The following is a 57017-nucleotide window of genomic DNA, read 5'->3' as shown; positions in this document are numbered from 1 at the left end:
TGTCGCTGGTGGGCATGGCGATGTTCATGTTCGTGGGTTGCGAGTTCGTCACCCCGCTGGCGCCGGACCTGCGCCAATCGGCCAAGGTGATGCCACGGGCGATGATGCTCGGGCTGATGGGCGTGGCGACGTGCATGTTCATCTATGGCGCGGCGATGAAGCGCCAGGTGGAAAACGTCGTGCTCGACGCCGCGTCCGGCGTGCACCTGCTGGACACACCCATGGCCATCCCCCGATTTGCCGAACAGGTAATGGGGCAGATCGGCCCGTTGTGGCTGGGTATTGGCTTTCTGTTCGCTGGCGCTGCGACCATCAATACCCTGATGGCCGGCGTGCCGCGCATCCTCTACGGCATGGCGGTGGATGGCGCCTTGCCCAAGGTGTTCACCTACCTGCACCCGCGTTTCAAGACGCCGCTGTTGTGCATCCTGGTGGCCATGTTGATTCCGTGCCTGCATGCGCTGTACCTGGGCGGCAACACCGACAACATCATGCACCTGGTGCTGGCGGCGGTATGCGCGTGGAGTTTCGCTTACCTGTTGGTGACGCTTTCGGTGGTGATCCTGCGCATTCGGCGTCCGGACTTGCCTCGGGCCTATCGCTCGCCGTGGTTCCCGCTGCCGCAGATCGTCTCCAGCATCGGCATCCTGCTGGGCATGTGGTTTATCACTCCGCCAGGCATGAACCCGGCTGACATTTATGTGCCGTTTGGCGTGATGCTCGGCGTGACGGCCACCTATGCGCTGTTCTGGACTCTCGTGGTGCAGAAGGTCAACCCCTTCAAGCCCGCCTGCGTGGAAGAGGTGTTGGCCAAGGAATTCAATCACGAACCGGGGCATACCCATGAGGGTTATAGCGACCTTGCGGCAAAAACTGTTTGAGCTGTTTCGTGCTGACCGCGCACCCAGCGGGTATCGGTCGGGGGTGACCCTGGCCCACCTGCGGCGTGACCTGGGCCTGGCAAGCCTTGAAGTGGGCGGTGTGGCCTTCGAGATTGTCGAGCGCACCGAGTCTCAGTTGTTGATGCACCTGGTGCTGACCGAATGTGTCCTGCGCGTTCCTGCTGCAGCGGGTGGCGCTGGCAGCTTCGAGGTGCACCATGGCGGCGCGATCCGGCGCAGCGGTATTCATGTGCGGCGCCGCGCTGGCAACCAGGCACTGGGCCGTGAGTTGCAGGCGCGTTTGCAGGCTGACAGCGCGTTGTTCCAGGCGTTGATGCCGCTGGATTTCAAGCGCCTGCGCATCGAGCTGCAAGACCAGCAATGGTGCGTGCGCCTGGAGCATATGGGCGGCAGTGAGGTGGTCAACCGCATGCCGGCGTTCCGGCGCTACATTGCGTTGAGCACCGAGCAACGCGGGTATCTCTTGGTCGTACTGGCCGGATTGCGGCGGGTATTGTCGGACCTCTGATTGGCACCATTAGTGCTTCTGCAAAGGGCAAACAGGTTGTTGTTGCGCGCATATAGATAACATGTTAACTATTGCGCCAGAACAACAAGAATAACGCCACTGCGGAGACACCCAATGAGCATCCCACAGCATGCACCCGACGGGCTCGACAGCTGGAACCGCGAACTGCGCGACGCGTGCGGCCACTTCGATACCGAACTGGCTTTCAACCGTTCGCTGTTTATCGGCGAGATCCATAACCTGCCGCGTGGCTTGGCCATCCTGCGCACCAATGCCGGGCTGATCAAGCGCCCGACGCACCACGCCGACCATGACAACGACCAGGAATGTTTCCTGGTCAGCCAGCGCAGCGGCTATTCGCAAATCACCCAAAATGAGCAGACCGTGCAACTGGCGCCTGGCGAGATGCTGTTGATGGACTCGGTGGGCTCCATCGAAATCACCCCCTTCGGCCTGATCGAACACGCCTCGCTGTCCCTGTCGCGCAACGCGGTATGCAAGCACCTGGGCGGTCAGGCACGGGCCTTCGGCAAGATCTCCTCGACCAAGGCCTGTGGGCGCATGCTGCATGTGCTGATGGACCAACTGTGCAAGGACGATACCGACGATGACGCCACGCAAGTGGAGGCGCTGCAAGCGGCCTTCGTCTCGCTGTTGGGTTCGGCGTTGGAGCAGGGCGACGAGTGCCGCGAGGGCGTTGCTGCGTTGCACGGCAATAACCTGCGCAGCTATGTGCAAAAAGTCATTGATGAGTCGCTGAGCCAGCCAGGCCTGAGCCCCATCGGCCTGGCCAACCGCCTGAATATCTCGGTGCGGCACCTGTACCGTCTGTTTGAAGAACAGGATGACAGCGTCTGCCGCTATATCCAGCGCGCACGGCTCAAGCGCAGTGCAGATGACTTGACCAACCCGTTCCTGCGCAGTGAGTCGATCACCTCGATTGCCTACAAGTGGGGTTTTACCGACTCGGCGCACTTCAGCCGCTCGTTCAAGAAGCAGTTCGAAGTATCGCCCAAGGATTTTCGTTCCAGCCGGTTGCAGGCGGTGCAAGCGTGATCGTTCCCACGCTCCGCGTGGGAACGCCGCCCCGGACGCTCCGCGTCCCGCTCCAGAAGTCGTGACGCGGAGCGTCACAGGATGCATTCCCACGCAGAGCGTGGGAACGATCGGCTCGGCGCATTTCAGCCGCTCGTTCAAGAAGCAGTTCGAAGTATCGCCCAAGGATTTTCGTTCCAGCCGGTTGCAGGCGGTGCAAGCGTGATCGTTCCTACGCTCCGCGTGGGAACGTCGCCCCGGACGCTCCGCGTCCCGCGCCAGAAGTCGTGACGCGGAGCGTCACAGGATGCATTCCCACGCAGAGCGTGGGAACGATCGGGTTTCAGATTTCGGGCAGCGTCGCGCCACCATCCACCACCAGCGTCTGCCCGGTGATATAGCCCGCCAGGTCAGAGGCCAGAAACACCATCGCCCCGGCAATATCCGCCGCCGCGCCCAGGCGCCCCAGCGGCACACGGCGGGCGATGCTGTCATTCACGGCCGCATCGCCCAGGTTATCCATCGCCGGGGTGGCGATCATGCCGGGCTCCACGCCGTTGACCCGCACATTCAACGGCGCCAGCTCCAGCGCTGCATTGCGGATAAACCCATTCACCCCGGCCTTGGACGCCGCATAGTGGCTCAGCCCCGGATAACCGACCCGGTTGCCGGTGACCGAAGACGTCACCAGCACGCAGCCCCGGCCTTGTTCGCGAAACATCGGCAACGCCGCCTGGGTCAGCCAGAACAGCGCCGACAGGTTCACCGCCAGGGTGCGCTCCAGGATCGTTGGGGTAATGTCGGCAAAGGCGGTCAGCGGAAAATACCCGGCGTTGTGCACCAGCACATCCAGTTGCGCCAAGCCTTGGACGCAGGCGAACACCGCTTCGGCATCCGCCAGGTCAACGCCAACGGCGTCAACGTGATACCCCTGCGCGCATAACCCGGCAGCCAGGGCTTCAGCCTGTTCAACCCTACGGTCGGCAATCACCACCCGCGCACCGCGTTGGGCAAAGGCTTGGACGATGCCCAGGCCAATGCCCTGGGCGCCGCCGGTGACCAGCACGACCTGGCCGCTGAAATCCAGGTCATTCGTCATGGGCAGGCTCCAGGTGCGTAAACGCCAGCGTCGGCACGTCGACGATGCTGGAGCCACCGTCCGCCACCAACGTGGCGCCGGTAATGATCGAGGCGTCGTCGCTGGCCAGGAAGCGGCACACCTTGGCGATCTCGTCGGCACGGGCGGCGCGCCGCAGCGGGACATCGGCACACACACGCGCATAGGCCTGCTGCAAGGTTTCGCCGTACGCCTCCATCAACGGCTGCATCTCCGCGTCGGCCATCGGCGTGTGCACCCAGCCTGGGCACACCGCGTTCACCCGCACGCCATGGGGCCCATAATCACGGGCCAGCGAGCGGTTGAGCCCGAGCAGCGCATGCTTGGCGGTGGTGTAGCCACACACCTCGGGGCCTGCCGCCAATGAGGCGATGGAGCCAATCAGCACGATGTTCCCGGCGCTTTCCTGCAACAGCGGCAGGCAGGCGCGGGCGCTGTAAAACGCACTGTCGAGGTTGCTGCGCAGCGCGCCTTCCCAGGTGGCCTGACTGGTCTGGGTCGCACTGCCCAGCCCGTGGCCACCGGCACAGGCCAGCAGCACATCGAGGTGCCCGAAGTGGCTACGGATTTGTTGGATGAAGCCGTCCCAGGTGTCCGGGCAGGCGGCATCGCCCACCAGGATCAGCCCGCCGGTGTCTTGCGCCACCTGTTCCAGTGGCTCACGACGCCGACCGATCAGCACCAGATGCGCGCCTTCCTGTGCGTACAAGCGTGCGCAGGCAGCGCCGATGCCGGTGCCGGCCCCGGTGATCACCACCGTGCGCGGCTCAGTCACCGGGGTACTCTGTGCGGTTGAGCACCTGGCAATAGGAACTGATCGGGAAGTTCGACAGCGCGTCGAAGGACGCCCCGGCATAGCCGAAGATCTTGCCGTCGCTGCGGTGCTGTTGCAGGTCGATCAGCACCAGGCCGAGGGTCGGTACGATCTTCTCCTGCCAGACGAACAGGTATAGCTGTTCGGCGATCTTGTAGTAATGGCAGCGGTCGGTGTCGCACAAGCCTTTCTCCACGCCCTCAAGGCATTGCCAGGCGTAGAACCGCGGGTTGAGGTAGATGTGTTCGTAGACCTCGCTGGGGCTGTAGCGGTAGTGGTTGCGCAGGCCGACCAACTCGTCGGTGGGGGCGTGCAGGCAGTGGCCCTCCTGCCACGGCCGGTCGAGGCTGCCGTGGAGGAAGTCAACCTGTACCGAGGTCAGCGGTTTGCCAGCCAGGGCGCGGTGGTAAAGGCCTTCGTGGGTCTCTGCCGGTTCCGGCATACGGCCAATCACCGCGGTAAAGGACGCAGTTGGCGTGTCCAGCACCAGGCTGATCGACCAGCTTTGCCCCGCCTCGTGCTTGATAAAGTCCACCAGGTACAGGCCCGGGCGAATGGAGCTGGCGCGGTAGACGGCGCTGCCGCTGGAGTGGCCATCGGCGGCGTGCCAGGCCAAGCGCTCCTGTTCGAAGCGGTGTTCGATCTGCCAGCCATTGGCAAAGTGCAGGGTGAAGGTCTGGCCGGCCAGGTCGGCCAGGGTCGGCAGGATGAACGCCTCGGGTGCAAAACCGTCGGCCAGGGCGCCCACGGTGATCCAGTCAGATGAATTCGACATGGCAACCCCTCCCTTACACGACGGCGAAGTAGTGTTTGACGAAACTCTCGCTGACCACTTCCCACAGCACGGGCGTGCCCTTGGTCACGAACCAGCTGTCACCGGCTTTGTAGCGGGTGGATTGGCCGGTGGACTCGTCGGTCAGCACCACTTCACCGGTGACTATCGTGGCCTGTTCGGCGAACGGGTAAACCATGCGGAACTTGCCCTGGGTCGTGCCGAAGTACGCACTGCTGACCGCATCGGTGGGCGCGCCAAAGGTCATCTTGCCGAAGGCGCGTACTTCGCCTTCGAGGATTTGCGAGCCGAGGTCGGCCACGGTGCCCCAGGCGTCGAGTTCCGACAGCTGGACGTTGTGTTTCAGGGCGGTAAGAGGCATGGCAGTGGTTCCTGTGAGTGAGAAAAGAGGGTTAGCGGCGCCCATTCCAGTAGCCGGAAAGTTGGTGCCAGGATTTGCCCGCCGTCAGCAGCAGGGGGCGAATCGCGTCCTTGCCGATGATGGTGGGGCGGTGAATCGAGCTGACCAGGTCATAACGCGCCGAGCCTTCGCTCATGCCTTCGGCCAGCACCTTGCAGATGATGTGGCTGGGCGTGACGCCAAAGCCGGAATAGCCCTGCACGAAAAATGCATTGCTGCGCCCCGGCAAGGTGCCCACCTGCGGGAACAGGTTCGGGCTGCATGCCATCGGGCCGCCCCAGGCCAGGTCGATTTTCACGTCCTTGAGGTAGGGGAAAATCTTCAGCATGAGGTTGCGGTTCCAGGCTTTCAGGTCGCCGGGAATGTGCTCCACCAAAGGCGTCGCGGCGCCGAACAGCAGGCGGTTTTCGTTAGTCACGCGGTAGTAGTCGATCACCGGGCGGATATCGCTGTAGGCCCCACGGATCGGGCTGATGCGCTGGATCAACTCCTCGGACAACGGCTCGGTCATCATCTGGAACGCGTAGGTGTTGATGGTCGAGCGGTGCAGTTCTGGCTCCAGATTGTTGAGAAAGCTGTCACAGGCCCACAGCAACTTGCTGGCGCGTACCGAACCGCGCCCGGTGCGCACGGTGATGCGCTCGCCGTAGCTGACGTCCAGGGCCGGGCTGTTCTCGAAGATCTTCACGCCATGGCTGGCCAGTGCGGTGGCTTCGCCCAGCAGCAGGTTCAGCGAATGCACATGCCCGCCACCCATGTGCAACAGGGCGCTGGTGTAGGCGGTGGAGCCGATGATCTGCTGCACGTCGGAGCCGCCGAGAAAGCGGATTTCGTGCTGGCTGTTGATCGACTTGAAGTTCTTCTCCCAGGCGCGCAGGGTTTTTTCCTGGCGGGCGTTGAAGCCCATGTAGCCGTAGCCGTGGCAAAAGTCCGCGTCGATGTTGTACTTGGCGATGCGGTTCTTGATGATGTCGGCGCCCAGGTCGCTGATCTCGAACACTTGGCGCAGGCCGTCTTCGCCCACGTCCTTCTTGATCTTCTCCAGGTCATGGCCGATGCCTGCCATGATTTGCCCACCGTTGCGGCCCGTGCCGCCAAAGCCCAGGTAGCGCGCTTCAAGCACCACAATGTTGGTGATGCCTTTTTCCGCCAGCTCAAGGGCCGTGTTGATCCCGGAAAAGCCGCCGCCGATGACCACGACGTCTGCGTCGATATCCTGTTCCAGGGTGGGGAAGCTGAGGTTGTATTTCTTGGTGGCGGTGTAGTACGTGGGGGTTTCGATGTTGATCATGGCGCAGCCTGAAAAAGTGAAGGAAGGCGCTAAAGCGGATGCCTCCATTAGGGCCCCTGGCGGGCGGGAAGTCTTGATCCTGCGTGCCCGGGTTTTTGATTCAGCGCGCCACGGGCGAGGGCACCTACAAGTTATAGCGCGCTCGCCGGCCGGGAATGTTAGAGTTTCGTTAAACTATTAACTAAATACTTCGTGACCCTGAGCCCTATGTCCACACCTCGACAATCCCTGACCCTGGCCTTGCTGCAAGCGCGCGAGGCCGCCATGAGTTTTTTCCGTCCTTCCCTGAATGAACACGGCCTGACCGAACAGCAATGGCGCATCATCCGCATCCTTGAACAGCACGGTGAGTTGGAGATCTACCAACTGGCGGAACTGGCCTGCATCCTCAAGCCGAGCATGACCGGCGTACTGGTGCGCATGGAAGCGGCCGGCATGGTGCACCGGCGCAAGGCCGAACAGGACCAGCGCCGGGTGCTGATTACCCTGGCGGACAAGGGCAAGGCGAGTTTCGAGTCAATGAGCCAGTGCATGGAGGCCAACTACCAGCGTTTGCAGGATCAGTTTGGCGAAGAGAAATTCCAGATGCTGTTGGGGTTGCTGGATGACTTGAAGAACATCAAGCGCTGAACTAATGACTGAACCACCACCGGTCAACTGTGGGAGCTGGCTTGCCTGCGATAGCGCCGGGTCAGCTGGCTTATCTGTCGCTGATGCACCGCCATCGCAGGCAAGCCAGCTCCCACATGGATTTCAGTAGACACCACCGGTATTGGGAGCCATCGGTACGTCTTTGAACTTCCCGGCCAGGCTTTGCAGCCCCCGCATCAACACCGTGGTATCCACCCCCACCGCCACGAACGTCGCTCCCAACTCGATATAGCGTCGTGCGAGATTTTCATCCGCACTGAGAATCCCTGCCGCCTTACCCGCCTTGACGATACGCACGATGGCGTCCTCAATCGCCGCCTGTACCTGCGGATGCCCCGGGTTACCCCGGTGGCCCATGGACGCGCTCAAATCTGCCGGGCCGATAAACACCCCGTCCACGCCTTCGACGGCGGCGATGGCGTCCAGATTGGCCAGGCCCTCGGCATTCTCAATCTGCACCAGCAGGCACATCTGCGCATCGGCCTGGTCGAGGTAATCGGCGATGCTGTTCCAGCGCGAGGCGCGGGCCAGGGCGCTGCCGACTCCGCGAATACCCTGGGGCGGGTAGCGCAGGGCGCGCACCAGTTCCCGGGCCTGGGCGGCGTTTTCGACCATGGGCACCAGCAGCGTCTGGGCGCCGATATCCAGCAGTTGTTTGATCAGCGCCGTGTCGCCGATCACCGGGCGAATCAACGCCTGGCTGGGGTAGGGCGCAATGGCCTGCAATTGCGCCAGCATCCCCGGCAGCTGATTGGGCGCGTGTTCGCCGTCGATCAGCAGCCAGTCGAAACCGGCATTGGCGGCCAACTCGGCGCTATAGGCATTGGCAAGGCCGAGCCACAGGCCGATCTGTACCTCGCGGTTGTGCAGGCGTTGCTTGAAGCGGTTGACAGGCATGTCCATGAAAGCACTCCTGGGTTCAGACGAAGCGGCAGGCAATCGAGCCGAGCAGGTCGTAGTCGACGTGGAAGGTATCGCCAGAGCGGGCTGCCACGGGGCGGGTAAACGAGCCGCCGAGAATCACCTGGCCGGGCAGCAGGGTGACGTCATAGGGCGCCAGCTTGTTGGCCAGCCACGCCACGCCTTTGGCCGGGTGGTTGAGCACCGCCGCCGACACCCCGGACTCTTCGATCACGCCATTGCGATACAACACCGCCGGCACCTTGCGCAGGTCGATCTCGGTGGGGCGCACGGCGCGGCCGCCGAGGACCACACCGGCGTTGGCGGCGTTGTCGGAGATGGTGTCGAACACCTTGCGGGTGGCGTTGGTATGCGGGTCGACCTGCTGGATGCGGGCGTCGATGATTTCCAGCGCCGGGATCACCCACTCGGTGGCGTCGAGCACATCGAACACCGTGCAGTTGGGCCCTTTGAGCGGCTTGCCGAGGATGAAAGCCAGTTCCACCTCCACCCGTGGCACGATGAAACGCTCGAAGGGAATGTCGCTGCCTTCGTCGAAAAACATGTCGTCGAGCAGAGCGCCGTAATCGGGTTCGGTGATATTCGACGACACCTGCATGGCCCGTGACGTCAGGCCGATCTTGTGACCCTTGAGCGTGCGCCCGTGCTTGATCTTCTGGGCGACCCATTCACGCTGGATGGCGTAGGCGTCCTCGATCGTCATATCGGGGTAGTCGAGGGAAAACTGGCGCACCTGTTCGCGGCTGCGTTCGGCATGGTCCAGGTGGGCGGCGGCTGCGAGGATTTGCTGGGAGTCGAGCATGGCAACGGTCTCTAGTGTGGGTTGACGATGGCGGCCTGGGTGCGCAGCACCAGCAAACCACCGAGGGCGATAAACAGGGCGAGTACGTACAGGGCCAGGCTGGCGCTCTGGGTGGCGTCGCGCATCCAGCCGATCAGGTAGGGCGCGAGGAACGCCGCGATGCTGCCGAACGAGCTGATCATGGCGATGCCCGCCGCCTGGGTGGTGTGGGAGAGAAACGCCGGTGGCAGTTGCCAGAACATCGGCAGGGCGGCACTGGCGCCCATGCCGGCGACCACCAGCCCGCCCATCACCAGCAGCGCATTGCCGGGCGCCAGGCCCGCGACGGCGATACCGAGTGCCGCCATCAGCAACGGCACGCACAGGTGCCAGCGGCGTTCGCGGTGGCGGTCGGACGAGCGCCCGCAGCCGAGCATGAAGACGCAGCCGGCCAGGTACGGCGCGGCGCTGAGCAAGCCGACCTGGCTGTCACGGCCGATGCCGGCGCCGTGGATCAGGGTGGGCATCCAGAACGCCAGGGTGTTGACCGCCAGCATCACCGCAAAGTACACGGCCACCAGCAGCCACACCTGCGGGTCACGCAGGATGCCGCCGAACGAGGTGATGGTCTTGCGCTGTTCCTCGTTGCTCAATTGGGTGCGCAGTTGCTGTTTTTGCTCGGCGCTCAGCCAGTGCACCGACTCGAAACTGTCCGGCAACCACTTGAGCACCACCAGCCCCAGCAGCACCACGGGTGCGCCTTCGATCAGGAACATCCACTGCCAACCGCGCAGGCTGCCGACGTCGTGGAAGTTCTCCAGGATCGCCCCGGAAATCGGCCCGCCCAGCACCCCGGCCATAGGCACTGCAATGGCAAACAAGGCAGTGACCTGGGCGCGACGGCGTGCCGGGTACCAACGGTTGAGGAATACCAGGATCCCCGGGAAAAAACCGGCCTCGGCCACACCCAGCAGAAAGCGCAGCACGTAGAACCCGCGCGCGCTCTCCACCCACAACATGCCGGTGGAGAGCAGGCCCCACACCACCATCAGGCAGGCGATCCAGCGCCGTGGTCCGACACGGTCCAGGGCAATGTTGCTGGGCACGCCGAACAATGCGTAGGCAATGAAGAACAGGCCGGCGCCGAAGCCATACACGGTGTCGCTGAAGTGCAGGTCGCTGCTCATCTGCATCTTGGCAAAGCCGATGTTGATACGGTCCAGATGGGCGAACAGGTAACACACCAGCAACAATGGCATCAGGCGCCAGGTCACCAAACGATGGGTACGGTCGTGCTCGGCAAGCCGCAGGCTTGCAGTGGAATGGGCTGTGCTCATGGCGTTGTTCTTTTTGTTGTAGGAGCGAGCTTGCTCGCGAAAAACGTTAACGAAAACGCAGCGCTGCCGGTGATCCGCGGGGCCTGTGGGTTTTTCGCGAGCGAGCTCGCTCCTACAGGGAGGGCGGGGCCGTTTCAGTTCGCCGGGTTGTTCAGGAACGCATGCACATTGTTCTGCTTGAAGTTGAGCTGCGGGTGCAGCTCGATCATCTCGAACGACAGCGCCAACAACCGTTGCGCCTGCAGCTCGGCGAAGTGTGCGGTGATCACCGCGAACACCGCTTGGGCGACTGCTTCGCGCGTCGCCAGGTCGCGGCCATGGCCGACCTTGAGGGTCATGTGTACAAAGGCATAATCGTGCTTGCCGTCGGCCATGCGCCAGGTGTCCAGGCGCACGCCGCGACTGCGAATGCCGCCCAATGGAAACACACCGCTGTCACCCAGCACGCGGTGGACTTTTTCAAACAGGCCGGGCAAATCGGCCTGCTGTTCGAGGTTGTCGGTGTACTCAGCGATAAAGTGCGGCATGGTGTTCTCCCAGGGTTAAAGCGGGAAAATCGCGTTGATCTGGCCGGTGCCCGAACTGCCGAACGGCGGCGTGATGATCTCGGTCGGCTTGGCATAGTCCGGCCCACCCAGCAGGCCCAGGAGCATGGCGGTGTCGTGCATCTTGCCTTCGCCAAAACAATGTTCGGCGTAGTCGGGCAACATGGCGCAGAACTCCTTGAAGCGACCTTGCTTCCACATTTGCACGACATGCAGGTCCACCTGCTTGTCGAATTCGCGGGTCCAGTTGTGGATATTCGCCTCAGCCTGGCGGTCGTCCGAGAACCGATGGGACAGCGAGCCGGACGCCAGCACCAGCACCTTGCGGTCGCTCTTTTCGATGGCCCGGCGCACGGCGGCGCCGAAGGCAAAGCTGTCTTCCAGGCGATGCCAGGCGCACCAGGCAGCGATGGAAATGACCTTGAGCTTTTGCTCCTCGGGCACGTCCATATGCATGTAGCGCATGGGCACCAGGGTGCCGTATTCCAGCTCCAGGCTCGGGATGTTATGGGCCATGCTGCGCACGCCGGCCAGGTTGGCTTCGGCGGCGATCAGCTCACCCAGTTCAGGGCAGCCGGGGTAGGCGTAGTCCATGTTCTTGATGAAGTGCGGCAGTTCGTTGCTGGTGTAGGTGCCCTGGAACTGCTCGCCGCAATTGACGTGGTAGCCGCTGTTGACCAGCCAGTGCACGTCGAACACCACCGCAGTGTCGGCCCCCAGTTCGCGGGCACGCCGGCCGATCTCCTTGTGCCCGGCAATCGCCGCTTCGCGACAGCCGTGATGTTTGCCGGGCAGTTCCGACAGGTACATCGACGGTACGTGGCAGATCTTCGCTGCCAGAACCACTTCGCCCATGATGACTCTCCTGAATAATTATTCTTTTGTAGGAGCGAGCTCGCTCGCGAAAAACGTCAACGATAACGCAGCGCTTCAGGTAGCCAGCGGTGCCTGTGGGTGCTTCGCGAGCAAGCTCGCTCCTACAAGCAATGCGGGCTTCAGACGCCCCAACGCGGAATGTGATGACTGCCCATGGAAATACACACGTTCTTGATCTCGGCAAACACTTCGAAGCTGTACTGGCCGCCTTCACGCCCGGTGCCCGAGCCTTTGACCCCGCCAAACGGCTGGCGCAAATCCCGTACGTTCTGGCTGTTGATAAATACCATGCCCGCTTCGATACCGCGCGCCAGGCGGTGGGCCTTGCCGATGTCCTGGGTCCAGATGTAGGAGGCCAGCCCGTATTCGGTGTCGTTGGCCAGTTGCAATGCCTCGGCTTCATCCTTGAACGGAATCAGGCACACCACCGGGCCGAAGATTTCTTCCTGGGCGATGCGCATCCGGTTGTTCACGTCGGCAAACACCGTCGGCTGGATAAACTGGCCGCGGCTGAGGTGCGCCGGCAGGTTGGCCGGGCGTTCCAGGCCGCCAGCCAGCAGCGTGGCGCCTTCCTCCAGGCCGATCTTGATGTAGCCGGTGACCTTGTCGTAATGGGCCTGGGTGATCATCGAGCCGACCTGGGTGTTCGGGTCCTGGGGGTCGCCGACGATCAAGCGCTTGGCTCGCGCCGCGAACTCGGCGACAAATTGCGGGTAGACGCTTTCCTGGATAAAGATCCGGCTGCCAGCGGTGCAGCGCTCGCCGTTGAGGGAAAAGATCGTGAACAACGCGGCGTCGAGGGCGCGTTCCAGATCGGCGTCTTCAAAAATCAGCACCGGCGACTTGCCGCCCAGTTCCATGGAATACTTTTTCAGGCCGGCGCTCTGCATGATTTTCTTACCGGTGGCGGTGCCGCCGGTAAAGGAAATCGCCCGTACATCCGGGTGGCGCACCAGTGCATCACCGGCGGTGGCGCCGTAGCCCTGGATCACATTGAGCACGCCGTCGGGAATCCCGGCTTCCACCGCCAGGCGCCCCAGTTCATTGGCGGTCAGCGGCGACAGCTCCGACATCTTCAACACCGCCGTATTGCCCAGCGCCAGGCACGGCGCGGTCTTCCAGGTGGCGGTCATGAACGGCACGTTCCACGGCGACACCAGCCCGCACACGCCTACCGGCTGGTACAGGGTGTAGTTGAGCATCTGGTCGTCCACCGGGTAGGTGTGGCCGTCCATGCGGGTGCAGACTTCTGCGAAGAAATCGAAGTTGTGCGAGGCACGCGGGATCAACACGTTCTCGGTCTGGTGGATCGGCAGGCCGGTGTCCAGGGTTTCCAGCTCGGCCAGGTGTGGCACGTTCTGTTCGATCAACTCACCCAGTTTGCGCATCAAGCGCGCGCGCTCCTTGGCCGGCGTATTGGCCCACTTGGGGAACGCCGCCTTCGCCGCCGCTACGGCTTGCGCGACTTCTTCGGCGCCGCCGCTGGCGACTTCGCCGATGGCCTCGCCGGTGGCCGGGTTGTAGTTGATAAAGGTATCTTTGCTTTCGACCTCACGGCCGTTGATCCAGTGTTTGATCATGGTGCTCAAGCCTCTTTGCGCGCGGAGAAAAACTCCGTTTCACTGACAATACGGTTGACCAGGCGGCCCACGCCTTCGACTTCCACCACGACCTCATCCCCCGGCACCACATCGGCCAGCCCCTCGGGCGTGCCGGTGGCGATCATGTCGCCCGGTTGCAGGGTCATGAAGCTGGACAGGTATTCGATGAGGTAGGGGATATCGAAAATCATGTCTTTCGTGCTGCCTTCCTGGCGCAGTTCGCCGTTGATCCAGGTGCGCAATTTCAGGTTGCCTGGGTCGGGCACATCGGCCACGTCGACAATCCACGGGCCGACCGGGGTGGTGGCGTCGCGGTTTTTCACGCGCAGGTTGGGGCGGTAGTAGTTTTCCAGGTAGTCGCGGATCGCGTAGTCGTTGCACACCGTGTAACCGGCCAGGTAGTCCAGGGCGTCGGCGCGCTTGACGTTGCGCGCGGTCTTGCCGATCACCGCCACCAGCTCGCACTCGTAGTGCATGTAGGCGACGTTGTCGGGGCGCCAACTGACTTGGCGGTGACCGGTGTAAGTGCCCACCGATTTGATGAATGCCAGCGGTTCGGTCGGCGGCGTAAAGGCCAGTTCGGCGGCGTGGTCGGCGTAGTTCAAACCCAGGGCGAACATGTTGCCGGTGGCGGGTGGCAGCCATTGCACCTGGTCTTCGGCCAGCAACCGCCCATCCTTCAGGCGCACGCTGCAGTCGGCTTGCACCAATACGTTGTGGGTTGCACCTTCAAAGTGGATACGTGCGCGTTTCATGCCGATGCCTCCGCTGCAATGGTGTTGCTCAGGCGGCCAATGCCGGTGATATCGACCTCAACCTGGTCGCCTGGCTGCACATCCACGCGGCCTTGCGGGGTACCGGTGATCAGCACATCGCCGGGGTACAGGGTCATGAACTCGCTGATCTCGGCGATCAATTGCGGGATGTCGCGTACCCAATCGGCGGTAGAGCTTTCCTGGCGCAGCTCGCCATTGACGAACAGCTTGAGGCTCAATTGATTGGGGTTGGCCACTTGATCCCGCGCCACCAACTGCGGGCCCAGGGCGCAAAACCCATCGCGGCATTTGGCTTTGACGGCGGGGCGGTAGTAGCTGTCTTCCGGCAGGCTGAATTCATTCACCACCACATACCCGGCCACATGCGCCATGGCGTTCTCCAGGCTGACACGGCTGGCGCGCTGGCCGATCACCACACCCAGCGCCGGGCCCGGCTGCAGGCGCTCGCCCGCAGGCTGCAGCACTACGCCGCCATGGGCATTGCGGGTGTTGGGGGTTTTGATAAACAGCACCGGCTTGGTCGGCGGCTGCTGGTAGGGCGCCTGCTGGAAGGCGGCGAGATGCTGGTCCAGCAGGCCCTGGTAGTTCAGCGCAACGCCGAACAGGGTGCCGCTGGCAACATCATGCAGGGTACGGCTCATGCGTTTCTCCTGGCGGTGACGACGGCTGCACAGGCCGTTCGTTAAGTTGTTAACGTTATAATTAATATGTTAACTACCGTCAAGCGTGGCACACTGCGCTGGCCTCACAACAACAAGAAGAGAGCCCCGTGAAGCCGATTCCCAACATCAACATCGGGCAGGTCTACGACCAGCGCTACAGCGACGCCGAGGTGCATTACGACAAGCTCGGCAACCTGGCGGGGTTTTTCGGGCGCAATATGGCGGTGCATCGCCATGACCGGTATTTCCAGGTGCATTACGTCAAGAGTGGTGCAGTGCGGGTGTATCTGGATGACCGCCAGTACGTTGAATCGGGACCGATGTTTTTTCTCACGCCGCCCACGGTGGCCCATGCTTTTGTCACCGAAGCCGATGCCGACGGGCATGTGTTGACGGTGCGCCAGCAGCTTGTATGGGGATTGATCGACGCCGACCCCAGCCTCGCCTCCGGCGCCGCATGTGTGGCCTTGACTGGCGACGCTGAGGGGTTGGAACAACTCTTCGAGGCGCTGTGCAGTGAGATCAACGCCGAACGGGCAGGGCGCGCCGCCGCCCTCGACAGCCTGACGCGGTTGATCATGATCCGCCTGCTGCGCCTGTGCGCCCACGCCCAGCCGGCACGCCCGACAGCCCACGAAGACCTGCGCATCTTCCATCGTTTCAACGAGCTGATCGAAGCCCACTACCTGGAACATTGGCCGTTGGCGCGTTATGCCGAGGGCATTGGCGTGACCCAGGCGCGGCTCAATGAAGTGTGCCGACGCATTGCTGACCTGCCGTCCAAGCGCCTGATCCTTGAACGGCTGATGCAAGAGGCCAAGCGCCTGCTGTTGTTTACCGGCAGTTCCGCGAATGAAATCTGCTACCAGCTGGGGTTCAAGGACCCTGCGTATTTCAGCCGGTTTTTTTTGCGCTATGCACAGATGACACCGGGGGAGTACCGGCTGCGGCAGTCGGGGTTGCGCTGATATCCCAGGCGCCCCCCAGTGCGGTATACAAATTCACCTCGGCGACCAACTGCGCCAGCCGGTCCACAATCAGTGCCTGTTGCGCGCTGAACAGCGAACGCTGCGCATCGAGGAACGTCAGGTTGCTGTCCACGCCGCTGCGGTAACGGTGCTCGGCCAGGTCATAGTAGTTCTGGTTGGCGGCGACGAAATCCCGTTGCGCCGCCAGTTGGTCGTTGAAGGTCTGGCGTGCGGCGAGGCCGTCGGCAACTTCCTGGAAGGCGCCCTGGATGGATTTTTCGTACTGGGCCACCGTGATGTCCTTCTGCAGCCTGGCGTAATCGAGGCTGGCGCGCAGGCTGCCGGCGTTGAAGATCGGCAGGTTGATCTGCGGCTGAAAGGTCCAGCTACCCGAGCCGCCCTTGAACAGCCCCGACAGCTCCTTGCTGGTGCTGCCGGCGTTTGCCGTCAGGGTCACGGAAGGAAAGAACGCGGCACGGGCCGCACCGATATTGGCGTTGGCCGCCTGCAACTGGTATTCGGCCTGGAGGATATCCGGGCGGCGTTGCAGCAGGTCCGAGGGCAAGCCGGCGGGCACGCGAGCGACCAGATCGTCGGCCAGCGGTCGCGCAGGCAGGTGTTCATCCACCGGGCCACCCACCAGCAGTGTGAGGTTGTTGAGGTCCTGGGCCACCTGGCGTTCATAGCGGGCTACGCTGGCGCGGGTACTTTCCACTGCTGTGCGCGCTTGCACCACGTCCAGCGCCGAGGCTTTGCCTGCGCTTTTGCTGCGGCGGGTCAATTGCCAGCTGTGGTCGTTGGCGACCAGGGTTTGCTCGGCCAAGGCCAGCAGTTCCTGATCGGCGCGCCAGGTCAGGTAGGCATTGGCGACGTTGGCCACCAGGCTCAATTGCGTACTGCGCCGCGCTTGTTCGGTACCCAGGTAAGTGAGCAGCGCCTGTTCGCTGAGGCTGCGCACGCGGCCAAACAGATCCAGCTCATAGGCGCTCAGGCCCAAGGTGGCGGAATAGTTGGAGGTTATCGCTGACTTGCCGGTGCCGGTCACGCTCCCTGGCAACTTCTGGCGCTTGCCGGCGCCTGTGGCAGAGATCGCCGGGAACAGATCCGCGCGCTGGATTCGGTACTGGGCCTGGAACGCTTGCACATTCAGGGCCGCCACTCGCAGGTCGCGGTTGTTGACCAACGCATCATTAATCAGCTGTTGCAGCGCCGGGTCGCGGAACAGCTGCTGCCAGTCCGGGTTTTGCGCCTGGGTGCCGGCCTGCGCCAGGCGGTACACGCCGCCTTGGGGGTACTGCGCAGGCGTCGGCGCGGCTGGTCGCTGGTACTCGGGAATCAGCGAGCAACCGCCGAGCATCCAGGCCATGCCGACGGTGCACAGTGCTCGTGTGTTCATCAGGCGCCCACCATCCATTTGGCCAGGCCATGCCGGCCGCTCACGCCCAGCTTGGCGGCGGCGCGCTTGAGGTAGGTCTCGATCGAGCTGTTTTTGACACTGAGTTTCTCCGCGATTTGCGGCACGGTACCGCCGGTCAGCAGGCCCAGGCACACCTCCTGTTCCCGCGCCGAAAGGGTGATGTCGCTCAAAGACAAGCGTTTGTAGAACTCACGCTGCAACTGCGATTGTTCCAACAGGGTATGGGCCGGCTCAGTCTCGGCGTGCGGCGCCTGGCGCAGGCTCTGGGCGTGCCGTTCCATCAACGGCAACAGCGTGTCCGACAAGCACTTGAGAAACGACAACTCAGCCAGGGAGAACCCCTGCTGCGTCGGCGGGCGGTAGAACGAAATCACACAGCGTCGATTGCCCTGGCGCGATACCAGATTGCACTGGTGCGAAGTACCGCGCGGATGCGCGCTGTTGGCCTTGGCGTTCATCTGGATCAGCAGCGGGTCTTGCATGTGCAGCATCTGCCGCAACAGCGGGTGGTCGTTCAGCGCATGCAAGGTCTGGGGCACCGACAAATCCTTTTTCACCCCGGCGCTGCCCAGTAACTTGATGTCCAGCACGCGGTCGCGCAGTTCATCCAGGGTCCATTCGCTGAGGTCTACCAGGTGAATCGGTACCCACTTGCCCACCAGCTGCAACATCGTGGCGGCGAAATGTTCGTCGCCGCTGTTTGAAATCAACTCGCCCATTTCGGCATAAAAATGCGGGCCGCAGGTGTCGCCAATACTTGGGGTCAGACTCATAGCCATCTCATCCTTGATGTCGAAAACCGTCAACGGTTGCCCAGGGCCTGTGCAGGGCACTCCGTACTGCTTGAACGTAACTCGGCGTTCGAGATTTTATTTAGCCATAGGGATTTGTCCTACGTATGTAGCGGAAACGAGGGACACAAGCTGCCATAAAAGCTGCGCCATTAATCCGACGTTTCTCGGGAACTAAGCCGGCTACGTACAGGTGTAAGTTATTTTTAGTCTTAGTTAACTTATTGATGTAAATGATGAATTATTAAAATAAAGGGGTTATCCAGAGGCTCGGCATGGATGAGCTGTAGCCAATCTCCTACAACGCTTTAATCGTTTCAGCCATGAACCTTCGATCAAGGCCTATCCATCCATTTGAATGTCCGGGTTTCGGGTGTCAGACACCCCTCGGCGGCCATGCTCCAATCCGGCAACTTCGGCGTAATGGGCCACCTCTGCGCGGCCAGTGCCTGACCCCCATGAGAAGGATCTTATGCAGTATTCCTCCAGCCAGCCGGCCCGCTTCCCCCTCACTGGCGCCCAACAAGACATTTGGCTCGACCAACTGCGCGTGGGCGATTCGCCGCTGTACAACATTGGCGGCTATCTGGATTTTGCCGGCACCGTCGAGCCCGAACGCATGCAGCATGCTGTCGCACTGCTGGTGGCCCGTCACGATGCACTACGCACCCAACTGCACACCGACGCCAATGGCCTGCCTGGGCAAACATTCGCCCCGGAGCTGAAGGTGGAAATGGCGCTGCATGATTTCTCCGCGCTGCCCGACCCATCCGCGGCAAGCCAAACCTTCATGCAGGCGCAAATGGCTCGGCCCTACGCCCTGAGCGGCGAGCCACTGTGCCGTTTTTTCCTGGTCAAACTTGATGATGATCATTACCGCCTCGGTACCCAGGCTCATCACCTGATCCTCGACGGCTGGGGCTTCGGCCAGATGCTGCAATCCCTCGCGCAGCTCTACAGCGCCCTGGAGCAGGGGCGCGCCACCGAGCCACTGGCGCCTTCCTACATCGACTTTATCGACACCGACCAACGCTACCTGCAATCGGCCCGCTACGCCCGCGACCGCGACTATTGGCTGAGCAAATACCAGATACTGCCCGAGCCGCTGCTCAGCCCCAGGCACAACACCAAAACGTCGAGCAACACCTGGGTGCAAGGCTTTCCGGTACAGTTGCTCAACCGCATGGAGCAGGTTGCCAACCACTACCAGGCGTCGGCCTTTCATGTGTTGCTGGCGGCGATGTATGTGTATTTCACCCGCACCGGCCAACGGCAGGAATGGGGAGTGGGCCTGCCGATTCTCAACCGCTCCAACGCGCGTTTTCGCGCCACTGTGGGCCTCTTCACCCAGGTCAGCGCGGTACGTTTTGCGTTCAACGAGGGCGTGTCTTTCGGTGCTCTGGTACGGGGCATCCGTGATCAGCTCAAGCAGGATTTTCGTCATCAGCGCTTCCCGTTGAGTGAGATGAACCACGAACTGGGCTTGCGCCGAACAGATCGCGGGCAACTCTTCGACGTGTCGGTATCGTTCGAGCAGGACGACCACGACCTGCGCTTCGGTCAGGTCCAGGCCCGCGCGATCAAAGTCTCCAATCACCATGAAGCGCTACCGCTCGCCATTCACTTGCGCAGCAACCGTTACCAGGACAATGCGTGGCTGCATTGCGTCTACAACGAGGCGTATTTCCAGGCGCACGATGTGCAGGCGTTGGCCCAGCGTTTCATCGGGCTGCTGGAGCAGGGGTTGGAGGACACTGCGCTGCCCATCGGCGAGTTTTGCATGCTGCTGCCCGAGGAGCAGGCCCGACTGCTGCACTGGAACGCCACCGCGCAGCCCAACGCTACGCCGCAAACCCTGCACCAGCGCATTGAAGCCCAGGCCGCACGCACGCCCCACGCGATTGCGGCGGTGTTTCAGGACCGTTCACTGAGCTACACCCAACTCAACCGCCAGGCCAATGCACTCGCCCATCAACTAGTGGCGCTCGGCGTACAGCCCGATGACCGTGTCGCAATCCTGGCCCGGCGTGGCCTTGACACCCTGGCGGGGCTGTTGGCGATCCTCAAGGCCGGCGCCTGCTACGTGCCGCTTGACCCGGCCCATCCCGGCGAACGCCTGGAGTACCTGCTGCACGACAGCGCGCCCGCGGCCATCCTGACTCAGCGCGATTTACGCCAGCGTCTGCCCGTCTCGACGGTACCGGTGATCGCGCTGGAGCCTGGTAGCGCATCCATCGACAGTAACCCTCAGGTTGCCGTCACGCCGTCGAACCTGGCTTACGTGATTTACACCTCGGGTTCCACCGGGTTGCCCAAGGGTGTGATGGTCGAACATCACAGCGTGTCGAACCTGGTGGACTGGCATTGCCAAGCGTTCGACCTGCATGCGGGCAGCCACACTGCCAGCGTCGCCGGCTTCGGTTTTGATGCCATGGCCTGGGAAGTCTGGCCGGCGTTGTGCGTGGGGGCGACCTTGCACCTGCCACCGGCCCATGAAGGCGCGGAAGATATCGACGCGTTGCTCGGCTGGTGGCGCTCGCAACCATTGGATGTGTGTTTCCTGCCCACGCCTGTGGCCGAATATGCGTTCAGCCAGGGGCTGGGGCATCCTACCTTGCGCACCTTGCTGATCGGCGGCGACCGCCTGCGCACCTTCCCCCAGGCACAGACGTTCGCGGTGGTGAACAACTATGGCCCCACCGAAGCCACCGTTGTGACGACCTCGGGGCGCGTTGAGGTGGGCCAGCCGTTGCATATCGGCGCGCCGGTCGCCAATGCCCGCGTCTACCTGCTGGACGCGCAGCAACGCCCGGTGCCGATTGGCGTGGCGGGGGAGTTGTATGTCGGCGGCAAGGGCGTGGCGCGGGGGTACCTGAACCGTGCCGAGTTGAGTGCCGAACGGTTTATCGACGACCCTTTCAGCGGCGCTCGCATGTACCGCACCGGCGACCTGGCGCGCTGGCTGCCAGACGGCAATCTCGACTACCTGGGGCGCAATGACGACCAGGTAAAAATCCGTGGCGTGCGCATCGAGCTGGGGGAAATCGAGTCGGCCCTGGCCAGCCATCCGGCGCTTCAGGACGCGGTGGTGCAGTTTCGCGACGGGCAATTATGGGCGTGGTTCGTGCCCCGTCAGCCTGTGGAAATCGAAGTGCTGCGCACTCACCTGCAAGCCTCGCTGCCGGACTACATGCTGCCGGCGGCTTACGTGTGCCTCGACGCGTTGCCCCTCACCGCCAACGGCAAGCTCGACCGCCGAGCCTTGCCGTCACCGACCCAGGAAGCCTTTATCACCCGCCGCTTCGAAGCGCCACAAGAGGGCGTGGAGACCACACTGGCGCAGATCTGGGCCGAGTTGCTGAATGTGCAGCCAGTGGGCCGCCATGACCATTTCTTCGAGCTGGGCGGGCATTCGCTGTTGGCGGTGCAACTGGTGCAGCGCATGCGCGAGGCCGGCCTGCGCGCCGATGTGCAAGTGCTGTTCGGCCAGCCCACCCTGGCGGCGCTGGCGGCGGCGTGTGTCGGTCACGAACAGGCGGTGCCGGCCAATCGAATCCCGGCCGGTTGCACCCATATCACCAAGGATTTGCTCGTTCTTGCCGAACTTGACCAAACCAGCCTTGACCGCATCGTCGCCGGCATCCCTGGCGGCGCCGCCAACGTGCAGGATATCTATCCGCTGGCGCCGTTGCAGGAAGGGTTGCTCTACCACCACCTCACCGATGCGCACGACCCGTACCAGCAACAAGCGCTGTTCAGCTTCGCGCGCCGCGAGCAGTTGGATGCCTTCGCCAGTGCCCTGCAACAGGTGATCGATCGCCACGATATTTTGCGCACCAGCCTGGTGTGGGATGCCCTGGAACAACCGATGCAGGTGGTGTGGCGCCAGGCGCAGCTGCGGGTTGAAGTGCTGCGCGAACCGGCGCAACCCCTGGACTTGCGCCAGGCGCCGCTGATGGCCCTGGATTACGCCGAGGAGCCCCAGCACCAGCGCTGGGTCGCCAGGCTGCGCTTTCATCATCTGGTCAACGATGCCACGTCGACCACGCTGCTGGTGGACGAGATTCGTGCCCATCTGCTGGGTCAACAGGCGCAACTGCCTGTGCCCGTGCCTTATCGCAACATGGTCGCGCAGTCCCGCTCAACGGCTCGCCAGGCGGCGCACGAGGCGTTCTTTCGAGAGCGTCTGGCGGATGTCGATGAGCCGACCTTGGCGTTCGGCCTACAGAAGCGTCAGGCCCTGCGTGCCGAGACCGAAGAGGCGCAGCGCTCGCTCAGCGACGCGCTCAATCTGCGCCTGCGCAGCCAGGCCCGAGCCCTGGGGGTCAGTGCCGCGAGCCTTTTTCACCTGGCCTGGGCTCAGGTGCTCAGCCGTGTAGCCGGCCGCGAAGATGTGGTGTTCGGTACCGTGCTGCTCGGCCGCTTGCGAGCCGGCGAGGGGGCCGAGCGGGCCTTGGGCATGTTTATCAACACCTTGCCGCTGCGCCTGCGCCTGGCCGGGCAAAACGTGGCGGATGCGCTGCACGACACTCACGCGCAACTGAGCGCTTTGCTCGCCCATGAACAGGCGTCCCTGGCGTTGGCCCAGCGTCGTAGCGGCGTGCCGGAACTGTTCAACAGTTTGCTCAACTATCGTCACACCTCGGCGGACCCTGGACTGAACCTTGTGCCGGGCATTGCCTTGCTTAGCAGTGAAGACATCCTCAGTTACCCGTTGATGCTCACGGTGGACGACACGGCCAGCGGCTTCCGGCTCAAGGTCATGGCCCCGGACACAGTGGGCGCTGAACCTGTCTTGAGCTACTTCGACACCGCGCTGAACGGCCTGCTGGACGCATTGGAAAGCACGCCGGATATGCCGCTGCGCGGTGTGCAGGTGCTGCCCGCGAGCCAGTTGCAAACTCTATTGGTGGACTTCAACGCAACCTCCACCGACTACCCAAAAACGCTGACCGTGCAAGCGCTGTTTGAAGCCCATGCGCGGCGAATCCCCGATGCCATTGCGGTGCAGGCGGGTCAGCACGCATTGACCTACCGCCAACTCAACGAACGTTCCAACCAACTGGCTTTTCACTTGCGTGAGCACGGCGTACAACCGGACTCGCGGGTGGCGCTGTGCGTGGAGCGTGGGTTGGACTTGGTGGTGGGCTTATTGGGAATTCTCAAGGCGGGCGGCGCCTATGTGCCGCTCGACCCAGGTTACCCACGCGAGCGCCTGGCCTACATGCTCACAGACAGCCAGCCAGTGGCGCTGTTGGTACAAGCTGCCACTCGCGAAGGGGTGGGCGATGTCTCGATCCCGCTGATCGACTTCGACCACTGCACCTGGAATCAGGCGCCAATCGACAATCCAAGCGTGCCAGGCTTGAGCGTCGCCAATCTCGCCTACGTGATGTACACCTCGGGCTCCACCGGCACGCCCAAGGGTGTGATGATCGAGCACCGTGGCCTGGGCAACCTGTTGCATTGGGGCTCGCAACTGTGCCCGAACGCCGAAGGCGGCGCCTTGTTGCAGCGCGCGCCGTTCAGCTTCGATGGTTCTGGGTGGGAGCTGTTCTGGCCGTTGAGCAACGGCATGCGCCTGGTGTTGGCGCGGCCCGATGGGCACCGTGAACCGGCGTACCTGGCCCAGGTGATTCGTGAGCAGCAGATCAGGGTGATCCAGTTCGTGCCCGCCATGTTGCAGCAGTTTCTGGACCTGGACGAATCGGCCCTGTGCACCAGCCTCACTGATATAGTGTGCGGCGGCGGCGAACTCACCGCCGCCTTGGCCCGTGGCGTGCAGGCGCGCTTGCCCACGGTGCGCTTGCATAACGTGTACGGCCCCACCGAAGCCACGGTAGACAGCTGCGCCTGGACCCTCGAACCCGACGCGCCGGTGCCCGCCTTGCAACTGCCGATTGGCCGCGCCATCAACAACACCCGCCTGTATGTCCTGGACGCTCATGATGCGCCGGTGCCCATGGGTATCAGCGGCCAACTGCACATCGGCGGCGTCGGCGTTGCCCGTGGTTACCTGGGCTTGGAACAGCTGACCGCCGAACGTTTCATCGAAAGCCCCTTCGTGCCCGGCGACCGCCTGTATCGCACCGGCGACCTGGTGCGCTACCTGCCAGACGGCACTCTTGAATTCCTTGGGCGTAACGACTTCCAAGTCAAGCTGCGCGGTGTGCGCCTGGAGCTGGGAGAGATCGAAGCACACCTGGCCGCCCACCCGGCGCTGCACGAGGTGGCGGTATTGATTCGCGATGAGCGCCTGGTGGCCTACTTCACCTTGCGCGGCCAGGCGCCGAGCCTGCAAGCCTTGCGTGACCATGTGCTGGAGCACCTGCCGGAATACATGGTGCCGGCCGCCTTCGTGCAACTCGACGCACTGCCCCTCAACCCCGCCGGCAAACTCGACCGCAAGGCCCTGCCGGCGCCAGGGTTGGAGGCCGTGCTTAGCCGAGCCTACGAAGCGCCAGTGGGCGAGGTGGAAACCCTGATGGCCGGGATCTGGGCTGACGTGTTGAAGCTCGAACGGGTAGGGCGCCATGACCACTTCTTTGAACTGGGCGGGCACTCCCTGTTGGCAGTGAACCTGGTAGCCCGCCTGCGCAAGGCCGGGCTGGACGTGGACGCACGCACCTTGTTCAGCCAGCCCACGCTGGCGCAACTGGCCGCCAAAACGCTGGCGCAGGCCCCGCGCGTAGAAGCTCCCGAAGCCGCCATCCCCCAACTCAACCGCCGTCGACGGATTTAGCTGACTAGTGGCGAGGGGAGCTTGCGGTGGAAGCGGGCTTGCTCGCGAAAGCGGCCTGACCGCCGGCATTGATCCAACTGATGCCCTGCGAACCCATGTGGGAGCTGGCTTGCCTGCGATGGCATCGACCCGGTGCGCCTGAACTACCAAGGTATTTGCATCAATACCACTGTAGGAGCGCGCTTGCTCGCGAAACACCTCAACGATAACGCGGGCTTTCTGAATAAACGCGGCGCCTGTGAGTTTTTCGCGAGCACGCTCGCTCCTACAGAGAGCGATCCACCGTAGTCTTGGCAATCGCCTACAAATGCCACACGGCCAGCATCTTCGCCCGCCCTGGGCTATCCAACAACTCGCCACAATCGAGCGCCGTGGCCGAAGCGCTGTCGAGCAAGCTGGCGGTGCAAGCCTGACGCTTGTCAGTTGAGACTGACCCGGTCACTGTGGCGAGGGAGCTTGCTCCCGTGACGGCCTGACAGCCGACATTGAATCAACTGATGCCCTGCGAACCCATGTGAGAGCTGGCTTGCCTGCGATGGCATCGACTCGGTGCGCCTGAACTACCAAGGTATTTGCATCAAAACCACTGTAGGAGCGAGCTTGCTCGCGAAACACCTCAACGATAACGCGAGCTTTCTGAATAAACGCGGCGCCTGTGAGTTTTTCGCGAGCAAGCTCGCTCCTACAGAGAGCGATCTACCGTAGTCTTGGCTATCTCCAACAAGTGCCACACGGCCAGGTTCTTCGCCATGAAAAAACGCCTGCAAGTACAGTGCCTCAGCGTATCCCCGGAACAAACGCCACACTCCCTCCCTCACGCACCTTGAACAACCGCTCCCCATTATCCGGTTGCGTAGTCACCACCTGATGATCCACCCCCAGAAACGCCAACGGCGCGGGCTCGTCCTTGGAATACTGCGCGACGATTATCGTGCGTTGCGGATCAAACCCCTGGCCGCTGGTTTTCTCCAGCCAGGCCATGAATGCGGCGCTGTCGCCCTGGCGCGGGAAGTCCTGGCTTTCGCTGACGTAGTAGAAAGGTTTGCCGTGGTTTTGCAGGTACATGGGCAGTTTGTTGTCGACCTCTACCAGCACCAGTTGCCATTGGTTCCAGGGCGCGCTTTTTTCTGCCTGGGTTCGCAGGTCGGCGGCGAAGCGGGTGACGCCGCCGTTGCCGTTGGTCCAGGGGTAGATCACGCCCAGCACCAGCAAGAGCAGGCCTGCGCTGAGGCCAATGCCTGTTTGCCAGCGCGGCCAGCTCGAAGGTTTTTTGTGCAGGCGTTCACTCAGCCACCAGGCGGCGAGCAGTTGGGCGAAGGGCACCAGCGGCAACACGTAGTAGCTGCGGCGGCTGCCGCTGGCGGTGAAGAATACAAACAACAGGCCCAGGCCCCACACTAGCCAGCGTACGTTGGGCGGCGCCTTGCGCCAGTTGCGCACGGCCAGCCACAGGCCAAGTAACCAGCAGGGTGCCCAGGGTAGGGTGTAGACCGGCAGGTAGATCAGGTAGGTGTAGATCGGCCCCATATGGTCGAAGGGGTCGAAGAAGCGCACCACGTTTTCGCGGAACACCAGCTCCAGGCCGCTCTCGCCGTAAGTGGGGGCGCCGTAGCGGTGGGACAGTACAAAGGGAATCGCGTACACGATGCCTGCGATGAGCAGGGCCAGCACCAAGCGCAGGTTGAGGTGGCGTTTGTAGCGGTGTTCGCTGAGCAAGTGTGGCAACAGCACCAGGCCCGGCAGCACCACACCGATCAAGCCCTTGAACAGTGAGGTGGCGGCCAGCAACAGGAAAAACACCGTGTAGCGCCCCAACCGCGTGTCATCCGGCCCACGCCAATACCACCACACCGCTGCCAGCACGCCGCACACGGTGAGGACATCGGCGGTGGCCACGCGGGCCCAGAACAGGAAGTAGAAGGTGGTGGCGAGCATCCACCCGGCAATCAGCCCGGTGCCTTTACGAAACAGGCGTTCACCGATCAGGTACACCAGCCAGATGCTCAACCACGCGGCAATCACCGATGACAGGCGCAGCGACCACGGGCCGAGGCCGCCGAGCAGATGGGCAAACCCGGTGATCAGCCAGTAGGAGGGCAGGGGTTTGTCGTAATACGGCGTGCCTTTGAGGTATGGGTCGAAATAGTCACCGCTTTGCAGCATCTGCAAGGCGATATTCGCCCAGCGCGTTTCCGGCCCCCACAGTTCGCGGCTGCCCAGGCCCAGCAAGAGCAGCAAGGCCGAGGTGCCCAGCAGTAACACCAGGGCGCCGCGTTCGGTTTTCCAGAAACTCATGGGATGTTCCCCGTGGCAGGCGCTGCATTCAAGGTTGTTGGGAGTAAATCGTCAGTACCAGGTTGCCCTTGCGATAGCGTTTGCCGCCGGGCGGCAACTGCCCTTCTTCACGGTGTTCGCTGGTGCTCTTGACCTGCATCAGCACGCCGACCGACCCGTGTTGGCGGGCCTCGGCCAACCAGGCCTGGACACTGTCCGGCGTGACCTTGCGCTGTGCCGCGTCTTCGTAGTTCAAGCCATAGCGCAGCTCTCCCTGGGTGTTATAAAACGCCACATCGGGCCGGCGCAGGCGCCAGGTCAAGGCCGATGCCAGGCCCAGGTCATTGCTCAGCAAAGCACGGGTAGGTTGCAGTTCGTCCAGATGTTCCAGCACGAACTGGTCGGGCATCTCGTTATCTTGGATCAGAGCCGGCATGCCCGCCGGTAGCAATGCCACCAGCAAACCAATGCCCAGGGCAGGCATCGCCCACAACGTCAGCGGGCGCACCGCTTGCAACAGGTTGGCGAGGATCCAGCCCAGCAGCACGATAAACGTCAGGGACAGGTTGAACATCTCCGCATGGCTATTGCTGTACAGCGGGCGGGTGATTTGCAGGTAGATCAGCACCACCATGGCCGTCATGCCAAGCACGAAATTGAGCGCGCCGTTGATGACTAGCGTGCGCGCCTTGCCTTGCTTGATCAGGTCGATCAGACCGTGGCCCATTAACAAGGCCAGGGGCAACAGGCACGGCATGATGTAGGTCGGCAATTTGCCTTTGCTCAGGCTGAAAAAGCCCAGGGGAAGCAGCAGCCACAGGGCGAGAAAGGCAATCGCCGGCTGGCGCTTTTCCTGCCAGGTTTTTAGCAGGGTGCCGGGTAGCAAGGCAGCCCACGGCAGGCATGCCACCACCATGATTGGCAGGAAGAACCACAGCGGCCGAGCATGCTGTGCGTTGTCGGCGGCAAAGCGGCGGATGTGCTCATGCCAGAAAAAGAAATGCCAGTAATCCGGTTCGCGCAGGTGGATCGCCAGGGCCCATGGCAGGCACACCAGCACGGCAACCAGCACCGCCAGCGGCCCGTAGCGCATCAACTCACCGACGCGCCGCTGCCAGACCAGATAGGGCACGGCGATCAACACCGGCAACAGCCAGGCCAGGAACCCTTTGGTCATGAACCCCATGGCGCAGGCCACGCCCAACACCGCCCAGGCACCCAGGCGTTCCCATGGCGTGCGGCAGTCCAGGGCAAACCACAACGCCACTAGGCTCAGGTTCACCCACAGGGTGAATTGCGGGTCGAGGTTGGCATACCCGGCTTGCCCGGCCACCAGGCCAAAACTCAGGTAGAGCAGGGCGCAGGCAAAGCTCTTGCGCGGCTCGTTCCACACGCGACGGGCGAGCAGGTAGGCCAGCACCACACTCAAGCCCGTGCTCAGCACTGAGGCGATACGCACGCCGAAGAGGTTTTCACCGAACACCGCCTGGCCAAGGGCGATCAGCCAATAGCCGGCGGCGGGCTTCTCGAAATAACGCACGCCCATGAAGTGCGGCGCCACCCAGTTACCGCTCATCAGCATTTCCTGGCTGACCTGGGCGTAGCGGGTTTCGTCCGGCGTCCATAAACCGTGAAAGCCCAGGGGCAACAGGAAGAACACGGCAACGCCCAGCAATAGCCAGGACACAGGGTTTATGCGGGGCATGCGCACATCGCTCCATAACGTTCAAGTACGGGCAATGGCGGTATTAACTTAATAGGGCGAAGCATCGTAAGGGTCACTAAGTTGTTGTTGGAGAGCATAACTAACAGGCGCGGCTAAACATGCCAGAGTGGGGCTGTCGTTTTGCTGAACGTCTCAAGGCTTAATATGTAAACAAGTGTAATTAAAGTTTTTTAAGTGCGGCGGTCCACTCTTCGCTGTTCATGGTGCCCAGGGCCTTGAAGGTGCCGTTGGGCAGCACCTTGACGAACAGTGCGCTGCCGTACTCTGCAGCGGCTGCGTGAGGGAAGCCGAGGCTGGTCTGGAAGTCGCTCATGCAGGCGCTGTGGGTGATCAGCATCAGGTTGCGTCCCGGCTGTTTGTGGCCGAGGATTTCACCGCCCATGGCGTCGCCGCAGATGGCCAGCGGGCCGGGGGACAGCTCGGTCTTGCCGAACATGAACAGTGACGTCTGGGCGGTTCGCGTGGTGGGGCTGCTGAGCACGTCGGTCAGAGCCATGCCCAATGAATCAAAGGCTTTGCCCAGTTCAACGGCGCGTTCAGTGCCGTTGATGGTCAGGCCATCGGCAGGGCCGAAGCAGGGGTTGGCCGAGCGGTCGCAGCGCTCCTCATGGCGCACCAGCACCACCAGCTCACCCTCACGCCAACTGGCGAGCACCCCGGAGGTCACCAGGCGATTGCCCACGCCCAGGTCCAGGGGCGAGCTGGGCCAGAATAAAAAACCCGTCAACAACAAGGCGGTAACGCTGATGCCAAGCAGGTGCAGGCGGTATTTTCTCAGGCGTTTTAACCTTGACCTTTTGGGTTGGGGATTGGCCAGGATCATGTCTGCCACGCGGTTCATCCTCGGCACTGTTTATTGTGTTTATAAAAAGGCTGCACGATTGGGCAGTTGCCCTTGGTGAGGCAGGAGACTGTCACAGCACCGCTGTCTTTTTGCTGAACACTTGCATGTTAAGAGTGTCACTTGGATTAACTAATAAGTTGTGAGTCACCACGAGTTGGCGGGCACTTTAAAGTTCGGTGGATGGGCAGATGGTGAAATCCATGTGAAAAATTTGCGTAGGCACGAGCGTCAGCCGTTATTCTCATTGCTGGTCCTTCAGATGAGCGTTCTTATGTTGCAGGTGCAAGGTGTTGTTAAAAACTACGCGACCCCGCAAGGCCCGCTGACTGTTCTGGCTGGCGTCGACCTGCACCTGGGTGAACGCAGCAGCCTGGCGCTGATGGGCGAATCGGGCAGTGGCAAAAGCACCTTGCTGCACCTGGTGGCTGGGTTGGACCGAGTGGACGCCGGCAGCATCCGCATCGGCGAGCAGCGCCTTGACCAACTCAACGAAGGGCAACTGGCCCATTGGCGCCGCACGCAAATCGGCCTGGTCTTCCAGCAGTTCAACCTGATCGGCAGCTTGCGCGTGGAAGACAACCTGGCGTTCCAGGCGCGGCTGGCGGGGCGTTTCGACCCGCACTGGCAAGCGCAATTGGTGGAGCGCCTGGGGCTGGGCGACTTGCTCCGGCGTTACCCCGAGCAACTCTCCGGTGGCCAGCAGCAACGGGTTGCCGTCGGGCGGGCGCTGGCCTCGCGGCCGGGTTTGTTGCTGGCTGACGAACCCACCGGCAACCTCGACGAAGCCACCAGCGATGAAGTGCTGCAACTGCTGTTGGACCTGCTGCGGGACAGCCCCACCAGCCTGCTGATGGTCACCCACAGCCCGCGCCTGGCCGCACGGCTTGACCGGCAAGTGGTGCTGCACCGTGGGCGTGTCGTGCCGATGGACGCTCGCTGAGATGGCGCTGTTTTACTGGACGCTGCGCGCGTTGCTGAGCCACTGGCGGCGTCATCCGGTGCAATTTTTCAGCGTGCTCACCGGCCTGTGGCTGGCCACCGCGCTACTGACCGGCGTGCAGGCTCTCAACAGCCAGGCGCGGGACAGCTACGCACGTGCCAGCCAATTGATCGGTGGCGAACCCCAAGCCAGCCTGGTTGCGCCGGACGCCGCCAGTTTCCCCCAGGCACTGTTTGCCGAGCTGCGCCGCGCCGGCTGGCCGGTATCCCCGGTGGTGCAGGGGCGGGTGGTGCTCCAGGGGCGTGAGCAGCAGCGTCTGCAACTGATGGGCATCGACCCGGTGTCGTTACCCGGCAGCGGCAGCGTGGCGGGGCAACGCTTGAGCCAGGCGCAGATGCTGGCGTTTTTCGAGCCGCCGGGGCGTACCTGGGTCGCTGCGCAAACGTTAGAGGCGCTGGGGTTGCAGGCGGGCGAGCAGCCGCTGACGTCCACCGGGCAACGCCTGCCACCGTTGCAGGTACAGGCCGATATGGCGCCCGGCCTGCTGCTGACCGATATCGGCTTTGCCCAACCCCTGCTTAACATGCCTGGGCGCCTGTCGCGCCTACTGTTGGACAACACCTTCGCCGCCCACCACCCCACGCCACCCGCCGCGTTGCAACTCAAGCAGGGCGAGGACAGCAACCTGTCACGCCTCACCGAAAGCTTTCACCTGAACCTGGATGCGGTGGGTTTTTTATCCTTTGTGGTGGGGCTGTTTATCGTGCATGCGGCCATCGGTCTGGCCCTGGAACAGCGCCGCGGCCTGCTGCGAACCTTGCGCGCCTGTGGGGTCAGCGCACGCATGTTGATCCTGAGCCTGGGCGTCGAATTGGGCGCTTTGGCGGTGTTGAGCGGTGTGCTCGGTATCGCCAGCGGCTACCTGCTGGCCAGCCTGTTGCTGCCGGATGTCGCCGCCAGTTTGCGCGGCCTGTACGGCGCCGAAGTCGCCGGCCAATTGAACTTGAGCCCCTGGTGGTGGCTGGCCGGCCTGGGCGTGAGCCTGCTCGGTGCGTTGCTCGCCGGAGCCAGCAGCCTGTGGCGCGCAGCGCGTTTGCCGTTACTGGCGCTGGCCAACGCCCAAGCCTGGCATCAAGCCCATGGGCGCTGGCTGCGGCGCCAGGGGTGGGTGGCGTCCGCGGCCCTGGCGATCGCGTTGTTGGCGCTGTGGCTGGGCGATAGCCTGGCCGCCGGGTTTGTGCTGATGGCGGCCTTGCTGTTGGGCGCGGCATTGGCACTACCGGTGCTGCTCAATGGGTTATTGAAAGCCGTGCTGGGGCGTAGTCGCTCGGTACTGGGCCAGTGGTTCCTGGCCGATTGCCGCCAGCAACTGCCGGCCTTGAGCCTGGCGCTGATGGCGTTGCTGTTGGCCCTGGCGGCGAATATCGGCGCCGGCTCCATGACCTCGGGCTTTCGCCAGACCTTCACCCATTGGCTGGAGCAACGCCTCACTGCCGAGCTGTACCTCAACCCGCAAAATCCGCAGCAGGCCGAGCAACTGACGACGTGGTTGACCCGCCAGCCCCTGGTGCAGGCCGTACTGCCCGCGTGGCAGGTGGCGGTGCAACTGCAAGGCTGGCCCGCGGAGGTGTTCGGCGTGGTCGACAACCCCACTTATCGTCAACACTGGCCGCTGCTGGAGGCGGTGGACGCGCCCTGGGACCGCTTGCTGCAAGACGACAGCCTGATGCTCAGCGAACAACTGGCGCGACGCCTGAAGGTGCAACTGGGCGACACGGTTTCCATCCCCACCCCGCAGGGCACCTGGGCGCCGAAGATCGTCGGCATCTACGCCGACTACGGCAACCCCAAGGGCCATCTGCTGGTCAATGCCCGGCACCTGTTGGCGCATTGGCCGACGCTCTCACCGGCACGCTTCAACCTGCGGGTAGCGCCTGCCGACGTGCCGTCGCTGATACGTGAAGTGCAGCGTGAGTTCGCCCTGGAAGACAGCCGCATCGTCGACCAACAGCAACTCAAGGGGTGGTCCAGCCAGGTCTTCGAACGCACCTTCGCTGCCACCGCCGCGTTGAACAGCCTGACCCTTGGCGTCGCCGGCGTGGCGCTGTTCATCAGCCTGCTGACCCAGAGCCAAAGCCGACTCGGCCAACTCGCGCCGTTGTGGGCGCTGGGCGTGACGCGCCGACAATTGATGCTGCTCAACCTCGGCCAGACCTGGCTGCTGGCGGTACTCACGTTGATCCTGGCGTTGCCGCTGGGGCTGTTGCTGGCGTGGTGCCTGGATGCGGTGATCAACGTGCAGGCCTTCGGCTGGCGCCTGCCGCTGCAGGTATTCCCCGGGCAGCTTGCGCAATTGCTGGGGCTGGCGATGCTTGCCACCTTGCTCGCATCGGCCTGGCCCTTATGGCAGTTGTACCGCAGCCGTCCGGCGGATTTGTTGAGGACGTTCGCCCATGAAGATTAAGGCATTGGCGTGCATCGCCTGGTTACTACTGAGCGGCTGCGACCAGGCGCCCGCACCCGAGGACAGTTTCGCCGGGCTGGGCAGCGATGCGGCGGACTTTGCCCAGGTGGTGCCCGGCAAAGTCTTCAGTTTCCCCGAGGACCACGGGCCCCACGACGGCTTTCGTATCGAATGGTGGTACGTCACGGCCAACCTCAAGGATGCCCAGGGCAATGTCTTCGGCGTGCAATGGACGCTGTTTCGCAACGCATTGAAGGCCGGCCCCGTCCAACCGGGCTGGCGCGATTCAACCGTGTGGCTCGGCCACGCCGCCGTCACCTCCGCCACCCGCCACTACGCCGCCGAACGCCTGGCCCGGGGTGGCGTGGGGCAAGCCGGGGCCCAGGCAGAGCCGTTCAACGCCTGGATCGACGACTGGAACTTCGCCAGCCGCCTCGGCGCCGCCAGCCCCCTGGCTGACATGCAACTCAAGGCCAGTGGCGCGCAATTTGCGTACGACCTGCACCTGACTTCCAGCCGCCCGCTGGTGCTGCAAGGCGACCATGGCTACAGCCGCAAATCCGACCAGGGCCAGGCGTCGTACTACTACAGCCAGCCGTTTTTCACCGCCAGCGGCAGCGTCAACCTCGACGGCCACACCTACCAGGTCAGCGGCCCAGCCTGGCTCGACCGCGAATGGAGCAGCCAACCCCTTGCCGCCAGCCAGACCGGCTGGGACTGGTTCTCCCTGCATCTGGACCGCGGCGCGCAGCTGATGCTGTTTCGCGTGCGGCAGAAAGACAGCGATGGTTACCTCACCGGCACCTGGATCGACGCCCAGGGCCACACCGAGACCTTGCACAACAGCGATATCCAACTCACACCGCTGACCACCACGGCCATCGACGGGCGCAGTATTCCCACACGCTGGTCGCTGAAAATTCCCGGCAAACAGCTGGACATCACCACCAAGGCCGTCAACCCGAAGGCGTGGATGGACTTGGGTATTCCGTACTGGGAAGGGCCGGTGCGGTTTGAGGGTGGGGTGGGGTATTTGGAGATGACGGGGTATTAGGGGGTATAGCAGGGTAGTTTTGCCCTACGACCCGACGGGTAATACTCGTACAGGCTTTTCAAAAAAAATACTGTACATGCATACAGTCTTATCCTACAGTCCATCCCAGGTGACCGGATGTCGCCGGTTACCTGAGCTTCAATTTTTTAACTATGGATGGATAAAAAATGAAATCGAAAAAAGCCTTTATGCTAGGCGCGGCCATGATGGCCTCCTGCTTCGTTTCGGCCTTTGCCCTGGCTGATCAAGCGCCTGCGAAACTCAGTGCCGAAGCGGTCAAGCAGGCCGTGAACAAAGCGCTCAAGTCCGGCGGCAAGCTGGACGCCTCGAAGGTTTCGACCGAACTCAAGAAAAAACTGCTGGTGGCCAAGTCTGGTCAGTCCAAGGCCGTGACCCGATCCCTCAAGTCCGAGCCGTTCGACAGCGTGGTGAGTGAGTTGAAAAAGCCGGCGCAAGGCGCGTTGAAAGGTGCGGCTATCGCGGCGTTTGAACCGCTGTTTCCAACCCTGGATATCAACACGCTTTACACCGTCGATGCGGTGCAGGCCGGTAACGAGTTTGCCTACCACTTCAACCTGCCGCAGAACGCGCGGGTGCAGGTGCAACTGGTCAACCAGAGCGCAGGTGCGGATATGTCGCTGACCCTGTTTCAGGATGACGGCCAGGGCAACCTGAGTGTGGTCGGTTCGTCGGATGCTGCAGGCAATGCCGATGAATACCTCAACGGCGTGCTGCCGGCCGGCGACTACTACTGGTACATGGTGGCCAAGGTCGCCGATAACGCGCAGTTCAGTTTCGGCGTGGCGGTGGACAGCAACATCGACGCGTTCGAGCCCAACGACAGCGCGCAAACCGCGTTCGTATTGCCCGATTCGATGAACAAGGTCAGCGGCAATCTCGACAGCGCCAACGATGTCGATTACTTCGACTTCACGGCGGTACGTGGCCAAAGCGTGAGCATGTACCTGGCGGGCGACGAGAACGGCAGCCGAAACCAGTGGATCTTCGACCGCTTTGATGGCGCCAACTGGGTCACCGTGCCGGCCGGTTCTACCTCGACCTACCCGAGCGTCGCGCCGGGCACCACGGTGAAGGTGCGTGTACGGGCCAACCCGGCGGTGGCGCAGGACCCGAGCAAGTATTACCAACTGAGCCTGGGTTCCACACCGCGCTTGAACACCAGCAGTGTCAAAGGTGACAACATCGTGCGGGTGACGGAAGTGTGGCTGGCCACGCAAACCGCTCGGCTGTTGAACTGGTCGACCCAATGGTCGGACTCCACCGGCGCGCCGTTGCTGGGGGTCACGCCGGTATTGCGCGTCGATAACCACTTCGTCGACTTGAACTACCGTTGGGTTGACTACAAAGCGACTACCAACAGCGCGGGTGTATCAGAGGCCACGGCTAATATCGGTACGTGCTTCGGTGACTACACAACGGTGATCAACGACAGCAGCACTGGTGTGCCGTACAAGTGGCGTACCACCTACAACGAGGGTGGCTGGCGCATTGAGCTGGCTGAGTTCCCTGGTGTGGGAGTTGGCGGTGAGAACGTGCAATACGTCAGCCTGGGGCATATCTGCACTCAGGACATCATCCACTGACAGCGTGATGTGAAGCAGAAGGGGCGGCCTCTAGAGGCTGCCCCTTTTTTGTGGCTTTTTCCTGATCATTTCTGGCTATCGTGAGAACGCGGCTCCCAATACAAAGTGCCAAACAAATAGTCCATCAACGGCAGCACGATATTGAAGTTACGCCCCTGCATCAGCTCACGACGGTGATGCAGGGCATGCAGGCGGTGCATCTGGCGAATCCATGGCAGGCGTGCCACCGGGTGTTCGGCAGGCAGGTGTTCGCAGGCATGGAACACTTCGTAGAGCAGGTAGCCAAGGATCATGCAGCCTGCAAACAACCCGGCAACGTTGGGGCTCAGTTGGCTGAGCAGCCACCAGGCGGGAAGGGTGATGGCCAGGCTGTGCAGCATGATCAGCCAGGCTGGAAACAGGATGACGCGCCAGTCCCGAGGGCTGTCGTAGGTCATGTGGCCGGGGGTGAAGAAGCTGTGATGATCGCCGGTGTGGCGTGCGTAGAACAGCCGGGCGAATGCATGTTTGTGATGGCCCAGGTGGCGGTGCACGAGGTAGATGCACAGGTTGAAGAACAGCAGGGTCAGGGGCACGGTCAGCCACTGCAGGGCGGTGATATCGGCGGTGGAGGACCAGGCCAGCGTGATGCAGGCGATGCCGTAGCCAAGCACGAATGCGGCGTGCAGCCAGGGGTTGTAACGCGGGTTGACGCTTGCGCGGTAACGGTCGCGGAAAGTCTCGGTCGGGTGGGGCATGGCCGGCTGCTCGCTGTGTTTTTATTTGAGGCTGAGCTTAGTTGGCGTAAGCGGATGTGCGAGTTTTTACCGACCACCGCATCCCCCTGTGGGAGCTGGCTTGCCTGCGATGGCGACGTATGAGTGCCAGATAAGAAGGCTGACACTGCGCCATCGCAGGCAAGCCAGCTCCCACGTTTTTGCCCGAGACCGACCAGTGGAGGCTTGCACAGGTCTGAATTACTTGTTAGTTTCTGGCAAAATGTTAACGATAACATTTGCTCTAAAAATAAAAACAAAACAGAGACCCACGCCATGAAAATGCTCCCGAAAACCCTGTGTTTACTGGTCGCCAGCATCACCCTGGGCAGCGCGACCCCCGCGTTTGCCGACGCTGCCAAGCCCATCCGCATCGGCGCCTCGTTCCAGGAAATCAACAACCCCTATTTCGTCACCATGAAAAACGCCCTGGAAGAAGCCGGCGCGACCATCGGTGCCAAGTTGATCATCACCGACGCCCGCCACGACGTGTCCAAGCAGGTCAGTGATGTCGAAGACATGCTGCAAAAGGGCATCGACATCCTGTTGATCAACCCCACTGATTCGGTCGGCGTGCAATCGGCCGTCAAGTCGGCCCATGCTGCCGGCGTAGTAGTGGTGGCGGTGGATGCCCAGGCAGATGGCCCGTTGGATTCATTCGTGGGGTCGAAGAACTTCGACGCTGGTTTCCAGGCCTGTGAGTATCTGGCTAAAACCATCGGTGACAAAGGCAATATCGCCATCCTTGACGGCATCGCCGTGGTGCCGATCCTCGAACGTGTACGCGGCTGCAAAGAGGCGGTGGCCAAGCACCCGGACATTAAGATTGTCAGCATCCAGAACGGCAAACAGGAACGCGATCAGGCGCTGACCGTCACCGAAAACATGTTGCAGGCCCAGCCTACCCTCAAGGGTATTTTCAGCGTGAATGACAATGGCTCCCTCGGCGCGCTGTCGGCCATCGAAGCCAGCGGTATGGACGTGAAGCTGGTCAGCGTCGACGGTGCGCCGGAAGCGATCAAGGCGATCCAGAAACCCGGCAGCCATTTCATCGCCACCTCGGCCCAATACCCCCGCGACCAGATCCGCCTAGCACTGGGCATCGCCCTGGCCAAGAAGTGGGGCGCCCAAGTACCGGCCAGCGTGCCGGTGGACATCACCCTGATCGACCAGGCCAAGGCCAAGGACTTCAGCTGGTAAACCCCCCAGGCCCCGCGTAGTTCGTGGGGCCCAGGTCTTCCTTCTGAGTGCGAGGTCGGCGGTATGAGCAGTCTTCTGAAGCTGGAAAACATCTGTAAGCGTTACCCTGGGGTGCAGGCCCTCAAGGCCATCAACCTGCAAGTGGAGCGCGGCGAAATCCACGCCTTGCTTGGGGAAAATGGCGCGGGCAAATCCACCCTGATGAAGATTCTGGGCGGGGTGGAGCACCAGGACGAAGGGCAGATCCTTATCGACGGGCAGGCCCGACAATTTGCGACCTATCGGGATGCGATTGCCGCCGGGATTGGCATTGTGTTCCAGGAATTCAGCCTGATTCCCTACCTCACGGCGGTAGAAAATATCTTCCTCGGCCATGAGCTGAGCAACCGCTTCGGCCTGTTGCGCAAACGCGAAATGGCCGAGGCTGCGCAGGCGTTGTTCCAGCGCCTCGGGGTCAGCATCGATCTGCACTGCGCCGTCAAGCACCTGAGCGTGGCCGAGCAGCAGTTTGTCGAAATCGCCAAGGCCCTGGCTTTGGACGCACGCCTGCTGGTGCTCGATGAGCCAACCGCGACGCTGACCCCCAGTGAGGCCGAGTTGCTGTTCGACATCATGCGCGAACTCCAGCGCCAGGGCGTGGCGGTGATTTTTATCTCGCACCACCTGGAAGAGATTTTCCAGGTCTGCGACCGCATCAGCGTCCTGCGCGACGGCGGTAATGCGGGCGTCACCGAGGTGGCCGACAGCGACATCGACCGCCTGGTCGAGATGATGGTCGGCCGTCGCCTGGAGTGCAGTTTTCCGCCTAAACCCACTACCGCACGCGGCCCGTTGCTGCTGGAGGTCAAGGATATCCAGCTGGTGCGCAACGGCCCCCATAACCGTTTCAATGTGCACAAGGGCGAGATCCTGGGCTTCGCCGGCCTGGTGGGCTCGGGCCGCACCGAACTGGCCCTGGGCATGATGGGCGCGCTGCCCACGGTGAGCAAAGACGTGTGGCTGCGCGGAGAAAAAGTCAGCCTCGATGACCCGGCCCAAGCGCTGGCCTGCGGCATCGGCCTGCTCCCCGAAAGCCGCAAGAGCGAAGGGCTGATCACCGCCTTCAGCATTCGCGAAAATATCTCGCTGAACAATTTGCCCAAGTATCAGCACGCCTCGGGCCTGATCGACAAGGCCCGCGAGTGCGCCAGCGTCGAAGCGCTGATGCGCCAGCTGTCGATCAAGGCACCCAGTGGCGAAAGCCTTGTGGTGAACCTCAGCGGCGGCAACCAGCAAAAAGTCGTGATCGCCCGCTGGATCAACCACCACTGCGACGTGCTGGTGTTCGACGAACCCACACGCGGTATCGACGTGGGTGCCAAGGCGCAGATCTACGCGTTGATGCGCAGCCTCACCGAACAGGGCTACGCGATCATCATGATTTCCTCCGAGCTGCCCGAAGTCATCGGCATGTGCGACCGCGTCGCCGTGTTCCACAAGGGCGCCATCGTCAAGGTACTGGAAGCGTCCGCCGTCAATCCTCAAGAGGTCATGCGCCATGCAACAGGGGGCTCAAGTGAATACGTCCATTAACACCGCCGGCACCGGCCGCTTGCGCCTGAACCTGGCGCGGCTGCTGCGTTCGCCGGCGTTTTATCCCTTTGTCGGGCTGGTGGTGGTGACCCTGGTGATGATCCTCGCCAGTGACACCTTCCTCACTGCCAGCAATCTCTCCAACATCGCCCGCCAGGTGTCGATCAACGCAATCATCGCGGTGGGCATGACCTGCGTGATTCTCACCGGTGGCATCGACTTGTCGGTGGGGCCGGTGATGGCGTTGTCCGGCACCTTGACCGCCGGGCTGATGGTCGCCGGGTTGCCGCCGGGCCTGGCGATTGGCGCCGGGCTGCTGGTGGGCGTGGCCTTCGGCATCGGCAACGGGCTGTTCGTGGCGTACCTGCATATGCCGCCGATCATCGTCACCCTGGCGACCATGGGTATCGCCCGCGGGTTCGGGCTGATGTACACCGACGGCTACCCGATTTCCGGCTTGCCAGAGTGGTTCGCGTTCTTCGGTCGCGCCAGTGTGTTTGGCCTGCAGGTGCCGATCCTGATCATGCTGATCACCTACCTGGCGGCCTATGTGCTGCTGCAACACACCCGCATCGGCCGCTACATCTACGCCATCGGCGGCAATGAAGAAGCGGTGCGCTTGTCCGGGGTGCGAGCGGCGCGTTTCAAGCTGCTGGTGTACGGCATCAGCGGCTTCACCGCCGCGATTGCCGGGCTGGTGCTCACCTCGCGCTTGATGAGCGGCCAGCCGAATGCCGGCGTGTCGTTCGAGCTGGATGCGATTGCCGCCGTGGTACTGGGTGGTGCGTCGATTGCCGGCGGCCGCGGAGTGATCATCGGCACCTTGCTCGGCGCCATGCTGCTGGGCGTGTTGAACAACGGTTTGAACATGCTTGGCGTGTCGCCCTACGTCCAGAGCGTGATCAAGGGCGGGATCATCTTGCTGGCGATTTTCATCAGCCGTCAGCGCCATCGTTAATACCTCACTACACAGGACCGAACACATGGACAAGCACACTCACATGCAAGCCGTCGTCTGCCACGGCCCGAAAGACTACCGCCTGGAGCGCATCGGCAAACCCCAGGCGCGTGCCAATGAGCTGGTGATCCGTATCGCCGCCTGCGGCATCTGCGCCAGTGACTGCAAGTGCCACTCGGGCGCGGCGATGTTCTGGGGCGGCGACAACCCCTGGGTCAAGGCGCCGGTAGTACCGGGCCACGAATTTTTCGGCTACGTGGTCGAAGCCGGCGAGGGCGCCGAGGAGCACTTTGAGGTCAAGGTCGGTGACAAGGTCATCGCCGAACAGATCGTGCCGTGTGGCAAGTGCCGCTTCTGCAAATCAGGCAAATACTGGATGTGCGAAGTGCACAACATCTTCGGCTTCCAGCGCGAAGTGGCCGAAGGCGGCATGGCCCAATACATGCGCATTCCCAAGACCGCCATCGTGCACAAGATCCCTGAGTCGGTGTCCCTGGAAGACTCGGCGCTGGTGGAGCCGATGGCCTGCTCGATCCATACCGTCAACCGTGGCGATATCCAGCTCGACGACGTGGTGGTGATTGCCGGCGCGGGCACCCTGGGCCTGTGCATGGTCCAGGTCGCCGCGCTGAAGACCCCGAAGAAGCTGGTGGTGATCGACATGGTCGATGAACGCCTGGAGCTGGCGAAAAAATTCGGCGCCGATGTGGTGATCAACCCCGCCCGTGACAACGCTCGCGAGATCATCAACGGGCTGACGGACAACTACGGCTGCGACGTCTATATCGAAACCACGGGCGTACCGGCCGGCGTCACCCAGGGCCTGGACCTGATCCGCAAGCTCGGGCGCTTTGTCGAGTTCAGCGTGTTTGGCGCCGAGACCAGCGTGGACTGGTCGATCATCGGCGACCGCAAGGAGCTCGACGTGCGCGGCGCGCACCTGGGCCCGTATTGCTACCCGATCGCCATCGACCTGTTCGAGCGTGGCCTGGTCACCTCCCAAGGCATTGTCACCCATGATTTCCCGCTGGACGACTGGGCCGAGGCGTTTGAACTGGCCAATTCGACCAAGTCGATCAAGGTGCTGTTGAAGCCGGTGCTCTGAGATGGACTACGTCATCGGTGTAGACATTGGCACCCAGAGCACCAAGGCGCTGCTGGTGGATGCCCAAGGCACGATCATCGCCCAGCATAGCCAAGGCTACCGGGTGGACACCCCGAAAGTGCGCTGGGCCGAGCAGTGGCCGCAGGTGTGGCTGGATGCTGTCGAAACGTGCGTGGCCCAGTGCATGGCCAAGGCCGGGGTGCCGGCGTCGCAGGTCAAGGCGCTGTGCATCAGCAGTTTGTACGGCGGCTCGGGCATTGCCGTGGATGCGCAGATGACGCCGCTGCATCCGTGCCTGATCTGGATGGACCGCCGCGCCGGCGAGCAGGTGGCCTGGGTGCGTGAGCATGTGGACCTGGAGCGCTTGTTCGCCATCACCGGCAATTCGGTGGACAGCTACTACGGCTTCACCAAGATGCTCTGGCTCAAGCAGCACCAGCCTCAGGTGTGGGCGAATACCCGTTACCTGTTGCCGCCCAACAGCTACATCAATTGGTGCCTGACCGGCGAGTTGGCGGTGGACCACAGCAGCGCCGGGAATATCGGCGGTGTCTACGACGTGGCGGCGCGCAACTGGTCAGGCGAGATGCTGGAGGCGTTGGGTATCGCGCAGTCGATGATGCCCGAGCGGTTGCTGTATTCCGGCGAGGTGGTGGGTGGTTTGCTTGCAGACTGGGCCGCACGCCTGGGCTTGCAGGCGGGCACGCCGATCCTCGCCGGGGGCGTGGACGCGGCCATGGCGACCCTGGCGGCGGGTGTCACTCAGCCAGGCAATCATGTGGCGATGATCGGCACCAGCATGTGCTGGGGCTATCTGAACCAGCAGGTGGATGCACGTCACGGTTTGGTGAGCATGCCCCACGTCTACAACGGCCACCGCGACCTGTACATCTTCGGCGGTGCGATCACCGCCGGGGCCTCGGTCAGCTGGTTTCGCGAGCAGTTCTGCCAGGCCGAAGAACAGCAGGCCCAGGCCACGGGGCAAGACAGCCTGGCGCTGCTGGAGCAGAGCGCGATGAAGATTCCGGCAGGCAGCGAAGGCGTGGTGTTTTTGCCTTACCTGATGGGCGAGCGCAGCCCGGTGTGGGATGACCGCGCCAGCGGCAGTTTTGTCGGGCTCAACCTCTACCACAGCCGGGTTCACCTGTACCGCGCGGTGCTGGAGGGCGTGAGTTTTGCCCTGCGCCACAATATCGAGGCGGGTACTCAAGGCGCGCACTCCTTGGACCCGCGCTTGATCGTGGTGGGTGGGGCCAGCCATTCGGATCTATGGATGCAGATCATCGCCGATGTCACACGCTACCCCGTCTACACCATCGTGCAGGAGGTAGAAGCAGCCCTGGGCGCGGCGTTGTTGGCGGCGCATACGGTGGGGCTGGTGAGTGATGGGCAGATGGACACCGGCTGGGTGCAGTTGCAATTGCGGGCGCAGCCCAAGCGGGAGAATGTCATGACCTATGACCGGGCGTTTGCCGAGTACCTGAAGTTGTACCCAGCCCTGAAACCGGTCATGCACAACCTGCAAGCCACCTGATTCAACACCGTCCAAAACTGTGGGAGCTGGCTTGCCTGCGATAGCGGTGTATCAGCACCCGATAAGGAGACTGACACTCCGCTATCGCAGGCAAGCCAGCTCCCACAGTGGATCTTCATTGATTTTGAGATCTTTATTTATGACCACCACCTTCGACTTTTCGTACCAGCGCATCCTCGTCACCGGTGCCAGCAGCGGCATCGGTCGCGAAATTGCCCAGCAACTGATCGCCAGCGGCGCCGAAGTCTTCGCTCTCGGTCGCGATACCCAGGCGTTGGCGGCATTGGGGTGCCGCACCTTGTGCGTGGATATCGCTGACAGCATCGCCCTCGATAAAACCCTGCAAGATTTGCCGCCTCTGCACGGCCTGGTCAACTGCGCCGGTATCTCACGCCTGGAGCCTGCCGCGGCCATCAGCGCCAGCGCCTTCGACCAAGTGATGAGTGTCAACGCCCGCGCCGCTGCGCAAGTGGCCAGCCGGGTCGCGGCAAAGATGATCGAGGCGAACATGGCCGGCAGCATCGTCAACGTCTCCAGCCAGGCGTCGTTGGTGGCGCTGGATGATCACCTGAGCTACTGCGCCTCCAAGGCTGCACTGGATGCGATCACCCGCGTGCAATGCGCCGAGTGGGGCCGTTTTGGCATACGCGTCAATAGCGTCAACCCCACCGTGACCTTGACGCCGATGGCGGCCATGGCCTGGTCCGACCCGGCCAAGCGCGACCCGGCGCTGGCAGCGATTCCTTTGGGGCGTTTTGCGCAACCGGCGGAAGTGGCGCTGCCGGTGCTGTTTTTGCTTAGCGACGCGGCCAGCATGATCAGTGGCGTGAGCCTGCCTGTGGACGGCGGCTACACCAGCCGCTAACCGTTTTCCAACTGCCCGGCGATAACCACTTTGTCCCGTGGCTTGTGCGGGTCTTGCAGGCGATCAAGCAGCAGGCGCACCGCACTGCTGCCGGCCAGGGACGCGTCGTGGGCCACGCAGGCAATCGGCACGCCAAAAATATCGGCGAAGGGCAGGCGGTCGATGCCGCAGATGGTCAGGCTGTCATGGGCGATGTTATGCATACGCAACGCACGCAGGGCGCCCAGGGTGATCAACTGGTTGAAACCCATGATCGCGTCCGGTGCCGAGTGCGCGGCCAGGTAATCGAGGGTATGCAGGTAAGCCGGCATCAGCGTGTAGTCGCCCGCTTGCACCTCGACCTGAATGTCGGGGTGTTCGGCCAGCACTTCCCGCAGGCCTTTGAGGCGTTCCACGCTGATACGCGAGTGCTCGGGGCCGGTCAGCACCAGCAGGCGCTTGAGGTTCGGGGTTTGGCGTAACAGGTAGTGCGCGGCTTGCAGGCCGCTGTGGTAGTTGTCGAGCACCACGCGGCTGAACGGGCTGTCGTGGATCGTGCGATCGAGCAGCACCACCGGGGTCTTGCCGTTGCCCAGGCGCTCCAGGTAGTCGGGCTGGTAGCTTGGCTCGTCGGAGACCGGCGACAGGATAATCCCCGCCACGCGATAGCCCAGCAGGGTATCGACCGCCTTGCTTTCGAGTTCTTCCAGCTCATCGGTGTCCACCAGCATGATGGTGTAGCCGTGCTTTTTCGCCTCGCGGGAAATCGCCTTGATCATCTCGCTGTAGAACGGGTTGTCTACCGATGCGGTGATGACCCCGATGATCAGGCTTTCACTGCGCTTGAGCCCGCGGGCGAAGGCGTTGGGCACGTAGTCCAGCTCGCGTGCCACTTCCAGGATGCGCGCCAGGGTGGCGGGTTTGACCAGGTCGGGTTTGCTCAAAGCGCGGGACACCGTAATGGTGGTCATGCCGACCCGTTTGGCAATGTCGCTGATGGTGACGGACTTTTTCTTGTTCATCGGTAAGACTGCGAGAGTAAACACCAGCAGGCTAGCATGTGCGCAAGCGTAGAGTGATTCAAATCAGCGGATCCCAGCGTTGCGACCAGTCGCCTTCGGCCTTCACCACTTCGCGTAGCAGTTCCAAGGCCTGCTGCAACACCGCTGAATCTCGCGCCCGTGAATACACCAGGTAGGTCGGAAAGCTGAATTCCGGCGCCTTGGCCACGCGCTGCATGACGCCGCTGTCCAGGTAGCTCTGCACCACCCGCGTGCGGAAGTAACCAGCACCGCCATTCTCCAGGATGTACTGCAACGCCAGCGGCCCCAGGTTGAAACTCAGCGCGGCACGCGCACGGTCGGGCAGGGCGGCGTCGTGTTGCTGGCGAAAACCCTGGCCCCAGTCGATATACACGTAGGGCGAGGGTTTGCTCGCCAGTTGCACCAGAATCAGTTTTTCTTCCAGCACCTGCTCCACCTGCAAGCCCGGCCAGTATTGCGGCTGGAACACCAAGGCGGCATCTAGCACACCCAGCTCCAGTTGGCGCAGCAGGTATTCGCCTTCACGCACTTCGGTGCGCAAGGCGTGCCCCGGTATCTGCTCGCGCAGCGCCTTGGCCCAGCCGAGCATCAACGGGTTGCACAGGCTGACCTCCCCGCCGATATGCAGCACATTGCGATAGCCGTCCGGCAATGGCAGGTCACGGCGGGCGGCTTCCCAGGTTTGCAGCAACTGGTTGGCGTACACCACGAAGGCCTCGCCGTCGGCGGTCAGCCGCGCACCGGCACGGTTGCGCACGAACAGCGTGCAGCCGAGCTGGTTCTCGAGGTTTTTGACACGAGCGGTGATAGCGGTCTGGGTGACGTGCAGTTTCTCGGCCGCCGCGGCCAGGCTGCCGCATCGGGTGATTTCGAGGAAGGTGCGTGCCAGTTCGATGTCCATGAAGCCCCCGGGGATGAATAGGGGCATTGTAGAGCGATGCAGGATTGGAATGCGATCCATGTGGGAGCTGGCTTGCCTGCGATAGCGCTGGTGCAGTTAGCCCATTGGCCTCTGACACACCGCTATCGCAGCATAGGTATCTACATAACTTTGGTACGACGCTGTATCTGTGGCGAGGGAGCTTGCTCCCGTGGCGGCCTGACAGCGACGCTTATCCACCTGACGCGCCGCAGTTCTATGTGGGAGCTGGCTTGCCTGCGAAGACGGCCTGACAGTCAACTGGGATGTTGGATCAGAGCGCGTACATATCCGTTATTTAGGTAACGGCCACTTAGGGTTCCGCCCTGACGGCGGCTCACTTTGCAAAAGCGGCAAAGTAAGCAAAACGCTCTTGCCCCACCACTCGGCACCTCGCTTAGGCTCGGTGTGCCCGTAATCCGCCAGTGATTTGGGGGGCCGCCGCCACGCGCCATCCATGGCGCGGGGCGGCTAAACCGGCATCCCTGCCGGTTTACCCCCCCAAATCCCTGTCGAATTCCGGCCAGCGTGGTTTAACGGGGCGCCTGAGATCAAGATCAAAAGCAGATCAAGAGCAAGATCAAGAGCGGCTCGCTTCGCATCGTGGTTACCGTTGGCTGCTACAACCTACAAAATTGTGTAGAAGCTGCGACGGCGGTGTGTCAGAGGCCAATGTGCTGACTGAACCAGCGCTATCGCAGGCAAGCCAGCTCCCACAGTTGTAGGTATTTCAGGTCGGGATTTTCGGTGTGTGCAAGTGCGCTGTGGGGAATGCCTGTGCATACGCGTGACACACCCTAAGTACCTGCTCATCGGCAAACCGCGCGCCCACCACATGCAAGCCCACCGGCAAGCCATTTGCCGCCAACTCACAGGGCACTGACGCCGCCGGTTGTTGGGTAAGGTTGAACGGGTAGGTGAACGGCGTCCATTCCATCCACTCAGTCATTCCCGAACCCGGTGGTACGTTATGCCCCGCCTCGAACGCGGTGATCGGCATCATCGGTGACACCAACACATCGTAATGCTCATGGAAAGCCGCCATCCGTGCGACCAGCGCCGCCCGGGCTTCCAGAGCTGCGTTGAAATCGCCCAGGTTCAAGCGCTCGCCCCGTTGCGCAATACGTAGAAGCCCTGGGTCCAGCAGTTGCTTTTGCGCCTCGCTCATCGTGCCGGTCAGGCGAGCGGCACCGGCGGCCCACAAGGTGCTGAAGACGTCCAATGGGTCGCTGAAACCGGGGTCGATTTGTTCGACATGGGCGCCCAGTTGCACCAGGCCCTGCACAGCCTGATCCACCACCTGGGCGACTTGCGGGTCGACTTTCACATAGCCGAACGTGGGGCTATAGGCGATACGCAACCCTTTCAAGTCCGTCCCTGGAACCAGCCAGGGCCTGGTTCTTGGCGCGCCGATCAAGCCGTCCCGTGCATCCGGTCGCGCCACGGCTTGCAGCATCAGCACACTGTCTTCCACGGTGCGCGTCATCGGCCCCAGGTGCGACAGGATCGTCATGGAGCTGGCCGGCCATTGCGGCACATAGCCGAAGGTCGGCTTGATCCCGAAGGTGCCGGTAAACGCACAGGGAATACGGATCGAGCCGCCGGCGTCGCTGCCCTGGTGCAGCACGCCCAGGTTCAACGCCGCTGCCGCACCGGCGCCCCCGGACGAGCCACCGGCGGTGGTGCGCGTGTCCCACGGGTTGCGGGTGATGCCGTACAGCGGGTTGTCGGTCACGCCTTTCCAGCCGAATTCCGGAGTGGTGGTCTTGCCCAGCAGCACCGCGCCGGCCTTGCGCATGAAGGCCGAGAAGGGCGCGTCCACGTCCCACGGGCCCTCGGCACTGGAGGTGCGTGAGCCTTTGCGCGTGGGCATACCGACTGTCAGCGTGAGGTCCTTGATCGACGCCGGCACGCCATCCAGGGCGCCGCAAGGTTCGCCCTTGAACCAGCGTTGTTCCGACGCCCGCGCAGCGTCCAGGGCGCCTTGCGGGTCGACATGGCAGTAAGCATTCACCACCGGGTTGTAGCGCTCGATGCGCAGCAACGCGTCTTCGGTGACCTCCACGGGCGACAAGGTCTTGTCACGAAAGTGTTGCAGCAGTTGCACCGCCGTCAATTGGCCGATCTCACTCATGCTTGAACTCCCTGCGCCGCGTTGACCATGGCGCGCAGCAACACCGCGCAGCCTGCGGCCAGATCATCCGGCGCGGCGTTTTCGATTTCGTTATGGCTGATGCCGCCTTCGCACGGCACAAAGATCATCCCGGCCGGGCCCAGTTCAGCGACGAAGATCGCGTCATGCCCGGCGCCGCTGACAATGTCCATATGGCTCAAGCCCAATGCCTGGGCAGCCTCGCGCACGGCATTGACGCAGGCCGGGTGGAAGTCCAGCGGCGGGAAGTCGGCAGTCGGCGTCAGTTCAAACGTCAAGCCGTGGCGGGCGGCCGCGTCTTCGATCACTGCGCGCACTTCATCGACCATGGCTTGCAGCTTGTCGGCGTGCAGGTGACGCAGGTCGATGGTCATGTGCACCTGGCCGGGGATCACGTTGCGCGAGCCAGGGTGCAGGTTAAGGCAGCCGACGGTGCCGCAGGCGTGAGGCTGATGCTGATGGGCGATACGGTTGACCGCGCTGACCACCTCGGCAGCGCCCACCAGGGCATCCTTGCGCAGGTGCATGGGCGTAGGGCCCGCATGCGCCTCTACGCCGGTGAGGGTCAGGTCGAACCACTTCTGGCCCAGGCAGCCCATCACAACCCCCAGGGTAATCGCCTGGTCCTCCAACACCGGGCCTTGCTCGATATGCGCCTCGAAATAAGCGCCCACCGGATGGCCCAGCACCGCACGCGAACCGGCATAGCCGATGCGCTGCAATTCGCTGCCTACCGACAGGCCCTGGTCGTCGCGCTTGTCGAGGGTGTCCTGCAGGTCGAACTTCCCGGCAAATACCCCGGAGCCCATCATGCACGGCGGGAAGCGCGAGCCTTCTTCGTTGGTCCACACCACCACTTCGATGGGTGCCTGGGTTTCGATCTGCAAGTCATTGAGCGTGCGGATCACTTCCAGCCCGGCCATTACCCCGTAGCAACCGTCGAACTTGCCGCCGGTGGGCTGGGTGTCGATGTGGCTGCCGGTCATGACCGGGGGCAGGGCGGGGTTGCGGCCAGGACGGCGAGCGAAGATATTGCCGATGGCATCCACACTGATGCTGCACCCGGCGGCCTCGCACCACTGCACAAACAGGTCGCGGGCCTGGCGGTCCAGGTCGGTGAGGGCCAGGCGACACACGCCGCCCTTGGCCGTGGCGCCGAGCCGAGCCAGGTCCATCAGCGACTGCCACAAACGGTCGCGGTTGATCAGCGGGGCATTGCTCTGGAGCGGTTGCGCAAGACTGTTCATCAGGAATCTCCACTCAGGCACTCAAGGCCAGGTAACGGTTTTTGATCGTCGGGTCGGCGCGGAAGTCAGCGGCGCTGCCCTCGTACACCACGCGGCCCTGTTCGAGCACATAATGGCGGTCGGCGAGCTTGTCGCAGACCATCAGGTTCTGTTCCACCAGCAACACCGGCAGGCCCTCGTCCTTGACCTTGCGCAGGATCTTCACCAACTCGTCAACGATCACCGGGGCCAGGCCTTCAGTGGGTTCGTCGAGGATCAGCAGCTTGGGGTCGTTCAGCAGGGCGCGGGCGATGGCGAGCATCTGCTGTTCGCCGCCGGACAACGCATGGCCGGCGTTTTTGCGCCGCTCCTTGAGGCGCGGGAACATGGCGTACACGTCTTCCAGTTGCCAGCGGCTGTGCTTGCGGGCCGCGATGCGCAGGTTTTCCTCCACCGTCAGCAGGCGGAAAATCCCGCGGTTTTCCGGCACCAGCGCCAAGCCCTGGCGCGCAATTTCAAAGATCTTTTGCCCCACCAACGCCTGGCCGTTGAAGTGGATCTGACCCTGGCGCGGGCAGATGATGCCGAGGATGCTGCGCAGGGTGGTGGTCTTGCCGGCACCGTTACGGCCGAGCAGGGTCACCAGTTCGCCGGGGTTGACGCTCAGCGACACGCCTTCAAGCACATGGCTTTTGTCGTAGTAGGAATGGATATTCTCGACGATCAGCATCAGGCAGCCTCCCCAAGATAGGCAGTACGCACACGTTCATCGGCGCGCACGAACTCCGGCGTGCCTTCCACCAGGATCTGCCCATGGCTCATCACCGTGATGCGCTGGCTGATGGACATGACGATGCTCATGTTGTGTTCGATCAACAGCACCGTATGGTCGCGCCCAAGGTCGCTGATCAGTTGGGTCATGATCGGAATATCGTCGATGCCCATGCCCGAGGTGGGCTCGTCGAGCATCAACAGTTTGGGTTTGGAGCAGATCGACATGCCCACCTCCAGCACCCGTTGCTGGCCGTGGGACAACTCACCGGCCAGGGTGTCGGCGCGTGCCGTGAGTTGCAGACGTTCCAGCACCTGGTCGGCCATCTCCAGGTGTTCGCGCTGGCTGTCCACCCGACGCCAGAAGTTCAAGGCACGCGAGCCATCGCGGCCTTGGGCGGCCAGGCGCAGGTTTTCGCGCACGCTGAGGTTCTGGAACAGGCTGGTGAGTTGGAACGAGCGCGCCATGCCCAGGCCGACGCGGCCGTGGGCGGGCTTGCGCATCAGGTTCTTGCCGTCGAAATGGATCGCCCCGGCGGTGGCCTGGCGTTCACCCGTCAGGCAGTGGAACAGGCTGGTCTTGCCCGCGCCGTTGGGGCCGATGATGGTGTGGATGGTGCCGGCTTCGACCTTGAGGTTGACGCCATTGACCGCATGGAACGCGCCGTAGGCCAGCTCCAGGTTCTGGGTTTCCAGCAAGATACTCATAGCCCGTCCTCCTTGGCGACGACCGCGGGTTTGCGCGCGCCGCGCACCTTCTCGAATAGCGACGCGAGGCCGCCCCACAAACCGCCGCGCATGAAGATCACCACCAGGATCAGGATTGCCCCCAGCAGCATCAGCCAGCGCGGCCACAGGTCGGAGAGAAAGTCGCCCAGCAGCACGATGGAGCCGGCGCCCAGCAGCGAGCCGAACAGCGAGCCGGTGCCGCCGACGATGGTCATGATCAGGATGTTCTCGGACATTGCCAGATCGATATTCGACAGCGGCACAAAGTGCAGCAGCATGGCGTACAGCGCCCCGGCAATCCCGGTGACCGCACCGGACAGCACGAACACCAGGATCTTGAAGTGGCGCGTGTCGTAGCCGATGGCCGAGGCGCGGGTTTCGTTCTCGCGGATCGCCATCAGCGTGCTGCCAAACGGCGAAGCGATGACCCGGCGTGCGCCGATGAAGATCAGCAGGAACAGCACCGCGACAAAACCATAGAAGGCACGGGCATCGGCCAGGGACAGCAGCACGGTGTCGCCCACACGAATTTCCGGGCGCGGTACGCTGAGCAGGCCGTTGTCGCCGCCGGTCCAGTCGCTCAGGGTGTAGGCGACGAAGTACGCCATCTGGCTGAACGCCAACGTGAGCATCACGAAGTAAATGCCCGTGCGCCGAATCGCCAGGGCGCCCACCAGCAGCGCCAGGAAACCACCGGCAATCGCCGCGCCGAGCAACGCGGTGAACAGGCCCAGTTGCAGGTGGATCATCAACAGCGCCGCACAATAAGCACCGGCACCAAAGAAGATGCCTTGGCCGAAGGACAGCAGCCCGGTATAGCCCAGCAGCAGGTTGCAGGCGAGGGCGGCCATGGCAAAGATCAGGATCTCGGTGGCCAGGGTCGCCGAGGGCAACACCAACGGCAGGCCGATCAGCACGGCCAACACCCACAGCAACATGGCTCTGGATTGGGTCTTGGCAAACGGCAGCGGGTTTTTATCGCTCATGTCAGGCTCTCCCGAACAGGCCATAAGGGCGTACCAGAATCACCACGGCCATGGCGCCGTAGATCATCAGGCTCGCACCCTGGGGCCAGAGTGTGGTCATCAGGCTTTGCACCACGCCCACCAGCAAACCGCCGACCAGCGCACCGCTGAACGAGCCCATGCCGCCGATCACCACCACCACGAAGGCGATGCCCAGAATCTCCGGGCCGACAAAGGGCTGGGCGCCGCGCAAGGGCGCAAACAACACCCCAGCGACACCGGCCAGGGCGACGCCGAGGGCGAAGGTCATGGAGAACAGGCGGAAAATATTGGTGCCCAGTAGCGACACGGTTTCGGTGCTTTCACTGCCGGCGCGCACTAGAGCACCGAAGCGCGTGCGCTCCAGCAGCAGCCACAGGCCCAGGCCCACCAGCCCGGAAAACACGATAAGGAACAGGCGGTAGTAGGGGTAGACGAAATCACCCACTACCAGCACGCCGCGCAACAGTTCCGGCACGGCGACGCTTTTGCCCACCGGCCCCCAGATCATCACGCTGGCTTCCTGGATGATCAGGGCGATCCCCAGGGTCACCAGAATCTGGAACATGTGTGGCAAGTGGTAGATGCGCTGGATGAGCAAGCGCTCGATCACCCAGGCCAGCGCGGCCACCACCAGCGGCGCGATCAGCAGCGCCAGCCAGAAGTTGCCGGTGAGGCTCACCGCGGTGTAGCAGATGTAGGCGCCGAGCAGGAAGAACGCGCCGTGGGCGAAATTGACGAAGTTGAGCAGGCCGAAAATGATCGTCAGACCTACCGCGATCAGGAAGTAGATCATCCCCAGCCCAAGGCCGTTGAGAATCTGGAACAGGTACAAATTAAGCATGCAGGCACCCTCCGCAGACGGCCGCTTGCACGGCCCTGCGCGACAAAAGTTAAGCGGTCAGCCGAGCGTGCAGCCTGTCGCCTCGACTGCGGGGAACGATTGGCCAGCGCTGAGCACTTTGGCCAGGTCGTCCTTGTCAGCCATGTCGCCGCTGGCCTTGCCGATCAGCAGATAGTAGTCCTTGATCACCTGGTGGTCGCCGGCGCGGATCGACTCCTTGCCGGTCGGGCCTTCGTAGCTCAAGCCTTGCAGAGCCTTGGCCACGGTCGGGCCATCGAAGCTGCCGGTGGCAATGATGGTGTCGAGCATGACTTTGGTGCTGATGTAGTCGGCGGCCAGCGGGTAGGTGGGGTTGATGCCGTACTTGGCTTGGGTCAGCTTGACCAGTTCACGGTTGAGCGGGGTGTCGACCTGGTGCCAGTACTGTGCGCCGAGGTACACGCCTTCGAGCACATCACTGCCCAGTTCCTGGAACTGATCCAGGCCGGCAGACCACACCAGCAGCACCTTCATGCGCTCCTTGATGCCGAAGTTCACGGCCTGGCGCAGGGTGTTGGACGATTGGCTGCCAAAGTTGAGCAGCACCAGCACATCGGGCTTGGTGGAAATGGCGTTGGTCAGGTAGCCGGAGAATTCCTGTTCCTGCAGCGAGTGGTAGCTGTTGCCCACGTGTTCCAGGCCATGCTCCTTGAGCACGTTTCTGGCGCCTTCGAGCAAGGCTTCGCCGAATACGTATTGCGGGGTGATGGTGTACCAGCGCTTGGCGTCCGGCAGCAGCTTGATCAGCGGCACCATGGTTTCGCGTATCGCGCCGTAGGTGGGCACCGACCAGCGGAAGGTCGCCTTGTTGCAGTCCTTGCCTGTCACTTCATCGGCGCCCACCGGGGTCATGAACACGCCGCCGACCTTGTCCACTTCCTTGGCCACTGCCAGCGCGGAAGATGACAGCGTGCATCCCTGGAAGAACCGTGCGCCGTCCTGCGCGATGGCCTCCTGCACCTTGCGCACTGCCTTGCCGGCGTTGCCTTCGGTGTCGATGACCTTGTAGTTCAGTGGGCGGCCGAGCAATTGGGCGTGTTGCTGCACCGCCAGGCGCGAACCCATGTCGGCAAATTTGCCATAGCTGGCAAAGGCGCCAGACATGGACTTGAGGCCGTAAAAGGTAAAGGGCTCGGCGGCGAATGCCGAACGCACGCTCAGCGGAAGGCTGAGGGCGGCGGCCGCGGTGAGGCTGGCTTTCAATAACGTACGACGCTGCATGGGGTGACTCCCTGGTTTAGTTATTGGCAGGAGCGGCAAGGGCGATACGGTGGAGCAAGGGCCTGTGGGCAGGCTTGTTATTGGATAACTCGATTTCGCGGGTGAACGGGGTCAACTGTGGGAGCTGGCTTGCCTGCGATGGCATCGACTCGGTCCCCTGTAACACCGAGGCGCCCGCATCGCAGGCAAGCCAGCTCCCGCATTGATCGGGTTCCCACATTGAATGGTTGGTGTGTTTAAGGGTGGTCGAACTCCAAGAGAAAGTGCGGGCTCACCTGGCCTTCCAGCGCGGTCATATGGTGTTCGGCATCGCACATGTGTTCATGCATCAAGCTGCGCACCGCGCTTTCGTCCCCGGCGCGAAAGGCGATCAGCAGTTGCTTGTGATAGTCGAGGTTGGCCGCGTCGAACTGCTTGCGTTTGGGCTTGTAGGCTTTTTTCAGCACCACCAGGTCGCGCAGCAAGTCATTGAGAAACTGCGCCATGAAGCTCAGCAGCGGGTTGGGGCAGGCCCGGGCCAGCAGGTTGTGGAACTCCAGTTCCGCCAGGCGCTGTTCGCGCTGGCCGGCTTCGCTGTCTTCGGGGGCGCTGCAAAAATCCACATTGGCTTGCAGGGCGGTGTAATCGTTTTCGCTCAAACGCCCGAGCACCGACACCGCCAATTCCACTTCGATGACCTTGCGCAGTTGGTAGACCTGCTCGCCGTCAAGGTGCTGGAAGTGCAAGTAATTGCGCAAGGCGCGGCTGGCCGGCTCGGTGCCGGCCTGGTTCAAGTAAGCCCCGCCGCTGGGGCCGGTGCGCGTGCTCACCAGGCCCTCCACTTCCAACGCCTTGAGCGCTTCGCGTGCCGAACCCTTGGAACACTGGAAGCTTTCCATCAGCTCGCGTTCGGTGGGCAGGCGGTCGCCGGGCTTCAAGGCGTCGGTGACGATCGAGCGCTTGACCGACTCGACAATCACATCGGACAGCTTCTGGCGTTTGCGGCGTAGCGGGCGAGTCAACATGGCGGTGATTTATCGTATTAATGCGGATAAATAGCACTTAATAACGATTGGGGAAGTGCGTCAACGCAGGCTGTCGTTTTTGGTGGCAAGAGGTCGTAAATGCGTGGGCTACTTACTCCCAGGCGCTGAGGTCGAGACAGCGCGTGGACGCCGGCGGTTGTCTACCATAAGCGAGAAAATCCCCCAGCCAGCGGTTGACGCAGCCGTCGGCGCCTGCGCGCGCCGACTCCTTGAGCAAGAGTTGCTCGACACCGGTGGCGACTGCTTCGCCAGGCTCGGCATTGATCAGCACCATGCGCCCGACACGCTCGGGAAACAGCGTGCCGTAGCGGCTGCCGAGGCGGGTGGCAGCGGCGTTGCCCAGGTAGTTGAGGCGCGCCTCGTCAAGTTGCCCGCGCACGAACTCCATGTCCCGCGCGGCCTGTTCCACGGCATTGCCCTCGCGCAGGTCGCGGGCGCTCAGCTCGATGACGTCATAACGGTCGACCAGGGTGCGATAGGCCTGGGTGGCAAGCGACTCCCAGCGGCTGGCGAGGTGAAGAACGAAAGGCGCGTCCTTGGCCTGGAGGGGTTCGCCGGCCTGGATGAACACGACACCTTCACGGTTGAGCGGTTGCCGTGCGCCTACCCGTGTCACGCTCAAGCTTAGGCGGCCGCGCTGGGGTGCGGCATGGTCGCGGGGGACGTTGACCAGGCCGCATTGGGTGCGGCCAACCACTTGCGGGTTCAAGTGCGCCGTCGTGGTGAGGGGGCAGTCCAGCAGCCAGTCGATTGCGGTGGGGGCGATCAAGGGCTTGGCCAGCGCCAGGTTCGGTATCAACCAGCAGCCAATGCAGGCCAGGCCTTTTACAACAACGCTGGGTTTCATCATGAGGTCCCGGGCTTCCGTGTGATAACGGCTTTTTTACCAAGGACCTTGAGGTGGAGAATGTAGGGTGAAGAAACAACTCGTGTATGAAATATGAGTTTCGTTTATCAGATGTTGGTTTTCCAGCCACCGCCTAATGCCTTGTACAGGGCGATGCTGGCTTGTAAGCGCGACAGGCGCAGTAGCACGTTCTGGTCCTGGGCGCCGTACAAAGTGCGCTGGGTTTCCAGCACCGTGAGCAGGTCTTCGGCACCGGCTTCGTAGCGGCTCTGGGCAATCTGAAACGCGGTCTGCGCCTGTTGCAGCTCCTCGCTTTGCCACTGGCGTTGCTGGTCAAGGCGGGTGATGCTGCTGAGGGCTTTTTCCACATCGGCAAAGCCATTGATGATCGCCCCGCGGTAGGTTTGCAGCAGTTCATCCTGGCGTGCCCGAGCCTTGTCGCGCTCGGCGCTCAGCCGGCCATTGTTGAAGATTGGCGCCATCAGGCCCGAGGTCAGGGTGTAGAAGGGGCTGCGCAGGACCTCTTGGGCCTTGTATGCGCCAGAGCCGAGGGTCGCGCCCAATGTCACTGAAGGCAGCATCGCTGCACGGGCCACCGTGACGTCGGCACGGGCCGCTGCCAACTGGGCCTCGGCCTGGGCGAGGTCGGGGCGCCGGCTCAATAACTGGCTCGGTACACCGGGCCCGATACTCGGCCAGGTCAATGCCTGGAAGGGTTCAGCGCCCAGTTCCAGAGCCTGTACGGGTTGACCAAGCAAGGCTGCCAAAGTGATTTGCGACTCTTCGACCGATTGCTGGATCAGCGGCAATTGCCGTTGCTGGCTGGCCACCAGGCTCTTCTGTTGAGCCAGTTCCAGGGCCGTGGCGGAACCGGCGTCGTGGCGGGTCTGTACCAGGTTCAGCACATTGCGCGCATTCGCCAGGTTGAGCTCGGCAATCTGCAGGCGCTGGCGCGCGGCCAGGGTTTGCGCATAGCGGTCGGCGACATTGCTGAGCAGGGTCAGCTCCACGTTGGCCTGATCGAACTCACTGGCGTGCAGGCTCTGCACGGCGCTGTCGCGCGCAGCGGCGCGGCCCCCCCAGAAGTCGATTTCATAGCTGGCGGTGAGGCTGGCGTCATAGCTGTTGACGGTCCGATTGCTTTCGGTGGCGTCCAGGTCCGAGTTGCCGCTGCCGCGTAACAGCCTTTGCCGGCTGGCGGTGAGGTTGAACTTCAGTTCCGGCAGCAGCGGTGCGCCGGCAATCACCGCCGTGGCCTGGGCCTGACGGACCCGCGCCATGGCGGCTGCTACGTCGAAACTGTCACGACGGGCCTGATCGATCAGGCGGTTCAACGCCGGGCTGCCAAACTGCGTCCACCAGCGCTGGTTGATGGCTTGGGTCGCTTCGCGTTCT

47 protein-coding genes and 2 pseudogenes (2 of these 49 cut by a window edge) are annotated in these 57017 nt (G+C 62.7%); 17 read left to right on the top strand and 32 right to left on the bottom strand.

The window, feature by feature from the left end:
• The 4 genes and pseudogenes from ACP7CZ_RS02170 to ACP7CZ_RS02155 form a co-directional block, all read left to right on the top strand.
• Positions 1 to 881 carry the 3' portion of an APC family permease gene (locus ACP7CZ_RS02170; RefSeq protein WP_054897404.1) on the top strand. It extends 619 nt beyond the left edge of the window, so the window shows 881 of its 1500 coding nt (coding positions 620–1500); its start codon lies beyond the left edge, outside the window; its stop codon occupies positions 879 to 881.
• A complete protein-coding gene (locus ACP7CZ_RS02165; RefSeq protein ID WP_294164704.1) occupies positions 844 to 1410 on the top strand; it encodes a DUF3156 family protein in 567 nt (188 codons plus the stop codon). Before ACP7CZ_RS02170 ends, ACP7CZ_RS02165 begins: the two co-directional genes overlap by 38 nt.
• A gap of 114 nt (positions 1411 to 1524) precedes the next feature.
• Positions 1525 to 2466, top strand: coding sequence for a transcriptional regulator FeaR (gene feaR / locus ACP7CZ_RS02160; protein WP_054897406.1), 942 nt, complete (start codon positions 1525 to 1527; stop codon positions 2464 to 2466).
• Positions 2467 to 2581: 115 nt separating this feature from the next.
• Positions 2582 to 2671: pseudogene (locus ACP7CZ_RS02155) on the top strand (hypothetical protein); the annotation flags it as partial.
• A 117-nt stretch (positions 2672 to 2788) separates the two neighbouring features.
• Here ACP7CZ_RS02155 and ACP7CZ_RS02150 read toward each other — a convergent pair.
• Genes ACP7CZ_RS02150 through ACP7CZ_RS02130 form a run of 5 tightly spaced genes read right to left on the bottom strand, consistent with a single transcriptional unit; the run spans position 2789 to position 6860 of the window.
• On the bottom strand, positions 2789 to 3544 hold the full coding sequence (locus tag ACP7CZ_RS02150; protein WP_054897407.1) for an SDR family oxidoreductase: 756 nt from the start codon (positions 3542 to 3544) through the stop codon (positions 2789 to 2791).
• Positions 3534 to 4337, bottom strand: a complete 804-nt coding sequence (locus ACP7CZ_RS02145) for an SDR family NAD(P)-dependent oxidoreductase (protein ID WP_294164705.1) — start codon at positions 4335 to 4337, stop codon at positions 3534 to 3536. The genes ACP7CZ_RS02150 and ACP7CZ_RS02145 overlap by 11 nt, the downstream gene beginning before the upstream one ends.
• A complete protein-coding gene (locus tag ACP7CZ_RS02140) occupies positions 4330 to 5151 on the bottom strand; it encodes a molybdenum cofactor biosynthesis F family protein (protein WP_294164706.1) in 822 nt (273 codons plus the stop codon). Before ACP7CZ_RS02140 ends, ACP7CZ_RS02145 begins: the two co-directional genes overlap by 8 nt.
• A gap of 13 nt (positions 5152 to 5164) precedes the next feature.
• Complete coding sequence (locus ACP7CZ_RS02135; protein ID WP_020301331.1) at positions 5165 to 5530, bottom strand: cupin domain-containing protein; 366 nt, start codon at positions 5528 to 5530, stop codon at positions 5165 to 5167.
• 31 nt (positions 5531 to 5561) lie between these two features.
• Positions 5562 to 6860, bottom strand: a complete 1299-nt coding sequence (locus ACP7CZ_RS02130) for an NAD(P)/FAD-dependent oxidoreductase (protein WP_294164710.1) — start codon at positions 6858 to 6860, stop codon at positions 5562 to 5564.
• 207 nt (positions 6861 to 7067) lie between these two features.
• Between ACP7CZ_RS02130 and hpaR the strand changes: the two genes are divergently transcribed.
• On the top strand, positions 7068 to 7490 hold the full coding sequence (gene hpaR / locus ACP7CZ_RS02125) for a homoprotocatechuate degradation operon regulator HpaR (protein WP_032896376.1): 423 nt from the start codon (positions 7068 to 7070) through the stop codon (positions 7488 to 7490).
• 123 nt (positions 7491 to 7613) lie between these two features.
• Here the strand turns inward: hpaR and hpaI are convergent, their stop codons facing one another.
• The 8 genes from hpaI to ACP7CZ_RS02085 form a co-directional block, all read right to left on the bottom strand.
• A complete protein-coding gene (gene hpaI, locus ACP7CZ_RS02120; protein ID WP_054917501.1) occupies positions 7614 to 8414 on the bottom strand; it encodes a 4-hydroxy-2-oxoheptanedioate aldolase in 801 nt (266 codons plus the stop codon).
• 16 nt (positions 8415 to 8430) lie between these two features.
• Positions 8431 to 9234 carry a 2-oxo-hept-4-ene-1,7-dioate hydratase gene (gene hpaH / locus ACP7CZ_RS02115; protein ID WP_294164712.1) on the bottom strand — a complete coding sequence of 268 codons (804 nt, stop codon included), beginning with the start codon at positions 9232 to 9234 and terminating at the stop codon, positions 8431 to 8433.
• Between the two features lie 11 nt (positions 9235 to 9245).
• The gene (locus ACP7CZ_RS02110) at positions 9246 to 10550 is read right to left on the bottom strand and encodes an MFS transporter (protein WP_294164713.1); all 1305 of its coding nucleotides are present in this window, start codon (positions 10548 to 10550) and stop codon (positions 9246 to 9248) included.
• Between the two features lie 134 nt (positions 10551 to 10684).
• Positions 10685 to 11077: a 5-carboxymethyl-2-hydroxymuconate Delta-isomerase gene (locus ACP7CZ_RS02105; RefSeq protein WP_105227272.1), complete on the bottom strand. Its 393-nt coding sequence runs from the start codon at positions 11075 to 11077 to the stop codon at positions 10685 to 10687.
• 15 nt (positions 11078 to 11092) lie between these two features.
• Positions 11093 to 11950, bottom strand: coding sequence for a 3,4-dihydroxyphenylacetate 2,3-dioxygenase (hpaD, locus tag ACP7CZ_RS02100; protein WP_294164723.1), 858 nt, complete (start codon positions 11948 to 11950; stop codon positions 11093 to 11095).
• A gap of 140 nt (positions 11951 to 12090) precedes the next feature.
• Entirely contained in the window at positions 12091 to 13551 is a 1461-nt protein-coding gene (hpaE, locus tag ACP7CZ_RS02095) for a 5-carboxymethyl-2-hydroxymuconate semialdehyde dehydrogenase (RefSeq protein WP_294164725.1), read from the bottom strand.
• Positions 13552 to 13556: 5 nt separating this feature from the next.
• Entirely contained in the window at positions 13557 to 14327 is a 771-nt protein-coding gene (locus tag ACP7CZ_RS02090; RefSeq protein ID WP_054917481.1) for a fumarylacetoacetate hydrolase family protein, read from the bottom strand.
• A complete protein-coding gene (locus ACP7CZ_RS02085) occupies positions 14324 to 14989 on the bottom strand; it encodes a fumarylacetoacetate hydrolase family protein (RefSeq protein WP_034128183.1) in 666 nt (221 codons plus the stop codon). The genes ACP7CZ_RS02090 and ACP7CZ_RS02085 overlap by 4 nt, the downstream gene beginning before the upstream one ends.
• Positions 14990 to 15117: 128 nt before the next feature.
• On the opposite strand from ACP7CZ_RS02085, the gene hpaA reads away from it, so the two are divergent.
• Positions 15118 to 15978 carry a 4-hydroxyphenylacetate catabolism regulatory protein HpaA gene (gene hpaA, locus ACP7CZ_RS02080; RefSeq protein ID WP_294164730.1) on the top strand — a complete coding sequence of 287 codons (861 nt, stop codon included), beginning with the start codon at positions 15118 to 15120 and terminating at the stop codon, positions 15976 to 15978.
• Here hpaA and ACP7CZ_RS02075 read toward each other — a convergent pair.
• Entirely contained in the window at positions 15905 to 17374 is a 1470-nt protein-coding gene (locus ACP7CZ_RS02075; protein WP_294164732.1) for an efflux transporter outer membrane subunit, read from the bottom strand. The two genes, hpaA and ACP7CZ_RS02075, sit on opposite strands and share 74 nt — an antisense overlap.
• Positions 17374 to 18168 (bottom strand): helix-turn-helix transcriptional regulator, encoded by a 795-nt coding sequence (locus tag ACP7CZ_RS02070; protein WP_054897417.1) that lies wholly within the window; start codon positions 18166 to 18168, stop codon positions 17374 to 17376. The genes ACP7CZ_RS02075 and ACP7CZ_RS02070 overlap by 1 nt, the downstream gene beginning before the upstream one ends.
• A 490-nt stretch (positions 18169 to 18658) precedes the next feature.
• Here ACP7CZ_RS02070 and ACP7CZ_RS02065 point away from each other — a divergent pair, with 490 nt between their 5' ends.
• Positions 18659 to 24928, top strand: a complete 6270-nt coding sequence (locus ACP7CZ_RS02065) for an amino acid adenylation domain-containing protein (protein WP_426173614.1) — start codon at positions 18659 to 18661, stop codon at positions 24926 to 24928.
• Positions 24929 to 25229: 301 nt separating this feature from the next.
• Here ACP7CZ_RS02065 and ACP7CZ_RS02060 read toward each other — a convergent pair.
• The 4 genes and pseudogenes from ACP7CZ_RS02060 to ACP7CZ_RS02045 form a co-directional block, all read right to left on the bottom strand.
• A pseudogene (locus tag ACP7CZ_RS02060) lies at positions 25230 to 25334 on the bottom strand (DUF6124 family protein); the annotation flags it as partial.
• Positions 25335 to 25705: 371 nt separating this feature from the next.
• Positions 25706 to 27223 carry an ArnT family glycosyltransferase gene (locus tag ACP7CZ_RS02055; RefSeq protein ID WP_294164737.1) on the bottom strand — a complete coding sequence of 506 codons (1518 nt, stop codon included), beginning with the start codon at positions 27221 to 27223 and terminating at the stop codon, positions 25706 to 25708.
• Between the two features lie 28 nt (positions 27224 to 27251).
• Positions 27252 to 28907 carry a lipid IV(A) 4-amino-4-deoxy-L-arabinosyltransferase gene (gene arnT / locus ACP7CZ_RS02050; protein WP_197900679.1) on the bottom strand — a complete coding sequence of 552 codons (1656 nt, stop codon included), beginning with the start codon at positions 28905 to 28907 and terminating at the stop codon, positions 27252 to 27254.
• A 181-nt stretch (positions 28908 to 29088) separates the two neighbouring features.
• On the bottom strand, positions 29089 to 29769 hold the full coding sequence (locus ACP7CZ_RS02045) for a histidine phosphatase family protein (protein WP_089042201.1): 681 nt from the start codon (positions 29767 to 29769) through the stop codon (positions 29089 to 29091).
• Between the two features lie 274 nt (positions 29770 to 30043).
• Here ACP7CZ_RS02045 and ACP7CZ_RS02040 point away from each other — a divergent pair, with 274 nt between their 5' ends.
• The 4 genes from ACP7CZ_RS02040 (at position 30044) to ACP7CZ_RS02025 (ending at position 35834) form a co-directional block, all read left to right on the top strand.
• Positions 30044 to 30712 carry an ABC transporter ATP-binding protein gene (locus tag ACP7CZ_RS02040; RefSeq protein ID WP_020301318.1) on the top strand — a complete coding sequence of 223 codons (669 nt, stop codon included), beginning with the start codon at positions 30044 to 30046 and terminating at the stop codon, positions 30710 to 30712.
• A gap of 1 nt (position 30713) precedes the next feature.
• Complete coding sequence (locus tag ACP7CZ_RS02035) at positions 30714 to 33176, top strand: ABC transporter permease (RefSeq protein WP_294164739.1); 2463 nt, start codon at positions 30714 to 30716, stop codon at positions 33174 to 33176.
• On the top strand, positions 33166 to 34230 hold the full coding sequence (locus ACP7CZ_RS02030) for a lipocalin-like domain-containing protein (RefSeq protein WP_294164740.1): 1065 nt from the start codon (positions 33166 to 33168) through the stop codon (positions 34228 to 34230). Before ACP7CZ_RS02035 ends, ACP7CZ_RS02030 begins: the two co-directional genes overlap by 11 nt.
• Positions 34231 to 34397: 167 nt before the next feature.
• Complete coding sequence (locus ACP7CZ_RS02025) at positions 34398 to 35834, top strand: hypothetical protein (RefSeq protein ID WP_054897425.1); 1437 nt, start codon at positions 34398 to 34400, stop codon at positions 35832 to 35834.
• Between the two features lie 65 nt (positions 35835 to 35899).
• On the opposite strand, the gene ACP7CZ_RS02020 is transcribed toward ACP7CZ_RS02025, so the two are convergent.
• On the bottom strand, positions 35900 to 36571 hold the full coding sequence (locus ACP7CZ_RS02020) for a sterol desaturase family protein (protein ID WP_054897426.1): 672 nt from the start codon (positions 36569 to 36571) through the stop codon (positions 35900 to 35902).
• A gap of 294 nt (positions 36572 to 36865) precedes the next feature.
• Here ACP7CZ_RS02020 and ACP7CZ_RS02015 point away from each other — a divergent pair, with 294 nt between their 5' ends.
• The 6 genes from ACP7CZ_RS02015 (at position 36866) to ACP7CZ_RS01990 (ending at position 43823) form a co-directional block, all read left to right on the top strand.
• Complete coding sequence (locus ACP7CZ_RS02015) at positions 36866 to 37789, top strand: substrate-binding domain-containing protein (RefSeq protein WP_057974980.1); 924 nt, start codon at positions 36866 to 36868, stop codon at positions 37787 to 37789.
• Positions 37790 to 37852: 63 nt separating this feature from the next.
• Positions 37853 to 39361 carry a sugar ABC transporter ATP-binding protein gene (locus ACP7CZ_RS02010; RefSeq protein ID WP_294164746.1) on the top strand — a complete coding sequence of 503 codons (1509 nt, stop codon included), beginning with the start codon at positions 37853 to 37855 and terminating at the stop codon, positions 39359 to 39361.
• Positions 39327 to 40319: an ABC transporter permease gene (locus ACP7CZ_RS02005; protein ID WP_054897444.1), complete on the top strand. Its 993-nt coding sequence runs from the start codon at positions 39327 to 39329 to the stop codon at positions 40317 to 40319. Before ACP7CZ_RS02010 ends, ACP7CZ_RS02005 begins: the two co-directional genes overlap by 35 nt.
• A gap of 25 nt (positions 40320 to 40344) precedes the next feature.
• Positions 40345 to 41424: an alcohol dehydrogenase catalytic domain-containing protein gene (locus tag ACP7CZ_RS02000; RefSeq protein WP_034128169.1), complete on the top strand. Its 1080-nt coding sequence runs from the start codon at positions 40345 to 40347 to the stop codon at positions 41422 to 41424.
• A 1-nt stretch (position 41425) separates the two neighbouring features.
• Complete coding sequence (locus tag ACP7CZ_RS01995; protein ID WP_294164751.1) at positions 41426 to 42958, top strand: FGGY-family carbohydrate kinase; 1533 nt, start codon at positions 41426 to 41428, stop codon at positions 42956 to 42958.
• A gap of 139 nt (positions 42959 to 43097) precedes the next feature.
• Entirely contained in the window at positions 43098 to 43823 is a 726-nt protein-coding gene (locus ACP7CZ_RS01990) for an SDR family oxidoreductase (RefSeq protein ID WP_294183971.1), read from the top strand.
• Here ACP7CZ_RS01990 and ACP7CZ_RS01985 read toward each other — a convergent pair.
• The 12 genes from ACP7CZ_RS01985 to ACP7CZ_RS01930 all read right to left on the bottom strand — a co-directional run.
• The gene (locus ACP7CZ_RS01985; protein WP_054897430.1) at positions 43820 to 44824 is read right to left on the bottom strand and encodes a LacI family DNA-binding transcriptional regulator; all 1005 of its coding nucleotides are present in this window, start codon (positions 44822 to 44824) and stop codon (positions 43820 to 43822) included. The two genes, ACP7CZ_RS01990 and ACP7CZ_RS01985, sit on opposite strands and share 4 nt — an antisense overlap.
• Positions 44825 to 44882: 58 nt before the next feature.
• A complete protein-coding gene (locus ACP7CZ_RS01980; RefSeq protein ID WP_034128166.1) occupies positions 44883 to 45746 on the bottom strand; it encodes a LysR family transcriptional regulator in 864 nt (287 codons plus the stop codon).
• Between the two features lie 748 nt (positions 45747 to 46494).
• Positions 46495 to 47898, bottom strand: coding sequence for an amidase (locus tag ACP7CZ_RS01975; protein WP_294362710.1), 1404 nt, complete (start codon positions 47896 to 47898; stop codon positions 46495 to 46497).
• Positions 47895 to 49163 (bottom strand): Zn-dependent hydrolase, encoded by a 1269-nt coding sequence (locus ACP7CZ_RS01970; protein ID WP_294362713.1) that lies wholly within the window; start codon positions 49161 to 49163, stop codon positions 47895 to 47897. Before ACP7CZ_RS01970 ends, ACP7CZ_RS01975 begins: the two co-directional genes overlap by 4 nt.
• A gap of 13 nt (positions 49164 to 49176) precedes the next feature.
• A complete protein-coding gene (locus ACP7CZ_RS01965) occupies positions 49177 to 49872 on the bottom strand; it encodes an ABC transporter ATP-binding protein (RefSeq protein WP_003192343.1) in 696 nt (231 codons plus the stop codon).
• Complete coding sequence (locus tag ACP7CZ_RS01960) at positions 49872 to 50621, bottom strand: ABC transporter ATP-binding protein (protein ID WP_014719039.1); 750 nt, start codon at positions 50619 to 50621, stop codon at positions 49872 to 49874. The genes ACP7CZ_RS01965 and ACP7CZ_RS01960 overlap by 1 nt, the downstream gene beginning before the upstream one ends.
• Positions 50618 to 51628: a branched-chain amino acid ABC transporter permease gene (locus ACP7CZ_RS01955; protein ID WP_072446163.1), complete on the bottom strand. Its 1011-nt coding sequence runs from the start codon at positions 51626 to 51628 to the stop codon at positions 50618 to 50620. Before ACP7CZ_RS01955 ends, ACP7CZ_RS01960 begins: the two co-directional genes overlap by 4 nt.
• A 1-nt stretch (position 51629) precedes the next feature.
• On the bottom strand, positions 51630 to 52490 hold the full coding sequence (locus ACP7CZ_RS01950; RefSeq protein ID WP_003192337.1) for a branched-chain amino acid ABC transporter permease: 861 nt from the start codon (positions 52488 to 52490) through the stop codon (positions 51630 to 51632).
• A 57-nt stretch (positions 52491 to 52547) separates the two neighbouring features.
• Positions 52548 to 53750, bottom strand: a complete 1203-nt coding sequence (locus tag ACP7CZ_RS01945) for an ABC transporter substrate-binding protein (protein WP_089042206.1) — start codon at positions 53748 to 53750, stop codon at positions 52548 to 52550.
• A gap of 236 nt (positions 53751 to 53986) precedes the next feature.
• Positions 53987 to 54754 (bottom strand): FadR/GntR family transcriptional regulator, encoded by a 768-nt coding sequence (locus ACP7CZ_RS01940; RefSeq protein WP_034127984.1) that lies wholly within the window; start codon positions 54752 to 54754, stop codon positions 53987 to 53989.
• A gap of 112 nt (positions 54755 to 54866) precedes the next feature.
• Positions 54867 to 55622 (bottom strand): hypothetical protein, encoded by a 756-nt coding sequence (locus ACP7CZ_RS01935; protein ID WP_057975027.1) that lies wholly within the window; start codon positions 55620 to 55622, stop codon positions 54867 to 54869.
• 107 nt (positions 55623 to 55729) lie between these two features.
• Positions 55730 to 57017, bottom strand: partial view of an efflux transporter outer membrane subunit gene (locus tag ACP7CZ_RS01930; RefSeq protein ID WP_294195963.1) — the 3' portion only. Its footprint extends 125 nt past the window's final position; 1288 of the gene's 1413 nt are visible here — the last part of the coding sequence; its start codon lies off the right edge, out of view — the gene reads right to left on this strand; the stop codon is at positions 55730 to 55732.

The organism is Pseudomonas sp. DWP2-2 (assembly GCF_049897065.1).
Lineage (GTDB): Bacteria > Pseudomonadota > Gammaproteobacteria > Pseudomonadales > Pseudomonadaceae > Aquipseudomonas > Aquipseudomonas paracarnis.
Note: the sequence above shows the minus strand (reverse complement) of the source record. Positions and strands in the feature narration are given on the sequence as shown.

Excerpts from the sequence above, each read along its gene's own strand:
- hpaI (WP_054917501.1), bottom strand. The coding sequence starts at position 8,414 with ATGGACATGCCTGTCAACCGCTTCAAGCAACGCCTGCACAACCGCGAG.
- ACP7CZ_RS02000 (WP_034128169.1), top strand. The coding sequence starts at position 40,345 with ATGGACAAGCACACTCACATGCAAGCCGTCGTCTGCCACGGCCCGAAA.
- ACP7CZ_RS01995 (WP_294164751.1), top strand. The coding sequence starts at position 41,426 with ATGGACTACGTCATCGGTGTAGACATTGGCACCCAGAGCACCAAGGCG.
- ACP7CZ_RS02135 (WP_020301331.1), bottom strand. The coding sequence starts at position 5,530 with ATGCCTCTTACCGCCCTGAAACACAACGTCCAGCTGTCGGAACTCGAC.
- feaR (WP_054897406.1), top strand. The coding sequence starts at position 1,525 with ATGAGCATCCCACAGCATGCACCCGACGGGCTCGACAGCTGGAACCGC.
- ACP7CZ_RS01955 (WP_072446163.1), bottom strand. The coding sequence starts at position 51,628 with ATGAGCGATAAAAACCCGCTGCCGTTTGCCAAGACCCAATCCAGAGCC.
- ACP7CZ_RS02015 (WP_057974980.1), top strand. The coding sequence starts at position 36,866 with ATGAAAATGCTCCCGAAAACCCTGTGTTTACTGGTCGCCAGCATCACC.
- ACP7CZ_RS02045 (WP_089042201.1), bottom strand. The coding sequence starts at position 29,769 with ATGAACCGCGTGGCAGACATGATCCTGGCCAATCCCCAACCCAAAAGG.
- ACP7CZ_RS02035 (WP_294164739.1), top strand. The coding sequence starts at position 30,714 with ATGGCGCTGTTTTACTGGACGCTGCGCGCGTTGCTGAGCCACTGGCGG.
- ACP7CZ_RS02065 (WP_426173614.1), top strand. The coding sequence starts at position 18,659 with ATGCAGTATTCCTCCAGCCAGCCGGCCCGCTTCCCCCTCACTGGCGCC.
- ACP7CZ_RS02165 (WP_294164704.1), top strand. The coding sequence starts at position 844 with ATGAGGGTTATAGCGACCTTGCGGCAAAAACTGTTTGAGCTGTTTCGT.
- ACP7CZ_RS02030 (WP_294164740.1), top strand. The coding sequence starts at position 33,166 with ATGAAGATTAAGGCATTGGCGTGCATCGCCTGGTTACTACTGAGCGGC.
- ACP7CZ_RS02070 (WP_054897417.1), bottom strand. The coding sequence starts at position 18,168 with ATGAGTCTGACCCCAAGTATTGGCGACACCTGCGGCCCGCATTTTTAT.
- ACP7CZ_RS02020 (WP_054897426.1), bottom strand. The coding sequence starts at position 36,571 with ATGCCCCACCCGACCGAGACTTTCCGCGACCGTTACCGCGCAAGCGTC.
- ACP7CZ_RS02025 (WP_054897425.1), top strand. The coding sequence starts at position 34,398 with ATGAAATCGAAAAAAGCCTTTATGCTAGGCGCGGCCATGATGGCCTCC.
- ACP7CZ_RS02075 (WP_294164732.1), bottom strand. The coding sequence starts at position 17,374 with ATGAACACACGAGCACTGTGCACCGTCGGCATGGCCTGGATGCTCGGC.
- ACP7CZ_RS02140 (WP_294164706.1), bottom strand. The coding sequence starts at position 5,151 with ATGTCGAATTCATCTGACTGGATCACCGTGGGCGCCCTGGCCGACGGT.
- ACP7CZ_RS01935 (WP_057975027.1), bottom strand. The coding sequence starts at position 55,622 with ATGAAACCCAGCGTTGTTGTAAAAGGCCTGGCCTGCATTGGCTGCTGG.
- ACP7CZ_RS01940 (WP_034127984.1), bottom strand. The coding sequence starts at position 54,754 with ATGTTGACTCGCCCGCTACGCCGCAAACGCCAGAAGCTGTCCGATGTG.
- ACP7CZ_RS01960 (WP_014719039.1), bottom strand. The coding sequence starts at position 50,621 with ATGAGTATCTTGCTGGAAACCCAGAACCTGGAGCTGGCCTACGGCGCG.
- hpaE (WP_294164725.1), bottom strand. The coding sequence starts at position 13,551 with ATGATCAAACACTGGATCAACGGCCGTGAGGTCGAAAGCAAAGATACC.
- ACP7CZ_RS02040 (WP_020301318.1), top strand. The coding sequence starts at position 30,044 with ATGTTGCAGGTGCAAGGTGTTGTTAAAAACTACGCGACCCCGCAAGGC.
- hpaD (WP_294164723.1), bottom strand. The coding sequence starts at position 11,950 with ATGGGCGAAGTGGTTCTGGCAGCGAAGATCTGCCACGTACCGTCGATG.
- ACP7CZ_RS02150 (WP_054897407.1), bottom strand. The coding sequence starts at position 3,544 with ATGACGAATGACCTGGATTTCAGCGGCCAGGTCGTGCTGGTCACCGGC.
- ACP7CZ_RS01990 (WP_294183971.1), top strand. The coding sequence starts at position 43,098 with ATGACCACCACCTTCGACTTTTCGTACCAGCGCATCCTCGTCACCGGT.
- ACP7CZ_RS02090 (WP_054917481.1), bottom strand. The coding sequence starts at position 14,327 with ATGAAACGCGCACGTATCCACTTTGAAGGTGCAACCCACAACGTATTG.
- ACP7CZ_RS02010 (WP_294164746.1), top strand. The coding sequence starts at position 37,853 with ATGAGCAGTCTTCTGAAGCTGGAAAACATCTGTAAGCGTTACCCTGGG.
- arnT (WP_197900679.1), bottom strand. The coding sequence starts at position 28,907 with ATGCCCCGCATAAACCCTGTGTCCTGGCTATTGCTGGGCGTTGCCGTG.
- ACP7CZ_RS02055 (WP_294164737.1), bottom strand. The coding sequence starts at position 27,223 with ATGAGTTTCTGGAAAACCGAACGCGGCGCCCTGGTGTTACTGCTGGGC.
- hpaR (WP_032896376.1), top strand. The coding sequence starts at position 7,068 with ATGTCCACACCTCGACAATCCCTGACCCTGGCCTTGCTGCAAGCGCGC.
- ACP7CZ_RS01985 (WP_054897430.1), bottom strand. The coding sequence starts at position 44,824 with ATGAACAAGAAAAAGTCCGTCACCATCAGCGACATTGCCAAACGGGTC.
- ACP7CZ_RS02130 (WP_294164710.1), bottom strand. The coding sequence starts at position 6,860 with ATGATCAACATCGAAACCCCCACGTACTACACCGCCACCAAGAAATAC.
- ACP7CZ_RS01975 (WP_294362710.1), bottom strand. The coding sequence starts at position 47,898 with ATGAGTGAGATCGGCCAATTGACGGCGGTGCAACTGCTGCAACACTTT.
- ACP7CZ_RS01970 (WP_294362713.1), bottom strand. The coding sequence starts at position 49,163 with ATGAACAGTCTTGCGCAACCGCTCCAGAGCAATGCCCCGCTGATCAAC.
- ACP7CZ_RS01965 (WP_003192343.1), bottom strand. The coding sequence starts at position 49,872 with ATGCTGATCGTCGAGAATATCCATTCCTACTACGACAAAAGCCATGTG.
- ACP7CZ_RS01950 (WP_003192337.1), bottom strand. The coding sequence starts at position 52,490 with ATGCTTAATTTGTACCTGTTCCAGATTCTCAACGGCCTTGGGCTGGGG.
- hpaH (WP_294164712.1), bottom strand. The coding sequence starts at position 9,234 with ATGCTCGACTCCCAGCAAATCCTCGCAGCCGCCGCCCACCTGGACCAT.
- ACP7CZ_RS02005 (WP_054897444.1), top strand. The coding sequence starts at position 39,327 with ATGCAACAGGGGGCTCAAGTGAATACGTCCATTAACACCGCCGGCACC.
- ACP7CZ_RS01980 (WP_034128166.1), bottom strand. The coding sequence starts at position 45,746 with ATGGACATCGAACTGGCACGCACCTTCCTCGAAATCACCCGATGCGGC.
- ACP7CZ_RS02105 (WP_105227272.1), bottom strand. The coding sequence starts at position 11,077 with ATGCCGCACTTTATCGCTGAGTACACCGACAACCTCGAACAGCAGGCC.
- ACP7CZ_RS02085 (WP_034128183.1), bottom strand. The coding sequence starts at position 14,989 with ATGAGCCGTACCCTGCATGATGTTGCCAGCGGCACCCTGTTCGGCGTT.
- ACP7CZ_RS01945 (WP_089042206.1), bottom strand. The coding sequence starts at position 53,750 with ATGCAGCGTCGTACGTTATTGAAAGCCAGCCTCACCGCGGCCGCCGCC.
- ACP7CZ_RS02110 (WP_294164713.1), bottom strand. The coding sequence starts at position 10,550 with ATGAGCACAGCCCATTCCACTGCAAGCCTGCGGCTTGCCGAGCACGAC.